The 57671-nt window shown below is 57.9% G+C and carries 56 protein-coding genes and 3 pseudogenes (1 of these 59 running past the window's edge); 47 read left to right on the plus strand and 12 right to left on the minus strand.

Annotated features, from left to right (window positions below):
* Window positions 1-324 precede the first annotated feature (324 nt).
* The 4 genes from B5F27_RS05165 to B5F27_RS05180 all read right to left on the minus strand — a co-directional run bounded on the left by B5F27_RS05165 (window position 325) and on the right by B5F27_RS05180 (window position 4458).
* Window positions 325-1527 (minus strand): ATP-grasp domain-containing protein, encoded by a 1203-nt coding sequence (locus tag B5F27_RS05165; protein ID WP_087247452.1) that lies wholly within the window; start codon window positions 1525-1527, stop codon window positions 325-327.
* 127 nt (window positions 1528-1654) lie between these two features.
* Entirely contained in the window at window positions 1655-2407 is a 753-nt protein-coding gene (locus B5F27_RS05170; RefSeq protein ID WP_087247454.1) for an alpha/beta hydrolase-fold protein, read from the minus strand.
* Between the two features lie 10 nt (window positions 2408-2417).
* Window positions 2418-3188 (minus strand): alpha/beta hydrolase-fold protein, encoded by a 771-nt coding sequence (locus B5F27_RS05175; protein ID WP_087365204.1) that lies wholly within the window; start codon window positions 3186-3188, stop codon window positions 2418-2420.
* Between the two features lie 190 nt (window positions 3189-3378).
* Entirely contained in the window at window positions 3379-4458 is a 1080-nt protein-coding gene (locus tag B5F27_RS05180; RefSeq protein WP_087247458.1) for a branched-chain amino acid aminotransferase, read from the minus strand.
* 309 nt (window positions 4459-4767) lie between these two features.
* Between B5F27_RS05180 and B5F27_RS05185 the strand changes: the two genes are divergently transcribed.
* From B5F27_RS05185 to B5F27_RS05195, 3 genes are all read left to right on the plus strand, one after another.
* The gene (locus B5F27_RS05185) at window positions 4768-5421 is read left to right on the plus strand and encodes an HAD family phosphatase (RefSeq protein WP_087365206.1); all 654 of its coding nucleotides are present in this window, start codon (window positions 4768-4770) and stop codon (window positions 5419-5421) included.
* A 4-nt stretch (window positions 5422-5425) separates the two neighbouring features.
* Complete coding sequence (locus tag B5F27_RS05190; RefSeq protein WP_087365208.1) at window positions 5426-6229, plus strand: Cof-type HAD-IIB family hydrolase; 804 nt, start codon at window positions 5426-5428, stop codon at window positions 6227-6229.
* Between the two features lie 156 nt (window positions 6230-6385).
* The gene (locus tag B5F27_RS05195; protein WP_343214630.1) at window positions 6386-6769 is read left to right on the plus strand and encodes a desulfoferrodoxin family protein; all 384 of its coding nucleotides are present in this window, start codon (window positions 6386-6388) and stop codon (window positions 6767-6769) included.
* 151 nt (window positions 6770-6920) lie between these two features.
* Here B5F27_RS05195 and B5F27_RS05200 read toward each other — a convergent pair whose 3' ends face one another.
* Window positions 6921-9038 carry an AMP-binding protein gene (locus B5F27_RS05200; protein WP_087365210.1) on the minus strand — a complete coding sequence of 706 codons (2118 nt, stop codon included), beginning with the start codon at window positions 9036-9038 and terminating at the stop codon, window positions 6921-6923.
* 71 nt (window positions 9039-9109) lie between these two features.
* Window positions 9110-9631 (minus strand): hypothetical protein, encoded by a 522-nt coding sequence (locus B5F27_RS05205; protein WP_087247467.1) that lies wholly within the window; start codon window positions 9629-9631, stop codon window positions 9110-9112.
* Window positions 9632-9965: 334 nt separating this feature from the next.
* Between B5F27_RS05205 and B5F27_RS05210 the strand changes: the two genes are divergently transcribed.
* On the plus strand, window positions 9966-10379 hold the full coding sequence (locus tag B5F27_RS05210; RefSeq protein WP_087247469.1) for an EamA family transporter: 414 nt from the start codon (window positions 9966-9968) through the stop codon (window positions 10377-10379).
* An 81-nt stretch (window positions 10380-10460) separates the two neighbouring features.
* On the opposite strand, the gene B5F27_RS05215 is transcribed toward B5F27_RS05210, so the two are convergent.
* A complete protein-coding gene (locus B5F27_RS05215) occupies window positions 10461-10991 on the minus strand; it encodes a MarR family transcriptional regulator (RefSeq protein ID WP_087365212.1) in 531 nt (176 codons plus the stop codon).
* A gap of 100 nt (window positions 10992-11091) precedes the next feature.
* Entirely contained in the window at window positions 11092-12144 is a 1053-nt protein-coding gene (locus tag B5F27_RS05220; protein ID WP_087365214.1) for a hypothetical protein, read from the minus strand.
* Between the two features lie 135 nt (window positions 12145-12279).
* Here B5F27_RS05220 and B5F27_RS16765 point away from each other — a divergent pair, with 135 nt between their 5' ends.
* Window positions 12280-12423 (plus strand): hypothetical protein, encoded by a 144-nt coding sequence (locus tag B5F27_RS16765; protein ID WP_158098195.1) that lies wholly within the window; start codon window positions 12280-12282, stop codon window positions 12421-12423.
* A 3-nt stretch (window positions 12424-12426) separates the two neighbouring features.
* Here B5F27_RS16765 and B5F27_RS05225 read toward each other — a convergent pair whose 3' ends face one another.
* Window positions 12427-12813, minus strand: coding sequence for a thioesterase family protein (locus B5F27_RS05225; protein ID WP_087365216.1), 387 nt, complete (start codon window positions 12811-12813; stop codon window positions 12427-12429).
* A gap of 253 nt (window positions 12814-13066) precedes the next feature.
* Here B5F27_RS05225 and B5F27_RS05230 point away from each other — a divergent pair, with 253 nt between their 5' ends.
* From B5F27_RS05230 to B5F27_RS05240, 3 genes are all read left to right on the plus strand, one after another.
* Window positions 13067-13384 (plus strand): metalloregulator ArsR/SmtB family transcription factor, encoded by a 318-nt coding sequence (locus B5F27_RS05230; protein ID WP_087247477.1) that lies wholly within the window; start codon window positions 13067-13069, stop codon window positions 13382-13384.
* Window positions 13385-13414: 30 nt separating this feature from the next.
* Entirely contained in the window at window positions 13415-13636 is a 222-nt protein-coding gene (locus tag B5F27_RS05235; RefSeq protein ID WP_087247479.1) for a cation transporter, read from the plus strand.
* 225 nt (window positions 13637-13861) lie between these two features.
* Window positions 13862-15757: a heavy metal translocating P-type ATPase gene (locus B5F27_RS05240; protein ID WP_087365218.1), complete on the plus strand. Its 1896-nt coding sequence runs from the start codon at window positions 13862-13864 to the stop codon at window positions 15755-15757.
* A gap of 88 nt (window positions 15758-15845) precedes the next feature.
* Here the strand turns inward: B5F27_RS05240 and B5F27_RS05245 are convergent, their stop codons facing one another.
* Window positions 15846-16601, minus strand: a complete 756-nt coding sequence (locus B5F27_RS05245; RefSeq protein ID WP_087365220.1) for a TIGR02206 family membrane protein — start codon at window positions 16599-16601, stop codon at window positions 15846-15848.
* A gap of 24 nt (window positions 16602-16625) precedes the next feature.
* Window positions 16626-17633 carry an asparaginase gene (locus B5F27_RS05250; protein ID WP_087365222.1) on the minus strand — a complete coding sequence of 336 codons (1008 nt, stop codon included), beginning with the start codon at window positions 17631-17633 and terminating at the stop codon, window positions 16626-16628.
* A gap of 147 nt (window positions 17634-17780) precedes the next feature.
* Here B5F27_RS05250 and B5F27_RS05255 point away from each other — a divergent pair, with 147 nt between their 5' ends.
* The 34 genes and pseudogenes from B5F27_RS05255 to B5F27_RS05415 all read left to right on the plus strand — a co-directional run bounded on the left by B5F27_RS05255 (window position 17781) and on the right by B5F27_RS05415 (window position 52464).
* Window positions 17781-18911 (plus strand): hypothetical protein, encoded by a 1131-nt coding sequence (locus B5F27_RS05255; RefSeq protein ID WP_087365224.1) that lies wholly within the window; start codon window positions 17781-17783, stop codon window positions 18909-18911.
* A gap of 96 nt (window positions 18912-19007) precedes the next feature.
* Complete coding sequence (locus B5F27_RS05260; protein ID WP_087365225.1) at window positions 19008-19880, plus strand: NAD(P)/FAD-dependent oxidoreductase; 873 nt, start codon at window positions 19008-19010, stop codon at window positions 19878-19880.
* Window positions 19870-20589, plus strand: coding sequence for a Crp/Fnr family transcriptional regulator (locus B5F27_RS05265; RefSeq protein WP_087247491.1), 720 nt, complete (start codon window positions 19870-19872; stop codon window positions 20587-20589). The genes B5F27_RS05260 and B5F27_RS05265 overlap by 11 nt, the downstream gene beginning before the upstream one ends.
* A gap of 155 nt (window positions 20590-20744) precedes the next feature.
* On the plus strand, window positions 20745-22076 hold the full coding sequence (locus B5F27_RS05270; RefSeq protein ID WP_087365227.1) for a prolyl oligopeptidase family serine peptidase: 1332 nt from the start codon (window positions 20745-20747) through the stop codon (window positions 22074-22076).
* Window positions 22077-22111: 35 nt separating this feature from the next.
* Window positions 22112-22375, plus strand: a complete 264-nt coding sequence (locus tag B5F27_RS05275) for a hypothetical protein (protein ID WP_087365229.1) — start codon at window positions 22112-22114, stop codon at window positions 22373-22375.
* A 451-nt stretch (window positions 22376-22826) separates the two neighbouring features.
* On the plus strand, window positions 22827-23696 hold the full coding sequence (locus B5F27_RS05280) for a DUF6017 domain-containing protein (RefSeq protein ID WP_087365231.1): 870 nt from the start codon (window positions 22827-22829) through the stop codon (window positions 23694-23696).
* A pseudogene (locus tag B5F27_RS05285) lies at window positions 23677-24638 on the plus strand (ParB/RepB/Spo0J family partition protein). Before B5F27_RS05280 ends, B5F27_RS05285 begins: the two are co-directional and overlap by 20 nt.
* A gap of 51 nt (window positions 24639-24689) precedes the next feature.
* Entirely contained in the window at window positions 24690-25151 is a 462-nt protein-coding gene (locus B5F27_RS05290; RefSeq protein WP_087365233.1) for a hypothetical protein, read from the plus strand.
* A 93-nt stretch (window positions 25152-25244) separates the two neighbouring features.
* Window positions 25245-25715 carry a PcfB family protein gene (locus B5F27_RS05295; RefSeq protein ID WP_087365235.1) on the plus strand — a complete coding sequence of 157 codons (471 nt, stop codon included), beginning with the start codon at window positions 25245-25247 and terminating at the stop codon, window positions 25713-25715.
* Window positions 25712-26188, plus strand: a pseudogene (locus B5F27_RS05300) (type IV secretory system conjugative DNA transfer family protein); the annotation flags it as partial. The gene B5F27_RS05295 and the pseudogene B5F27_RS05300, both read left to right, overlap by 4 nt.
* Window positions 26189-26770: 582 nt before the next feature.
* Complete coding sequence (locus B5F27_RS05305; protein ID WP_087365239.1) at window positions 26771-28588, plus strand: reverse transcriptase domain-containing protein; 1818 nt, start codon at window positions 26771-26773, stop codon at window positions 28586-28588.
* A 105-nt stretch (window positions 28589-28693) separates the two neighbouring features.
* Window positions 28694-29968: pseudogene (locus B5F27_RS05310) on the plus strand (type IV secretory system conjugative DNA transfer family protein); the annotation flags it as partial.
* Between the two features lie 234 nt (window positions 29969-30202).
* Window positions 30203-30418, plus strand: coding sequence for a Maff2 family protein (locus B5F27_RS05315; RefSeq protein WP_087231647.1), 216 nt, complete (start codon window positions 30203-30205; stop codon window positions 30416-30418).
* A gap of 262 nt (window positions 30419-30680) precedes the next feature.
* Window positions 30681-31547 (plus strand): CD0415/CD1112 family protein, encoded by an 867-nt coding sequence (locus B5F27_RS05320; RefSeq protein WP_087325195.1) that lies wholly within the window; start codon window positions 30681-30683, stop codon window positions 31545-31547.
* A 31-nt stretch (window positions 31548-31578) separates the two neighbouring features.
* A complete protein-coding gene (locus B5F27_RS05325; protein WP_087365242.1) occupies window positions 31579-31971 on the plus strand; it encodes a PrgI family protein in 393 nt (130 codons plus the stop codon).
* The gene (locus B5F27_RS05330) at window positions 31934-34348 is read left to right on the plus strand and encodes a DUF87 domain-containing protein (protein WP_087365244.1); all 2415 of its coding nucleotides are present in this window, start codon (window positions 31934-31936) and stop codon (window positions 34346-34348) included. The genes B5F27_RS05325 and B5F27_RS05330 overlap by 38 nt, the downstream gene beginning before the upstream one ends.
* On the plus strand, window positions 34345-36069 hold the full coding sequence (locus B5F27_RS05335) for an NlpC/P60 family protein (RefSeq protein WP_087365246.1): 1725 nt from the start codon (window positions 34345-34347) through the stop codon (window positions 36067-36069). Before B5F27_RS05330 ends, B5F27_RS05335 begins: the two co-directional genes overlap by 4 nt.
* A 14-nt stretch (window positions 36070-36083) precedes the next feature.
* Window positions 36084-36338, plus strand: coding sequence for a DUF4315 family protein (locus B5F27_RS05340; RefSeq protein ID WP_087365248.1), 255 nt, complete (start codon window positions 36084-36086; stop codon window positions 36336-36338).
* Entirely contained in the window at window positions 36335-37048 is a 714-nt protein-coding gene (locus B5F27_RS05345; protein WP_242962091.1) for a DUF4366 domain-containing protein, read from the plus strand. Before B5F27_RS05340 ends, B5F27_RS05345 begins: the two co-directional genes overlap by 4 nt.
* Window positions 37049-37165: 117 nt before the next feature.
* Complete coding sequence (locus B5F27_RS05350) at window positions 37166-37462, plus strand: nucleotidyltransferase domain-containing protein (RefSeq protein WP_242962092.1); 297 nt, start codon at window positions 37166-37168, stop codon at window positions 37460-37462.
* Window positions 37459-37806, plus strand: a complete 348-nt coding sequence (locus B5F27_RS05355) for a HepT-like ribonuclease domain-containing protein (protein WP_087325204.1) — start codon at window positions 37459-37461, stop codon at window positions 37804-37806. Before B5F27_RS05350 ends, B5F27_RS05355 begins: the two co-directional genes overlap by 4 nt.
* Before the next feature lie 5 nt (window positions 37807-37811).
* Window positions 37812-38342: a hypothetical protein gene (locus tag B5F27_RS17140; RefSeq protein WP_242962093.1), complete on the plus strand. Its 531-nt coding sequence runs from the start codon at window positions 37812-37814 to the stop codon at window positions 38340-38342.
* A gap of 66 nt (window positions 38343-38408) precedes the next feature.
* Window positions 38409-40541 carry a type IA DNA topoisomerase gene (locus tag B5F27_RS05365; protein ID WP_087365252.1) on the plus strand — a complete coding sequence of 711 codons (2133 nt, stop codon included), beginning with the start codon at window positions 38409-38411 and terminating at the stop codon, window positions 40539-40541.
* Window positions 40538-41023, plus strand: coding sequence for a YodL domain-containing protein (locus B5F27_RS05370; RefSeq protein WP_087365254.1), 486 nt, complete (start codon window positions 40538-40540; stop codon window positions 41021-41023). Before B5F27_RS05365 ends, B5F27_RS05370 begins: the two co-directional genes overlap by 4 nt.
* Window positions 41020-41232: a transposon-transfer assisting family protein gene (locus B5F27_RS05375; protein ID WP_087325474.1), complete on the plus strand. Its 213-nt coding sequence runs from the start codon at window positions 41020-41022 to the stop codon at window positions 41230-41232. The genes B5F27_RS05370 and B5F27_RS05375 overlap by 4 nt, the downstream gene beginning before the upstream one ends.
* 12 nt (window positions 41233-41244) lie before the next feature.
* Entirely contained in the window at window positions 41245-41775 is a 531-nt protein-coding gene (locus B5F27_RS05380; protein ID WP_087365256.1) for a hypothetical protein, read from the plus strand.
* Between the two features lie 787 nt (window positions 41776-42562).
* Window positions 42563-42913, plus strand: coding sequence for a TnpV protein (locus B5F27_RS17145; RefSeq protein WP_242962095.1), 351 nt, complete (start codon window positions 42563-42565; stop codon window positions 42911-42913).
* A gap of 257 nt (window positions 42914-43170) precedes the next feature.
* On the plus strand, window positions 43171-48855 hold the full coding sequence (locus B5F27_RS05385) for an SNF2-related protein (RefSeq protein WP_242962097.1): 5685 nt from the start codon (window positions 43171-43173) through the stop codon (window positions 48853-48855).
* On the plus strand, window positions 48852-49577 hold the full coding sequence (locus tag B5F27_RS16970; RefSeq protein WP_087365261.1) for a DUF3848 domain-containing protein: 726 nt from the start codon (window positions 48852-48854) through the stop codon (window positions 49575-49577). Before B5F27_RS05385 ends, B5F27_RS16970 begins: the two co-directional genes overlap by 4 nt.
* The gene (gene mobC, locus B5F27_RS05395) at window positions 49574-49918 is read left to right on the plus strand and encodes a plasmid mobilization relaxosome protein MobC (RefSeq protein WP_087365263.1); all 345 of its coding nucleotides are present in this window, start codon (window positions 49574-49576) and stop codon (window positions 49916-49918) included. The genes B5F27_RS16970 and mobC overlap by 4 nt, the downstream gene beginning before the upstream one ends.
* Before the next feature lie 106 nt (window positions 49919-50024).
* Window positions 50025-50333: a hypothetical protein gene (locus B5F27_RS05400; protein ID WP_087325470.1), complete on the plus strand. Its 309-nt coding sequence runs from the start codon at window positions 50025-50027 to the stop codon at window positions 50331-50333.
* Entirely contained in the window at window positions 50333-50635 is a 303-nt protein-coding gene (locus B5F27_RS05405; RefSeq protein WP_087325496.1) for a CD1845 family protein, read from the plus strand. The genes B5F27_RS05400 and B5F27_RS05405 overlap by 1 nt, the downstream gene beginning before the upstream one ends.
* 3 nt (window positions 50636-50638) lie before the next feature.
* Window positions 50639-51004 carry a hypothetical protein gene (locus tag B5F27_RS05410; RefSeq protein ID WP_087365266.1) on the plus strand — a complete coding sequence of 122 codons (366 nt, stop codon included), beginning with the start codon at window positions 50639-50641 and terminating at the stop codon, window positions 51002-51004.
* Window positions 51005-51054: 50 nt separating this feature from the next.
* Window positions 51055-52464: a relaxase/mobilization nuclease domain-containing protein gene (locus B5F27_RS05415; protein ID WP_087365267.1), complete on the plus strand. Its 1410-nt coding sequence runs from the start codon at window positions 51055-51057 to the stop codon at window positions 52462-52464.
* Window positions 52465-52666: 202 nt separating this feature from the next.
* Here the strand turns inward: B5F27_RS05415 and B5F27_RS05425 are convergent, their stop codons facing one another.
* Window positions 52667-53035, minus strand: coding sequence for a helix-turn-helix transcriptional regulator (locus B5F27_RS05425; protein WP_087365269.1), 369 nt, complete (start codon window positions 53033-53035; stop codon window positions 52667-52669).
* Window positions 53036-53320: 285 nt separating this feature from the next.
* On the opposite strand from B5F27_RS05425, the gene B5F27_RS05430 reads away from it, so the two are divergent.
* The 5 genes from B5F27_RS05430 to B5F27_RS05450 form a co-directional block, all read left to right on the plus strand.
* Window positions 53321-53926, plus strand: coding sequence for an MptD family putative ECF transporter S component (locus tag B5F27_RS05430; RefSeq protein WP_087365271.1), 606 nt, complete (start codon window positions 53321-53323; stop codon window positions 53924-53926).
* Window positions 53926-54609 carry an energy-coupling factor transporter transmembrane component T gene (locus tag B5F27_RS05435; RefSeq protein WP_087365273.1) on the plus strand — a complete coding sequence of 228 codons (684 nt, stop codon included), beginning with the start codon at window positions 53926-53928 and terminating at the stop codon, window positions 54607-54609. The genes B5F27_RS05430 and B5F27_RS05435 overlap by 1 nt, the downstream gene beginning before the upstream one ends.
* Before the next feature lie 4 nt (window positions 54610-54613).
* Window positions 54614-56026: an energy-coupling factor ABC transporter ATP-binding protein gene (locus B5F27_RS05440; RefSeq protein ID WP_087365275.1), complete on the plus strand. Its 1413-nt coding sequence runs from the start codon at window positions 54614-54616 to the stop codon at window positions 56024-56026.
* Between the two features lie 5 nt (window positions 56027-56031).
* Window positions 56032-56991, plus strand: a complete 960-nt coding sequence (locus B5F27_RS05445; RefSeq protein WP_087365278.1) for an AraC family transcriptional regulator — start codon at window positions 56032-56034, stop codon at window positions 56989-56991.
* Between the two features lie 126 nt (window positions 56992-57117).
* Window positions 57118-57671, plus strand: the 5' end (the start) of a protein-coding gene (locus B5F27_RS05450; protein ID WP_087365280.1) for an ABC transporter ATP-binding protein. It continues 1228 nt past the right edge of the window; only the first 554 of its 1782 coding nucleotides appear in the window; the start codon lies at window positions 57118-57120; its stop codon lies beyond the right edge, outside the window.

The following is a 57671-nucleotide window of genomic DNA, read 5'->3' on the forward strand; positions in this document are numbered from 1 at the left end:
CCCTCAGCGGAAGTCCCCCATCCGGCCCTGCGGGCCGCCTTCCCCCTTGGGGAAGGGCGTACCAGAACGCCCCGGCCCGCCCGGCGGCCCCGGAAGGTACCGCACGGTTCAGCGGAGTCCCCCCTCCGTCGCCTTCGGCGACAGCTCCCCCGCTGGGGGAGCCTGCATCCCAAAGGCGCCCGGCAGAGTCGGGTGGATTTCAAAAAACAAAAAATATTTTTCCTTTTTTGGCGCCCGCGCAAGCGGGCGCTTTTCGTTTGGGGAAAGGCCGGACAACAAAAAATCCCCGGCCCAGAGGGTCGGGGATGAAAGACAGGAAAAGCGTTATTCGGTGGCCAGAACGTCCTTGTAGAACTGGTTCATTTCCTCCTCGGTGGAGAAGGTGGCTACATACATCTGGTTGCCCATGGCGTCGGCCAGCGCGGCAGGAATGCGGTCCACCATCCGCATGTTGTTCTGGTAGCGCTGCATGATCTGCTCGTGGCTCAGGGCAAAGGGCTTGCCGTCCCGGCGGCCGGCGTAGGCGCAGTAGAAGTGCTGGCCCACCGGCATGTCGGTGCCGCCGAAGGCCACCATGTCCGCCCAGATCTTGTAGACGTTGGTGGAACGGGCAAAGTTGATCATGTCGGGGGTAAAGCCGCCGCAGGGCCGCATGTTGACCTCCAGGGCCACAATCTTGCCCTTTTCGCCCATGCTGGCCTGGTCCTCGGTCATGCGGAAGAACTCAAAATGGACAAACCGGCTCTTGACGCCGAAGCTCTTGACCGCGGCCCGGCCGGCGGCGCGGGTGTCGTCGGGCAGGTCCTTCACAATGTAGTAGATGGAGTTGTCGTTGTTGTTGACGATGTCCATGATGGACATGGGAGTCACGTTGCCCGCCTCAAAGATGGGATTGCCGTGGGCGTCGATGATGGCGTCGTAGCTGTTCACCTCGGCGTGGACAAACTCCTCCATGATGTAGGGCGCAAAGGGATGGGCGGCGTACTTGTAGGCCAGGAACTCCTGCAGCTCCCGGTCGGAGGACAGCTTGTAGGTGTCGGAAGCGCCCACGCCGTTGTCCGGCTTGACCACCACAGGATAGCCCACCTCGTCGATGAACTTGCGGCAGCTCTCAAAGTTGTCCACCATGTGATACCGGGCGGTGGTGATGCCGGCCTTCTGGTAGAAGGGCTTCATCTTGCTCTTGTACTTGATGCGGGGAATGTCCTCCAGATGGAAGCCGGTATTGATGTTGAAGTCGGTGCGCAGCCGGGCATCCTGCTCCAGCCAGTACTCGTTGTTGGACTCCAGCCAGTCAATCTTGCCGTACTTGAAGGCAAAGAAGGCCACGGCGCGGTAGACCTCGTCGTAGTTCTCCAGGCTGCCCACCTTGTAGTACTCGTTCAGGCTCTCCTTCAGCTCGGGCATCAGTTCGTCGTAGGGCTGGTCGCCGATGCCCAGAACGTTCATCCCGTTGTTCTGCAGCTCATGGCAGAACTGCCAGTAATTGGTGGGGAAATTGGGGGAAATGAAGATGAAATTTTTCATATGGATTCCTCTTTTCACAGTTCAGAACGGCCGGACCCCGGCCGGGGGCGATGTCGGAAAATACCGTTCCCGCCAGGGACGGAAACGGCCGGGCGCCGCAGCCCGTGCCGCCGGACCAGCCGGTCCGTCAGCCCAGCAGATGGGGCATGTAGTAGATCACCTGCTTGTACCACCAGGGCCAGTCGTGGCAGACGTCGCTGCCCCAGATGTCCACCCAGACGGGGATGCCCTTCTGCTCGAAGATCTCCTTCATCCGCCAGGTGGTGGCGGGCTGCTCCCAGTCGCCCTGGCCGCAGCAGACCACCGCCTTTTTGGAGCGGTAATAGTCCATGAAGGGGTGATCGGTGGGGAAATTGGCCATGTAGTCCACCGGCGAATTGCGGTAGACCACGTCGTCCATATACCCGTCGAAGCCGTAGCTGGCGGTGTAGATGCCGCTGAGGGCCAGGCACCCGTCGAACAGGTCGGGGTGGCGCAGGTAGAGGTTGAGGACGTGGGTGGCGCCCAGGCTGCACCCAAAGGGGATGATGCCGGGCAGGCTGTCCCAGCCGTTCCGCTCGCAGGCGATCCGCTGCAGCATGGGGCAGGCCTCCTGGACGATGTAGTCCAGCCACTGCTCATAGCGGCGAATCCGCCAATAGGGGTCCCCGGTCTTGTCCGACCAGGTCTCCTTGTCCATGGTGTCGATGGACAGGACCATCAGCTGGCCCGACTCAATCCAGGGGGCCAGGGTGCCGGCCATGTGGTAATTCTCAAAGTCGAAGAACCGCCCGTCCTGGCAGGGGATGAACAGCATGGGCCGCCCGGCATGGCCGTACAGCTTGCACTCCATCTCCCGCCCCAGGGCGGGGCTGTATTCCTTGAAATATTGCGTCTCCATTGCTGCCTCCTTAGACGTCGAGACCGTAGAACAGGGTCTCCATCACGAAGGGGAGCTGCCGCTCCCAACTGGCTTCGCTGTGGGTGCCGCCCGGCACAATCCGCTGGGTCAGATGCACCCCGCGGTTCATGACCTTGGTGCCAAAGGAACCAAAGTCCCGCCGCATGGTCTTATGATTTCCCATTTCCTCCGAGCCGTAGTCCATATACAGGATGGTGTCGGGCCGGATCTTGGCCCGGGTCACCAGGGCCTTGAGCTTGTCGGGAGCCACCCAGATGGAGGGCGACAGGGCCGCCGCCCGGCTGTACACGTCGTTGTACTTGAACAGGGCGTACAGGCTCATGAGGCCGCCCATGGAACTGCCTGCGATGAAGGTGTGTTCCCGGTCGGGCAGGGTGCGGCATTCGCTGTCCACAAAGGCCTTGAATTCCTGGATGAACCACCCCATGGTGTCATCCCCGTGGCCCTCAAACCGGCCCAGCTCCTTTTCCTCAAAGCGATAGGGGGAATATTCGTCCAGGCGCTCGTAGTGTTCCCCGGTGTTGCACTCCAGGGCCGCCACAATCAGGGGCACCCGGTTTTCGTCCAGAAACCGCTCCATCCCCCAGCTCTTGCCGTAGGTGGCGTCGGAATCCCAAAAGACATTCTGCCCGTCGAACATATACAGCACCGGATACCGGCGGTCCGGCTCCTGGTCATAGTCCACCGGCAGATAGAGATAGGCGGCACGTTCTTCCTCCCCGTTGACTGCGGGATAAGGCACGCTCCATTTTCTGACCATGGTTCATTCCTCTCTGGGCGGGCCGCTGCATCCGTCAGAAGCCGCTGCGGCCCTTCCCCACGCCCCGGCCTCCGGCCGCAGGCGTGTACATATAGTTTATCACAGTAAAGCAAAGTAGTAAAGGCTTTCTGCACCAAAAAACTCCCGCCGGACTTGCGGGGCGGGAGTTCTTTCTATCAGCAGACTGCGCTTAGTAGACCTTTTCCACGGGGACGATCCAGCCCTTGGTGTCGGGCAGGCGGCCCCACTGCATACCGGTCATGGTGTCGTACAGTTTCTGGGTGACGGGGCCGATCTTGCCGTCGCCGATGTAGGCGTGCTCGCCCTTCCAGACCAGTTCCTTGACGGGAGAAACCACGGCGGCGGTGCCGGTGCCGAAGACTTCCTCCAGCTTGCCCTCCTGGGCGGCCTTCATGACGTCGGCGATGGCCAGCTTGCCCTCGATGACCTCATAGCCCCAGTCCTTCAGCAGCTCGATGCAGCTGCGGCGGGTGACGCCGGGCAGAACGGTGCCCACGGTGGCGGCGGTGTAGACCTTGCCGTCGATCTTGAACATGATGTTCATGCTGCCGACTTCCTCGACGTACTTCTTCTCGACGCCGTCCAGCCACAGAACCTGAGCATAGCCCTGCTCCTCGGCCAGCTCGCCGGCCTTGATGGAGGCGGCGTAGTTGCCGCCGCACTTGGTGAAGCCGGTCAGGCCGGGTGCGGCGCGGATGTAGTCATCCTCCACGTAAATCCGCACCGGGTTGATGCCCTCGGCGTAGTAGGCGCCGGAGGGAGAGCAGATGATGCAGAAGGTGTAGTGATGGGAAGCGTGGACGCCCAGGCCCACGTCGGTGGCAAAGACAAAGGGACGGATATACAGCGAAGCGCCGTCGGCATGGGGCACCCAGTCGCGGTCCACATCCACGATGGCCTTGACAGCCTGGATGTAGTCCTCCTCGGGGATGGTGGGGATGCACAGACGGTCAGCCGAATCCTGCATCCGCTTGGCGTTGCAGTCGGGGCGGAACAGCTGAATGGTGCCGTCGGCGGTGCGGTAGGCCTTCATGCCCTCAAAAATCTCCTGGGCGTAGTGCAGGACGGTGGTGGCAGGGTCGATCTGGAAGGGACCATAGGGCACAATCCGCGCGTCGTGCCAGCCCTGACCGGCGGTGTAGTCCATCACAAACATATGATCACTGAAGATCTTGCCGAAGCCCAGCTTCGACTCATCCTGCGGCTTGGCCTTAGGAGAGGCGGTACGGGTGATTTTGATATCCAACATGATGTTCCCTCTTTTCTCACTCTTGCACGAAACGCGCCCGGGCCCACCGCCCTTGCCGCTTTCGCCAAATGTTAGTTCTTATTATAATAACAAGTGAAAAATTTACAAGAGGGACGGCATATATTTTCATCTTAGGGTGATGTAAGTTGCGCGGGATTGTGCTATAATAGCACTGGGTTTCGGGGCCGCTGCAAAGCGGCTTCCAGGGCCTCATTTCGCGCAGCTGCGGCCAAAACGCCGTCCCGTCCCGCCGGTGAGGCGGCCCGGTGCAAAAGCTGTTCCACGCAACAAACAACAAAGGATGACTGTATGATACAAGGTGTTCTTTTCGATATGGACGGCCTGATGTTCGACACCGAACCGCTGTGGGGCGAGTCCTGGGCGCCGGCGCTGGAAGTGTTCGGCCTGCCCTTCAAAACCGGCCTGGATCAGGCGGCCCGGGGCGCCGCAGGGGAAAACCTGCGGGCGGTGCTGCGGAGCTATTACGGCCCCGACTGCCCCGCCGAGGCCATCATCCAGACCTTTGACCGGATCGCCCACGAGAAATTCCTGGCGCCGGTGCCCAAGAAGCCGGGCCTGGATGAGCTGATGGACTGGCTGGACGCCCAGGGGATTCCCATGGCCGTGGTGTCCTCCAGCGGGGCGGACGTCATCCGCCGCAACCTGGACAACTGGAATCTGACGTCCCGGTTCCGGGCTCTGGTGTCGGGAGAGATGGTCACCCGCTCCAAGCCCGACCCCGAGGCCTTCCTGCTGGGAGCCAGGGCGCTGGGTGTGGAGCCGGCCTCCTGCCTGGTGCTGGAGGACAGCCACAACGGCGTCCGGGCCGGCGCAGCCGGCGGCTTTGTCACCGTCATGGTCCCCGACCTGATGCCCGCCGACCAGGAGATGCAGAGCCTCTACACCATGAAGTGCGACAGCCTCTGCGAGGTGCTGGACAAGCTCAAGGCAGGTGAACTGTAATACAATGGGGAATATTCGCGCTGCATTTTTCGATATTGACGGCACCCTGCTGAGTTTTGCCACCCATCAGGTGCCCCCTTCCACCCTGCGGGCCCTGAAAGGGATGAAGGCCGCCGGCATCAAGCTGTTCATTGCCAGCGGGCGGCCTCCCTTCTACATGAAAGGGATGGAGGAAACTCTGGGTGTGCCCTTTGACGGCTATGTGCTGACCAACGGCCAGTGCTGCACCGACGGGGACCTGAACCCCTTCTACATCCAGGCCCTGCCCAAGGAGTCGGTGCCTGCCCTGCTGCGGTGGCTGGAAGCTCACCCCGACACCCTCTGCGCCTTCTGCGAGGACGAATACGTCTACCTGAACCGCCCGGCGGATCTGGTGGAGAAACGGTGCGAGGACGCCCATCTGAACCCGCCCCGGCACCCGGTGGGCGACCCGGCCCGGGCTCTGACCCATACCACCTATCAGCTGAATCTGTACATGCCCCCCGAGATGGACGCCCCCTTTGCCGAGGCGGTGCCGGGCTATCGGGCGGTGCGGTGGAACCCGGTTTTTGCGGATGTGATCCCCGCCGACGGCGGCAAGGCCGAGGGCCTGGCCCGGATGATGGCCCGCCACGGCCTCACCGCCGACCAGTGCATCGCCTTTGGAGACGGCGGCAACGATATTGAGATGCTGCGGGCCGCCGGTACCGGCGTGGCCATGGGCAACGCCTCCCCCACCGTCCAGGCGGCCGCCGACTACGTCACCGATACGGTGGACCGGGACGGCATCTGGAAGGCTGCGGTGCATTTCGGACTGATTCAGGAATAATTCCTGAAAAGTGATGCAGTCACAGACAAACGGCAGAAAATCGGGTATACTAGGACCATCGAAAGCGAGATGCTTCGAAACCAAAAACCAAACGAAACGGCCGCGCCGTGCGGCCCCCACGATACAACAAAGACAAACCAAAAAGGAGAGATTACCATGAAAGAGTTGAAGTTCTACGTTTGCAGCCACTGCGGCAACCTGGTCGAGATGATCCACAGCTCGGGCGTTCCCATGATCTGCTGCGGCGAGGCCATGAAGGAACTGGTCCCCAACACCGTGGACGCTGCCGGTGAGAAGCACAAGCCGGTGGTCACCGTGGACGGCAGCACCGTCGCCGTGGTGGTCGGCTCTGTGGCACACCCCATGACCGACGCTCACCTGATCCAGTGGGTGGTCCTGGAGACCGAGCAGGGCGTCCAGCGCAAGGAGCTGGCTGCCAACGCCGAGCCCAAGGCTGTCTTCACCCTGGCCGAGGGTGACAAGGCTGTGGCAGCTTACGCCTACTGCAACCTGCACGGCCTGTGGAAGACCGAGGTCTGATTCCCCCTCTGACCGGATCTGACATCCAGACATAGCATCGCCCCCGCCCGGACCTGGCGCTCAGCCAGCCGGACGGGGGCGATTTTTGCTTTGCCGAAAAAGCAAAAAAGGAGTTCGAAAAAGGAATCGTGAATCGCAAACAGAAAATCCCTCAGCCCCGGACCATCTTGCCCAGAGCGTTGCGGGGAAGGGGCTGGTCGGTGAATTCCACCGACGTAATCCGCTTGTAGAGAGGCAGAGACCGGTTGGTCTGGGTCACAAAGGCCCGCACCTCGTCCCGGACGGCCTCCCGGCAGGAAATCCGGGCGCAGATTTTGCCGTCCTTCTGCTCCACCAGAACCTCCCGCACCGCGGGGTTCCGGCTCAGCAGAGTTTCCAGCTCCTCGGGGCTGACGTTTTCCCCGCTGGGCAGAATCATCAGGTTGTTTTTCCGCCCGGTGAGGTAGATATAGCCGTCGGCGTCGATGCGGGCCAGGTCTCCGGTGTGGAACCATCCGTCCCGCAGCACCGCCGCCGTTCCCTCGGGGTCTTTGTAGTAGCCCAGCATGACGGCGTCGCCCTTCATGCACAGCTCGCCGTCCTCCAGACGGTATTCCATGTCCGGGTCCCGCAGGCCCACCGAGGACAGATGGGCGGCGTCCTGGGCGCTGTTCCAGCCGCCGTCCCCCACCGTCTCGGTGAGGCCGTAGGTCTGGATGATGGTAAAGCCCTGGGCGATGAGGTCGGCCAGCATCTGGGGGTCGTACATGGCGGCCCCGCAGGTGAACAGGCGCAGCTTGCCCAGGCGGGCCCGCTTCCCTTTCATCACATCGTGGTGGATGGATTTCAGGAGGGTGGGCACCACCGCCATGGCGTCGCTGGGCATGGCGGCCAGGTCCCGGTAAAAGCGCCGCAGATCGGTGCAGAAGTGCACCGCGTTCCCGCTGATGCTCCAGGAAATCAGGCTGGTGAGGGCCGCGATGTGGAACAGGGGCAGGACGCTGAAAGCGGCGAACTGGTAATCCTCCGGCAGGCCAAACTGGTGCCGGACGGTCTCAAAAGGCTCGGTAAACAGCCGCATGGGGGCAAAGAGGTTGCGCTGGCTCAGCATAACCCCCTTGCTGCGGCCGGTGGTGTCGGAAGTGAAAACGATCAGGGCCAGAGCGTCCTGGTCGGGGCATTCGGTCAGCTCGGCCAGCTCGGTGCAGCCTGCAAAGGCGTGGATGTCCAGCACCGTGCCCTTATAGTCTGCAAAGGCCGGCTCCCGGTCGGAATAGACGCCGTCTGCCAGCAGGCAGTCCACATCGGCCCGGGCCAGCTCATCCGACAGCTGGGCCCAGCTCTTTTCGATGTTCAGGGGGACGGCCACCGCCCCCGCCAGAATGCACCCGAAGATGGCCACCCCGTAGGCGTAGCCGCTGCGGGCCAGCAGGCCGATGTGACGGCCCTGCACGTCGGGCAGGCTCCGCCGCAGATAACCCACCATCCGGCGGATGTCGGCGGCATAGTCCCGGTAGGTGACCTCACGGACCCCGCCGGCTTCCTCGTCGTACCACCGGACCGCCACCCGCTGGGGCCAGGCGGACTCCATGTTGATGACGTTCTGATAGACGGTGGAGATCCAGAAAGTCTGGTCCAGAGACTGCTCCATGGCCTCCCGGGCCCGGGCGGAATCCCGGGCCTCGAAGGCCGCCAGAATCTCCCGGTACCAGTGGAGGGCCACCGGCACGCTCTGGCGCCGGGCGTTCTGCCGGTAGGAGGACTGGATGGCGTCGTCGATGATCTGGTAGATCTGCTGCATCATGTTGCTGCGGGTCAGCCGGGCCAGCATGCAGTGGAACCGGCTGTCCAGCCGGGCAAAGGCAGCCAGATCCGCCTCGGACCGCTCCATCTGGTCCAGCAGCTCCCGCAGCTGGGCGATTTCGCCGTCGGTGGCCCGGCGGCAGGCGATCTCACAGATGGGCCCCTCCACCATCCGGCGGAAGGTCAGGATGTCCTTCAGGGTTTCCCGGCCCAGATACAGCATGGGCACCAGCTGGTTCAGGGCGGCCCCGGCCTCGGGACCCCGGATAAAGGAGCCCTCGCCGAAGCGGGTTTCCAGCAGGCCCAGACCGCTGAGCTTCTGCAGCGCGTTGCGGACGGTCACCCGGCTTACTCCGAACTGGGCGGCCAGTTCGTTTTCGGAGGGCAGTTTGTCGCCGGGTTTCCAGCTGCCGGACAGAATCTGCTGGCGCAGCTGGTCAAAAACCTGCTGGCTGACGCTGCTCTTTACCACTTTTTGAATCGCCATCGTCGGATGCTCCTTTGTTCCATAATACACTCTTATTGTAGCATCCGGCCGGCGGTTTTACAATCCGGCTTTCACTTTTTGGCTTCGGAGTGGCCTGCGGCGGCGATCTTGTTGCCGATGGAGGCGAACAGCAGAGAACCGCCCAGAATGACGGCGCCGCCCACCCAGAAGGTGATCAGCTGAGAGCCGATGATGGCGGGGGTGATCTCCTCAAAGTTGACGGTGGCCACCGTCAGATAGGCAAAGGCCACGTTGTTGCAGACCACGGGGCAGACGGTGCCGCCCAGGATGATGACGGTGAGGATGACGCCGATGCTGAGGGCGAATGCACCCAGCAGGCCCATGTAGGGAGCCAGGCCGAAGGTGCCGGCATAGAGGGCCAGCGCTGCCACCAGACCCAGGGTGCCGCCGGCGAAAATCATGGGAATGTTCTTCATGTCTGCGCCCAGGGCGAAGAAGAAGATGGTGACGAAGTACAGGGGCCAGCCGGCAATGCCCAGGGCGACGGCGGCCACGTTGACAATGAAGATCCAGACCAGCACGCTGGCGGTCACGATGACGTGATGACGGTCAGGTTTTTGGAAAATGGACATAAGGCTCCTCCTATGGATGCACAGCCGCCCACCATCGGGCGCCGCATGCAGGTTTTTCTCGGTCTACCTGTAATACAGGTACTCCAACAGGATACCATGTATACCTTCCGGTGTCAATCCTTTCCCCAGATTTTTACCGCCCGGGCGAAAAAAGGTTGTTTTCTCCCCTGCCCGGCGTCCGGCGCCCCGGAAAAAGGGGCGGTTTGGGGCCGGCGGCCGGGGAGTTTTGTGACTGGCTCACCATACGGCCCCCTGCCCGGGCAAAAATCGGGAAAAGCCCTTGCCCTTTGCCCCGGGATGTGCTTATAATGGGCGTAGAAAGAAGGCATTTTCCATGTGGTTTTTCTTCGCATTGGGGTCGGCAGTGTTTGCGGCCCTGACCTCCATCCTGGCAAAAGTCGGCATCGAAGGGGTGAACTCCACCCTGGCCACCGCCGTCCGCACCGGCGTGGTGCTGGTGATGTCCTGGGGCATGGTGTTCCTCACCAATACCCAGGGCGGCCTGAAGGACATCAGCCCCCGCAGCTGGATGTTCCTGGTTTTGTCCGGCCTGGCCACCGGCGCGTCCTGGCTGTGCTATTACCATGCCCTCCAGATCGGCGACGCGTCCATGGTGGTGCCGGTGGACAAACTCAGCGTGGTGATTACCCTGGTGCTGGCCTTTGTGTTTCTGCACGAGCCCTTCACCGCCAAGTCCCTGGTGGGCTGCATCCTCATCACCGCAGGCACCCTCTACATGGTCCTGTAATAACGGCATGAAAACACAAACCGCCCCCGCTGCCATAAGGCACAGCGGGGGCGGTTGTACTGTTTTGGGTGGGGTTGGCTGTTATTCTGCGCACTCCGGTGCAGCACCGGCATCGGGCGCAGCGGCGGGCTCCTCGGGCCTGGCCTGCCGGATGGGGGCGGCGGCCTTGGTGGCGGGCAGCTGCAGCTCGGGCATCAGCTCATCGTTGATGATGGTCAGCATTTCTTCCATTTTGGCCACATCTTCGGGTGAGAACCGTTCCCGCACCCGCTCGATGACGGTGTGCAGGTAGGAGTAACTGATGCTGTAGTAGTCGATGTACTTCTGGGTGGGGCGCAGATGATACTCCCGCCGGTCGGTGGTGGATTGGATCTTTTCCACGTAGCCCTTGCGGACCAGGCTGCCGATCTTATAGGCGGCGTTGGGGGTGGAAATCTGCATCATGCGCGAAAACTCGGCGATGGTTGGTTCGCCCAGGGCCATGATGCCCTCCATGCAGAAGGATTCCACAGTAGTGAGCGTGGCTTCCCGCGTGGCGAACCGATGAAATACCTTTTGGTAAAAGTGAAGCTTGAACTTGGTATAGACGGCCTGGAACGCGTCCTCCAGCATGGGTTTGCCCCCTTTCTGAGCGTATCTAAAGACAGTATATCATATTTTCGACCGGAGGGAAAGACCCTGCATGAGGAAAGTATGACCGCCGGCGGAATATTTACCCCGCCGCAAAGCCCACGGTGGTGGGCATACCCTGCCAGGAAGTGCCGTCGGCCCGATAAAAATGCCGCTGGGCCGACCCGTCGGCCAGGAGATAATCCACCGCAAAGACCTCCCCCTGCTGGACCGGCCAGGGGAAGTTATTGTAAGGCAGCACATCCCCTATGAGGGGCAGGGCCTGGACGTCCTCATAGGCGTCCTGAATCAGCCAGAAGGTCCGGGACTGGTACTGCGGCATCCGGCCGGACAGGTCCTGCACCGCCAGACAGAGGGCGGAATACTCCTTCCCGCCCAGCGTGACGGCGGAAGTCAGGCCGGCGGTGGTGTAGTCCACCCCGGCGGTCAGATTCCGGGCCAGAAGGTTTTCTCCGTAGACCTGCCGCAGCTGGTTGGCCAGACAGGGCACTGTCCCGGTGGAAAGATCGTTCTGATAGATGTCCGAATGGGCCGACCCGGTGATGACCATGACGCTGGTGCCGGCGGGCAGGGCGTCAAAGGCTTCCTTGAAGTTGAGCACCATCTGGTTTTCCCGGTAGGCGCCGTCCAGGGTCTGGTAATAGGTTTTGCCCTGGCCGATGATTTTCTGGGTCAGGTCCCAGTCGGATGAGCCCATCTGGCCGGTGAGCATCAGGCCCATCAGATACCGGCGGCCGGTGGTGTCGTACTGGTGGCCCACGTCAAAGCCGTGGAACACCGTCTCGGGGCATTCCGCCTTGATGGCCTGGTAAAAATCCCAGGTGGCCTGGCTGTTGCCGGCGGTTCCCTCGGTGTCCTCGTACAGGCGGGTGAGGATGGCGTCATCCTCCGCCTTGATCCACAGGTTCATAAAGGCGGCCGTATAGGAGGGCACCTCGATGAACAGGTCCCGCATCCCCTGGTTGTGATAAAAGTCTTTCCAGGCGGCCAGCTCCTGATCCAGATGGGCCTGGGTGGAGTGGTTTTCGCCGTAGAGATAGATCTTCCCTGTCCCCTGCTGAGCTGAAGCCGGCACGGCGGCCAGGGTCAGCAGCAGAAAGCAGAGGGCGAACAGTCCTGCAAATGCCTTTTTCATGGTGAAACGGAACCTCCTTTCCAATGGGAAAACCTCCCCGCCCGCATGAAGGGGCGGCGCGCCGGGCACCCTAACCCCACATCCACCGAAAGGGGGCGTATTGCCGCGCCGGATTACAGAGAGCTTTACTTTGAAATGTTCCGGGCCAGCGAGGCGGCCATCCGCCTGCTGCAGCAGGCCCAGGCCCGGGCCGAAGAGGCCTATCTGGCGGCCCAGCCGCCGCCGCTGGAACTTCCCGACGACCCGCCCGAAGACCGCCGGGCCGGGCCGCCCTGCTGAAGGTCAGCCCCGCTTGGCCTGGGCCTTGGCGAAGAACTTGGCGTCGTCGATGACAAACCGCTGATGCACCCCGTGGCCCACCGGGCCCTTTTCGTCCCGCATGGTCACCGAGAAGGTCAGCTTCCGGCCGTCCACCGCGATCAGCTCGCTTTCACAGGTGACGGTCATTCCCACCGGGGTGGGGGCGGTGTGCTCCAGCGACAGCTGGGTGCCCACCGTGCCGCAGCCCGGGTCCAGCTGGGGGGCTACGCTCTCCCAGCAGGTCTTTTCCGCCAGGGCCGCCAGGGCCGGGGTGGCGAATACCTCCAGGGTCCCGCTGCCCATGGCGCGGGCGGTGTTTTCAGGGGTGACGGCCACAGATGCCTGGCCGCGGATTCCAGCTTCCAACATGATGTATTTCCTCCTTGCAGGGGCCGGGCCTTTGGGGCTGCGGCCCTGATTTTTTTATCTGTCTTAAGAATACCACATTTTGGGCCCCGGCGCACCTGTTTTTGACCGCTTTTTCCAGGGAATTCCTGGCGGAGCGGAGTTTGTCAGAACATACGTGATTTTTTTATCATTTCCCTCTTGACTTCCCGCGGCGCGGTGCTATAATGAACACATGAACAGATGCTCATATATTGAGGACAAAGGAGGATGCAAGATGGAACAGCAGGCCAAGACCACAGCCGAGGGGATGCCGGACGACGAGATTCTGTACGAGCTGGCGGACCTGTTCCGGGTGTTCGGCGACTCGACCCGGATCAAAATTCTGTATGCGCTCCACGACCAGGAGCTGTGCGTGCAGGATATTGCCGCGGCGGTGGCCCTGAGCCAGTCGGCGGTGAGCCATCAGCTGCGGGTGCTGAAGGACTCCAAGCTGGTGCGCTTTCGCCGGGAGGGCAAGACCGTCTATTACGCGCTGGACGACGACCATGTGCGGAGCATTCTCTCCCTCGGGATGGAGCACATCGAAGAATGACACCAAGCGGATGGAAAGGACTGGTACATCATGAAAAAGACCTATAAGATCGACGTGGACTGCGCCAACTGCGCCAACAAGATGGAGGCCGCCGCCCAGAAAACCCCCGGCGTCAAGAACGCCACCGTCAACTTCATGACCCTCAAGATGAGCGTGGAGTTTGAGGAGGGCCAGGACCCCAAGGCTGTGATGCCCCAGGTGCTGGCCAACTGCAAAAAGGTGGAGAGCGACTGCGAGATCTTCGGGATCTGAGAAGCGGTTTTCCACAGAACCGGGGGGTAAAAGCGGCAGTTTTCCACTTTTTCCACCGGTTTTTCCACGGTTTTTGAGGAAAACTTCAAAAATAACGAGAAAAAGTGGTTTTTGCTCCACAGATTTCTGGGGAAAACCTGTGGAATCTGTGGACAAACGCCGCCCTGTGTCGAAATGGTGTGGAAAAACAGGGCCGGACAGCCTGTAAAAGGAGGCTTTTGTGATATGAACGCCAAGCAAAAGAAGATGCTGTACCGGATCATCGCGGCGGCGGTGCTGCTGGTTGTGCTGCAGCTGCTGCCGGCGACGCCGGTGCCGGTGGGGGTGCTGTATCTGGTTCCCTATCTGGTGGTGGGCGGGGACGTCCTGCGCAAGGCCATCAAGGGCATCCAGAACCGCCAGCCCTTTGACGAATGCTTCCTGATGGCAGTGGCCACCGTGGGCGCCTTCGCCCTGGGGGAGTACGTGGAAGGCTGCGCCGTCATGCTGTTCTATCAGGTGGGCGAACTGTTCCAGGCGGTGGCCGTGGGCAAGAGCCGCCGGAGCATTGCGGCCCTGATGGATATTCGGCCCGACTACGCCAACCTGGAACAGCCCGACGGCACCCTGGAACAGGTGGACCCCGACGAAGTGGAGGTTGGGTCGGTGATTGTGGTCCAGCCCGGCGAGCGGGTGCCCATTGACGGCGTGGTGGTGGAGGGCACCTCCACCCTGAACACCGCGGCCCTCACCGGCGAGAGCCTGCCCCGGGACGCCAAAGCCGGGGATGATGTGATTTCGGGCTGTGTCAACCTCAGCGGCGTGCTGCGGGTCCGCACCACCCGGGAGTTTGGGGAGTCCACCGTTTCCCGGATTCTGGACCTGGTGGAAAACTCCAGCATGAAGAAGGCCCGCACCGAGAACTTCATCACCCGGTTTGCCCGGGTGTACACCCCGGCGGTCTGCTACAGCGCCCTGGCCCTGGCGGTGCTGCCGCCTCTGGTGCTGATGCTGCTGGGCCAGCCCGCCCGGTTTGGGGACTGGGTCTACCGGGCCCTCACCTTCCTGGTTATCTCCTGCCCCTGCGCCCTGGTCATCTCGATTCCCCTGAGCTTTTTCGGGGGCATCGGCGGGGCCAGCACCTGCGGCATCCTGGTGAAGGGCTCCACCTATCTGGAAGAGCTGTCCCGCACCAAAATCGTGGTCTTTGACAAGACCGGCACCCTGACCCGGGGCGTCTTTGAAGTCACTGGGGTCTACCCTGCCGACGGCGGGGACCGGGACTCCCTGCTGGAGACCGCCGCCCTGGCCGAGAGCTATTCCAAACACCCCATATCCCAGAGCCTGAAACAGGCCTTTGGCAGAGAGCTGGACCCGGCCCGTGTGTCGGACGTGGAGGAGCTGGGCGGCTATGGCATCACCGCCCGGGTGGACGGCCGGAATGTGGCGGTGGGCAATGCCCGCCTGATGGCCAAACTGGGCCTGACCCCCACCCCGCCGGAACAGACCGGCACCGTGATTTATCTGGCCGTCGATGGCGCTTATGCCGGCGCGGTGGTGATTTCGGATGTCCTCAAGCCCACCGCCGCCAAGGCCATTGCGGGCCTGAAACGGGCCGGCGTCCGCCGCACCGTCATGCTCACCGGCGATACCGAGCCGGTGGCCAAATCGGTGGCAAATCAGCTGGGCATCACCGAATACCATGCGGGCCTGCTGCCCGAGGATAAGGTCAACCGGGTGGAATCCCTCCTGGCCGAAAAAGGCCCCCGGGAGAATCTGGCTTTCGTGGGCGACGGCATCAACGACGCGCCGGTGCTGTCCCGGGCGGATCTGGGCATCGCCATGGGCGCTCTGGGCTCGGATGCGGCCATTGAGGCGGCAGACATCGTCCTGATGGACGATGACCCCGCCCGCATCGCCCTGGCCATGGACATTTCCCGCCGCACCGTGCGGATTGTCTATCAGAACATCGTCTTTGCCCTGGCGGTCAAGGCCGCCTGCCTGCTGCTGGGTGCTCTGGGCCTGGCCGGGATGTGGCTGGCCATCTTCGCCGACGTGGGCGTCATGGTGCTGGCCGTCCTCAACGCCACCCGCGCCCTCTATACCCGGGATCTGGTCCGCCGCAACGGCCTGAAATCCTGATCCCCTGCCCCATCCGCATTCTGAAACAACACAGCGCCCCGGAGGCATCCCAAACGGATGTGCCCCGGGGCGCTTTTTGCGTGTAAAATCAGGTTTTGCTCCGCCGTTTGCGGAGCAGGTCCGCCGCCGTCCAGGGCAGGTACAGGACCGCCCAGACCGCGAAGACAATCAGCAGCAGGCCCAGTATGTAGGCGGGGCCGAACAGCTGTTCAATGACCTTCAAAGCGGCGTTGCCGTAGGAACCCCGCAGAAACATAAAGTTGGTGTCCAGGAAATGGTTGCAGAGGGCCGCGGCGGCGGTGTCCAGCGCCAGTACCCCAAAGACCGCCGGCAGCCGCCGGGCGCTGGGCCGGAACCCGCCTCCCAGCAGCAGAACCGGATATAATATCAGCATGATGTGGACGGTGCTGGAATGAAGATGCATCACGTTCCACAGGGGCAGGGCCTGCCAGGAGGGAAACAGCAGAGCCGCCAGCGCCCCCGGCAGACAGAGGGCGTAGAGAACCTCGGCGGCGATGGGGTTGGGCCGCAGGGTGTACCACAGACAGATGAACAGATTGATGCTGCACAGATGAAAGGGCAGAAACTGCCAGACGAACTGGCCGGTGGCCAGAGAGGCGACGTCTTTCAGCAGTTCGTCGGCCAGCAGCAGAAGGGTCAGAACGGCAAGCACCCGCCGCCGTCCCCGGTCCCCCAGCCGCCGGAACCCGAAAAAGCCCGCCGTGCACAGAACCGCGCACAGCCCCAGCCAAAAGAGATGCACCGGGCCGAACAGGGCAAAGGACTTGTAATCCCCGCCCCGCAGCTGGAGCATGGTGTCGATGGTGTACCAGAATGGAGACATAGCGCCCTTCCCCCTCCCGGACGATCAGTGATAGAAGGTGTCGAAGTTGATCTGGCGGTAGAATTTTTCCTGCAGCTCCTGGAAGTGGTCGCACTTCTGGGCCAGCAGCCACATGCTCTTGGTGATGACGGCCTCGATGGTCATGTCGTGGGCTTCCAGAAAGGCAAACTGATCCTTGACCCGGCGGCCCACCTCGTAGATGCCCACGTCGCTGCCCTCGTAGGTGACCTGGGTGGTCATAATCAGCACCTTGTGGGTGTCCTCGTACCGGCCCAGACCCCGGGCAAAGCCCTCCATCAGGGATTCCGGGATGCCGCCGGCGCCGAAGCTTTCCACAATCACGCAGTCGTACAGTTGAAAAATCGCCGGCAGCAGGTCGGGCCGCATGCCGGGGGTCAGTTTCAGCAGAAAGACCCGCTGGTCCAGGGCGTGGCTGAACTGGACCGGCCCTTCGGGCAGCGGGGTCTGGATGTAGTGGACCAGCCGGTCCCCCTGGACCTGGGCCAGATGGGGGAAATTCACCGACGCAAAGGCGTCGTAGCTGATGGTCTTGTTTTTCTTGGCCCGGGTGCCGGCGATGACCAGACCCCCGAACACCACCATCACCCCGTGGCTGCGGGGGTCCAGCGCGCAGATGACGCTGTCCCGCAGGTTCTTTTTGGCGTCGGTGATCTCGTTGGAAATGGGCTGCTGGGAGCCGGTGAGGATGATGGGCTTGGCCGCATTCTGGACCAGATAGCTCAGCGCCGCCGCCGTGTAGGCCAGGGTGTCGGTGCCGTGGCAGAGGATGAAGCCGTCGTAGCGGTCGTAGTTTTCCTCGATGGCCCGGGCCATGTCCAGCCAGTGGGCGGGGCTCATGTCGGTGCTGTCGATGCTGCACAAGGCCAGGGTGTCGGGCTGGCACAGCTCGGCCAGACCCGGAAGATGGGCCAGCAGTTCCCCGCTGGAAAGCACCGGCCGCAGGCCCTGCGGGGTCCGCACACAGGCAATGGTGCCGCCGGTGGTAATAAACAGAATTTTCTTTAAACTCATAGAGTGCCTCCGTGATATTGGGTCCCGTCCAGTATAGCACAAACCGGCCCGCTGGTGTGTAAAATTTCCTGGTAAAGTCCCCGCCTTGCTTTTTGGCCCGGGGTGCGGTATCATGAGGGCATCCAAACCAACGACGGGAGGCGCGCTGTGAAAAAGAGCAAAAAGAATGTCCTGGGCAAACTTTTGACCTGGGGTCTGATCCTGCTGCTGGGCATGGCGGCGGGCTATCTGGGGGCCTCGCTGGCGGCCGAAATCGGGATGGCGTCCGACGCCCTGCCCTTCCTGATTCTGGGTCTGCTGGCAGGCTTTTTCATCCAGATTATTCTCCATGAGGGCGGACATCTGGTGTTCGGTCTGGCCACAGGCTACGGCTTTGTGTCCTTCCGGGTGGGCAGCCTCATGCTGATCCGCCGGGACGGCCGGTTCCAGTGGTGCCGCTACCGCCTGTCGGGCACCGGCGGCCAGTGCCTTCTCGCCCCGCCTCCCTGGCGGGAGGAAGGGTTCCCGGTGTTCGCCTACAATCTGGGCGGACCGCTGATCAATTTTGTGTCGGTGCTGCTGTGCGGGGCGCTGGTGGTATTGTTCCGCCGGAGCAGCCCGGCTCTGGCCTGCATCTGGATCGGGATCAGTCTGGCGGGGCTGTATCTGGGCCTGGTGAACGGCATTCCCCTCAAGATCAGCGGGATGCCCAACGACGGCTACAACGCCCTGCATCTGGGAAAAGACCCGGTGAGCCGGCGGGCCTTCTGGGCCCAGCTGGCCATCAATGCGGCCCAGATGGAAGGCCGGCGGCTGCGGGATATCCCCGAAGAATGGTTTGTCCTGCCGGGGGATGCGGGCCCCGACGACCCCATGAAAGGGGCGGTGTGGGTGTACCGGTACAGCCGGCTGGTGGATCAGGGCCGCTATGAGGAGGCCTCCGCCCTGCGGGAACAGCTGCTGCAGGAGAACGGCAAACTGGCCGCCGTCCATCAGTATGCGCTGCAGGCGGACCAGGGCCTTTTCGACCTGATGGATGGCCGCATCAGCCAGGGGCTGGACATTCTGGGCAGCGCCGAGATCAAGGCGTTTTGCCGCCAGATGAAGGGCAACCCGGGGATTGTGCTGGTGCAGTATGCGGCGGCCCGTGCCGCCGGCAAAACCCCGGAGGCAGACCGCCTCCGGGCCCGGCTGGAAAAGGACCTGGATGCCTGGCCCTACCCCGGGGACGCCGACGCCACCCGGGAACTGCTGGCCCGGGTGGAGGACCGGCTGGCCAGCGCGGCGGAAAAGGGGTAAAAAGGGCCGGTTTGTAAGTCAGTTACAGACCGCGGGCGGAAAATGTGCCATACTCATTTGGAAGAGAAAACAACGATACCCAGGAGGAACAAGGATATGGCGAATGTGGTGATTATTGGTTCGGGTCCGGCGGGCATTTCCGCCGCGCTGTATACGGCGCGTGCCGGGGTGGATACCACCGTCCTGACCAAAGGCCCCGGGTCGCTGGCCCGGGCCGAGGGCATCGAGAATTATTACGGCGTGCCGGGCAGCATCTCGGGCGCCGAGCTGGAGCGCCGGGGCATCGAGGGCGCCAGGGAAGTGGGGGTCAAGTTTGTGGAGGCCGAGGCTGTGGGTTTGACCTTCACCGACAAGCTGACGGTGGAGACCCTCAGCGGAGAGTATCCCGCCGACGCGGTGATTCTGGCCACCGGTGCGTCCCGCACCGCGCCGCCGGTGCCGGGCCTGAAGGACCTGGAAGGCCGCGGCGTGAGCTACTGCGCCACCTGCGACGCCTTTTTCTACCGCGGCAAGGATGTGGCGGTGATGGGCAGCGGCGAATACGCCCTGCATGAGGCCTCGGCCCTGCTGCCCCTGGCCAAAAGCGTCACCCTGCTGACCGGCGGCGCTGAGCTGACCGCCCAGTTCCCCCCGGAGATCACCGTCCGCACCGAAAAGGTGGAGGCCATTCTGGGCCAGGACAAGGTGTCCGGTGTCCGGCTGGCCGGCGGCGAGGAACTGCCCCTGGACGGCGTTTTTATCGCCCTGGGCGTGGCGGGCAGCACCGCCCTGGCCCGCAAGATGGGCGCCGAAGTGGACGGCAACAAGATTGTGGTGGATGCCAACATGATGACCACCATTCCCGGCCTGTTTGCCGCCGGCGACTGCACCGGCGGCCTGCTGCAGGTGGCGAAGGCGGTGTATGAGGGGGCCGTGGCCGGCAACGAGGCCGCCAAGGCCCTGCGAAAGGGCGGTTTCTATGGAGCGTAAAGAAGCAGAGGACAAAGGCTGCCTGGCCTGCTGCTTTCCCTTTTGGGACAAGCTGACGGCGGAACAGCAGGATTTTCTGTGCCGGTTTGCACGTCCGGTCCATTACGACAAGGGGGCCCACGTCCACAGCCCCACCGAAAACTGTGTGGGCATTCTGCTGCTGCGCTCGGGCCAGCTGCGGGCCTACCTCCTGTCGGAGGAGGACGGCCGGGACGTGACATTGTACCGGCTGTTTGCGGGGGATGTCTGCATCCTGTCCGCCTCCTGCGTGCTGGATTCGGTGACCTTTGACGTCCACATCGACGCCGAGGAACCGGTGGAGGCCTACTGCATCGGCGCCGGCGCCTTCAAGCGGGTGATGGATGAGAACATCTACGTCCGCTGCTACGCCTATCAGATGACGGCCGAGAGCTATTCCGAGACCATGTGGGCCATGCAGCAGATTCTGTTCATGAGCGCCGACCGGCGCCTGGCCATTTTCCTCACCGACGAGCTGGCCAAGACCGGCGGCAATGACCTGCGGATGACCCACGACCAGATTGCCCGCTATATGGGCAGCGCCCGGGAAGTGGTGAGCCGGATGCTGAAGTATTTCGCCCAGGAAGGGCTGGTCAAGCTCTGGCGCGGCGGCCTGACAGTGCTGGATAAACCCCGGCTCCAGAAGCTGGCCCGGGGCGAGGCCGGCAGCCGCCCCCGCCGCAGGCAATAACAAAAAACAATCCGGGCATCGTCCCGCTCCTTTCGGGCAGGCCCCCGCCTTTCGAGGCGGGGGCCTGTTCTGCGTCCGCCGCAGGAAAAAGGGTTTGCAAATCCATTTTCCCGGCGGTACAATGGGGAAAAATGAGGAAAGGCGCGTGATGTCGGATGATGACCCATGAATCAAAGCCCGCCCTGTGGGAAACAGTTCCCGTTCTGCGGGCGTCGGGACAGCCGGGTGCCCCGGGCACTCAGATGGCTCTGGTGGAGGGCTGCCCCTGGGGGCCGGCGGTGTCCCGGGTGCTTCTGGTGCTGCCTAGGCCGATTTGCAGCGATTCGGTGACGGCGGACCGGTTCCAGGTGTGGGAGGAAAAGGAAGCTTTTGACAAGGCCGAGCCGGTCCCGGCCCGGATGTTGTCCAGAACCCGGCGGACCGTCCGGCAGGCGGCCGCCGTGACGGCCGACGGGGCCCCGACCCGTCAGGATAGCCCTTATATTCTTCTGACCCTGGCGGTGAGCCCGGCAGAGGGCTGCCCCTTCTGCTTCAATCCCCTGACCCAAAAGGCGGACTGGTGCGACCCCTACCGCCTGACAGTGACCCTCACCGCTCCCCTGTCCACCCCGGAAGGAAAACCGCTGGACCATCTGGAACTGGACCCGGAGCCCTCTATGGGGGTGCCCTGCCTGGCGGGAGTCCGGCTGGACGGGGTGTTTACCGGTTCCGGGGGCCATACCCTGCACTATGCCTTTTATGGGCCGGACCACCCCGCCGGAGAAAAGCATCCGCTGGTGATCTGGCTCCACGGCGCCGGCGAGGGTGGCACAAACCCGGTGGTGGCGGCGCTGGGCAATCAGGTGTCGGCCCTTTGGGGCGACACCTTCCAGAAGGAAATGGGCGGGGCCTATGTTCTGGCTCCCCAGACCCCCACTTACTGGATGCAGTACACCGAAAAGGGCGACTGGAAGGACAACCCCGGTGTGTCCTCGGTGTACCATCGGGATTTGATGGAGCTGATCCGGGCCGTCCTGGCGGAACACCCCGACATCGACCGCGACCGTGTGACGGTGGGCGGCTGCTCCAATGGCGGCTATATGACCATGGACCTGGTTCTGGACGACCCGTCCCTTTTTGCGGCGGCCTATCCCATCTGTGAAGCCTACCGCGACGCCGGCATCTCCGACCGGCAGCTGAAAGCGCTGGCGGAATCCGGCCTGCCCCTCTGGTTTGTCTATGCGGAAAACGACCCCATCGTTCCTCCGGCGGCCCACGCCGCCCCCACCATCCGGCGTCTGCGGGCCATGGGGGCCGACCTCCACGCCACTGTCCTGCCCAAAGTGGTGGACGAAACCGGCCTTTATACCCGGCCCGACGGCTCCCCCTATGAGTACAACGGGCATTTCAGCTGGGTGTATTTCTTCCAGGGCCTGTGCACCGACGGCGGCGAAAGACTGTGGCCCTGGCTGGCCCGGCAGAACCGGAGCGGGCGAAACAAGATGTAACCCCCTGAACGTCACCAGACGAAAGGAGCGCGGCAATGGACATCAAAGAGAAGCTTCAAACGTTTTCCCGGTATGGGGTAGAGCTTTTGCTGCTGGCTGCCTGGGCAGTGCTGATGTTTTTCCCCGGGTGGGCGGACACGAGAGGATTTCAAATTTTCCTGGCGGTTTCCATTGCCTGCGCCGTGATCCATTCGCTGTGCAGGAAACAGTTTTTCCCTGAGCAGAAAATCAGCAGAGCGGAGAAAACCGCGGCGGCTTGTTTGATCGCGGCGCTTTTTCTAAGGCTGGTGTTTTTCTGAGAGGGGGAGATCAGTTTTGTTTTGGCTCGCCGCCCTGTTCAAGTCGGGCTGGCCATCGCTTCGCTGCACAAAAAAGCAAAAACGCCCGGCGGGATACGCCGGACGTTTTGTTTTTAGTGGGCCAGCCAGGACTTGAACCCGGGACCAAGCGGTTATGAGAAAGTACATTGTGCTGAAATGCTATTTTTCCTGTGCAATAACTACAAATTACATATCGTTTTATTGGCCGTTCTTCACATAATTTGACGTATCTTTTGGCCTCTTTTACTCTCCAAACTGCCCCTTCGTAGGTGAAACGGTAGGTGAAAAAAGTCACCTACCAAAACCGCTACTCGTATATAGGATTTTGGAAAGCAGCAATTCCGAGCACACCTGTCATTCGCTATGGATGAAAGGTGTGCTTTTCTATTCTCTCCCCTCCCCCAATCCCCCATATTAAGGAGGTGACGCCATGCCCGACTACTTTTATGGCCCCCAGGCGGAACAGTTTGCTTTTTACCGTATTCCCAAAGCGCTGTTCACTGACCCGGCCTTTCGCAGTATTTCCACCGACGCCAAAGCCCTCTACGGTTTGCTGCTGGACCGGATGAACCTATCCGCCCGGAACGACTGGCTGGATGAGCAAGGCCGGGTGTATATTGTGTTCACGGTGGAAGAAATCATGGAAAGCCTCGCCTGCGGCAACAAGAAGGCCGTCGGCCTTCTGCGCGAACTGGAGGTAGAAGCTAGCCTGATCGAGCGTCGACGTCAGGGCCTTGGCAAGCCCAACCTGATCTATGTGAAAAACTTCATCAAAGGAAACTTCTTGAAGTGTCCGAACGACACTTCTGTGAGTGTCCAAAGTACAGTTCATGATGTGTCGAAAGGACACGGTAATAAGACTGATAAGAATTATACTGACCTGAGTGAGACTGATCCTTTCCTTTCGGGCGCAGCCGCCGGAATGGAAACCGAAGGGAAAGACGACCGCACCCTGTATCAGGAGTATTTTTCTCGGCAGATCAACTTCGAGGCTCTGATTGCAGGCCACCCTGATGATGAGGATATGCTGCGGGAGATGCTGGAACTGCTGGTGGATACCGTGTGCAGCAAGCGCCGGTTCATCCGCATTGCGGGCGATGACAAGCCCGCTGAGGTGGTGAAGGCCCAGCTCATAAAACTGAACAGCGACCATCTGCGTTTTGTTCTTATGTGCCTGAAAGAGAACACCACTCAGGTGCGGAATATGCGGCAGTATCTGTTGGCGACCCTCTACAACGCCCCCATGACCATGCACAGCTCCTATGCAGCCCGGGTGCAGCATGATTTCAAAACAGGATAAAAGTTTGGCCCAGAGGTTTCTCTGGGCCTTTTCTGTTGGAGGTGATGAACTATTTCAGAGCAGAAACCAGAAGCAATCCCAACCGAACCCCAACGCGAGCAGATCCAGCAAATCCCCATCGCCGAGCTGCACCCCTTCAAAAACCATCCGTTCAAGGTCCTGGACGATGAGGCCATGCAGCGGACGGTGGAGAGCGTGGCGCAGTTCGGCGTGCTGGCTCCGCTCATTGCCCGGCCCCGGCCGGAAGGAGGTTACGAGATCATATCGGGGCACCGCCGCCAGCACGCGGCAGAGCTGGCAGGGCTGAAAACCCTGCCGGTGATCGTGCGGAACATGAGCGACGATGAGGCGGTGATCCACATGGTGGACAGCAATTTGCAGCGCGAACACATCCTGCCCAGTGAGAGGGCTTTCGCGTACAAAATGAAACTGGAAGCCATAAAAAATCAAGGTGCTAGGTCTGATTTAACTTCTGGACAATTTGTCCAGAAGTCCAAACTCTCCATCGAAAAAGTGGCCGAGGATGCAGGAGAAGGATATAAAACAGTCCAGCGCTATATCCGCCTGACCAACCTTATCCCGGAACTTCTCGACCTGGTAGACCAAAAGAAAATCTCCTTCAATCCCGCTGTGGAGCTGTCCTATTTGACGGCTGCCGAACAGCGGGATTTTTTGGAGGCCATGCAGGATACCCAAAACGCGCCCTCCCTGTCCCAGGCCCAGCGCATCAAAAAACTGAGCCAGGAGGGCCAGTGCAGCTACGACGCCATCTTTGACATCATGGGCGAAGAAAAGAAAGCGGAAATGGACCGTGTGACCATCAAAAACGAGGTGCTGCGGAAATATTTTCCAAGGTCTTACACGCCCAAACAGATGCAGGACACCATCATCAAGCTGCTGGAACAGTGGCAGAAAAAACGCCAGCGCAGTCAGGAACGCTGACCTGCTGGCACTCTGTATAAAACACAACACAAACATTTGGAGGTAATGCCCATGAACAAAACGAAACCCACTCTCGCGCAGCAGACCTACGAGAAGGTCTGCGCTCTCGAAACCATGCTGAAAGCGCATCTGGACAATAAAAAATCTGTACCCGACCAGCGGTCTCTGATGTCGGAACGTCCCCTCTATCTGGCGACGGCTGGCCCTGAGATGCCCCTTTCGGTTATCCGTTTGGAGGATGCTCCCGACTATCTGCCCTGTTTTGACGAGGCTGACCTGCTGTATGGCATCCCCGGTCTGCCCATCCTCATGAGTTACTGCCCGGAGCAGATCATGGATATCGGGGAGGAATCCTACCTCGTTGGCCCCATGGTCTTTTTCCGCATCGACCACATTGGCAACACCGTGTCCCTTCAGGTAGCGGACCTGTATCAACTGGCCGAGTTCCTGGAGGAACACAGCGTCATCCTGATGCAGGGCGGCGAAAGCTTTATCGCCATCCGGCTGGACTGACCATGTGGACGAGCGCGGTATTTTTTGCGGCGGGTACCTGGTTCGGCTTTTTCATCGTGGCCCTGATGCAGGCTGGAAAGGAGGATGACCCCCATGCAGGAAGATGTGGAGAACAGAACGATCAACTTTGCCATCAGCACCACCAAGCTGACGGGCCGGACGATCCTGGCGGCGGCCCGTAAGTTCTTGCAGTGGAGGGCGGGTAAATCGCATGACAAGCCGGTGGGCAAGCAAAGTGTCAAGCAGCTTCTGCGGCAGGACCAGGGGGCCACCAACATTGAGATCGAGAAAACCGGCATCCGGGATTTCAAGCGGATCTTGGACAAGTATGGTGTGGACTACGCCATCACCAAAAACCACGATGACCCGCCCCGGTATCTGGTTTTCTTCAAGGCGCGGGACGCGGATACCCTGACCGCCGCCTTCAAGGACTACTCTGCCAAGCTGGTCCAGAAAGAAAAGCGCCCCAGTGTTCTGGAGCGTTTGCAGCAGTTCAAGGCCCTGGCTGCTGAGCTGGTGCCCGGCCGGATGAAAGAGAAAAAGCAGGAGCGTGGTGAGCGATGAACCAAAACACCAAACGCCTTGTACTCCTGAACCTGCCTTATGTCCTGATGGGCCTTTACGCCACCAATCTGGGCCTGGCCTGGCGGCTGGCTGTCGGGGCTGACTTTTCCGAAAAGATGATGTCCCTGATGGGAGTTCTGCCGGGGGCGCTGGGGCGCATCGTGCCCAGCTTCCACCCGCTGGACCTGGCTGTTGGCCTGTGCTGCGGCGTGGGACTGCGGCTGGCGGTCTACCTGAAAGGCAAGAACGCCAAGAAGTACCGCCACGGCAGCGAGTACGGCTCGGCCCGCTGGGGCAATGCCAAGGACATCGAGCCGTATGTGGCCCTCAAGTTTGAGGACAACATCATCCTGACCCAGACCGAACGCCTCACCATGTCCAGCCGCCCCAAAGACCCCAAGACTGCTCGCAATAAAAATGTGCTGATCGTAGGCGGGTCCGGCAGCGGCAAGACCCGCTTCTGGATCAAGCCCAGTGCGCCCGTAGGGGCGGTATAAACGTTACTGTAAGCAAGTAATAGGTTAAAGCATCATGTGGCAATAGCCGCAGCCTATCCTTCCCCGTCTTACCCCAAAAGGGAAACCGGAGGGCGACCATAGCATGGCGGAGGACACGGGGCACTGAAACCTCTGAGGTGCCCGCGTGACGGAAGGAAAATCCACGTATGAGGATGGAAGCTAAACTGCTTGAATGACAGCCTGAAATCGGGACCAAGATCCCACCCCTGACGTAGAGAGGTTGTACCCGTCAGTGTTCCTGACAGCCGCATTGTTTGGCTATGCGGCTGCAGATGCTCGGAACAGATTCAGCCACGGGAAAGTGGAAAAAGGCGAACGTCACATGCCGACAACGTGGAGCGCTTGTTTATACCGTACGAAACGGGGATTGTCTAAAGTGAAACGCCGAAAGGCTATGAAAACGCTGAGACGCGGGATTCTGAATATTCACCAGGACAACAGAGTTCCCATAGTAGTCCGAGGGCGGGAAGGCCGTCCGCATGGCGAAGGGGAACAGTGAATCATTTTCAAAACAGAAAGGATGGTGTGTGAGACACCATGAGAAATCCGATTCATGTCTTGAAAAGCCTTGAAGAAAAGGCAAGTGTAAGCAACTACCAATACGAAAGATTGTATCGCAATCTGTACAATCCTGAATTCTACCTTCTTGCCTATGCCAACATTGCAAAGTCGCAGGGGAGCATGACGCAGGGGGTAGACGGACAGACACTGGATCGTATGAGTCTGCCGAGAATCAACCGGATCATTGAATCCATTCGCAACAGGACGTACCAGCCAAAACCTGCCAAGAGAAAGTATATTCCAAAGAAAAATGGAAAACTCCGCCCACTGGGGATTACTTCCACCGACGATAAGTTGGTGCAGGAAGTAGTCAGAATGATTCTGGAAGCAATCTATGAGCCGACATTCAGCAACTACTCTCACGGCTTCAGGCCCAAAAGAAGCTGCCATACTGCGCTCAGTCAGGTGAAGAAAACCTTTACAGGTGTCACCTGGGTTGTGGAAGGAGATATCAAAGCTTGCTTTGACCATTTTGATCACCATGTGCTGGTTGAATTGCTGCGCAAAAGAATTTCGGACGAGGCTTTTATCGGCCTGATTTGGAAATTCCTGAAAGCCGGATATATGGAGCAGTGGCAGTATAACTGCACTTACTCTGGAGTTCCGCAAGGCAGCGGTATCAGTCCTATCTGTGCCAATATATATCTCAATGAACTGGATGGCTATATGCAGGCGTATAAAGAAAAATATGACTGTGAGCCGACCAGAAGAAAGACGACCAAAGAATATGAACGGGCGTCACGGAGATACAAGAAAGCACGCAAATCGCTTATGGATGCAGAGAAATCCACTCCTGAGCTGGTAAAAGAATTCAAAGAGGCCAGAAGTGAAAAGATGAATCAGCACTACTATGATCCGTTTGAAAAAGGATACAAGAAAATTCAGTACAACCGATATGCTGATGATTTTGTAATCGGCGTGATCGGATCCAGAGAAGACGCAGAAAGAATTAAGGAAGATGTAAAAATCTTCCTTCAAGAAGAGCTGCATCTGGAAATGTCCGAGGAAAAGACAAAAGTAACCCATTCCAGCGAGCCGGTACGATATCTGGGATATGATTTCAAAGTGATTCACTCCAAAAACATGAAGCGGTGCAAAAATGGCGACATGAAACGGGTGTGGTATGGAAAAGTATTTCTGTATATGCCGAAAGAAAAGTGGATTAAAAAGGCCATGGAACGGGGAGCGATACAAGTGAAGCGCAATCCCGACACAGGCAAAGAAATGTGGCGTCCTATGCCAAGAAAAGACCTGATGAACCGCAGCGATGTAGAGATTGTATCCACGTTCAATGCAGAAATCCGAGGACTGTATAACTTCTATCGGATTGCGGAAAATGTGGGAGCCCTACACAAGTACTATTATATGGTGCGGTACAGCATGTTAAAGACACTGGCAGGAAAACACAGGACAAACGTCAGTGTTGTGAAAAAGCGCTGCATGGCAGATGGTGTGTTGAGAGTTCCCTATGAAACAACCAAGGGGCTGAAATACTGTGAATTCTACCATGGAGGATTTGAAAAGCACAGCGACGGCTATGACAATGTAGCTGATGTGATGCCAACCTACAGAAAGTATGATGGTCGGCACACGATTATAAACAGGATTAAAGCCGGAGTGTGTGAACTCTGCGGGGAAAATGCAGAATATCTCTGCATGCACCACGTCAGAACGCTGAAAACACTGAAAGGCAGAGATGTTTTTGAAAAGAAAATGCTGACAATGCGAAGAAAATCGCTTGCTCTCTGCCCGGTTTGCTTCGAACGCTTACACGAAACCGAATCATTGAGGTGATTCATGGAAAGCCGGATACGCCGAGAGGTGTACGTCCGGTTTGGGAGGCGGCTCCCTGAAACCTACCGGTGAAAGCCGGCAAGGCGCAGGGTGCCTACCTCATATCTCCTGCAAATGCATAGTTCCTATGTCCTCACAGACCCGAAAGGTACCACGGTTTTGGAGGTCGGCAACGCCTTTTTGAAGAAAGGCTACCGCATCAAAATCTTCAACACCATCAACTTCAAAAAGTCGATGCATTATAATCCGTTCGTGTATATCCACTCAGAAAAGGACATTTTGAAGCTGGTGACGACCCTCATGACCAACACCCGCGGCGAGGGAAAAGGCGGTGATCCCTTCTGGGATAAGGCGGAAAAGCTCTTGCTTACGTCGCTTATTGCCTATATCCACTATGAGGCCCCGGAGGAGGAACAAAACTTCGCCACCCTGCTGGAATTTCTCAACATCATGGAAGTGCGAGAGGATGACGAGGAGTTTCAAAACCCGGTAGACCTGATGTTCGAGGACTTGGCAAAAGAGAAGCCCGACCACTTTGCGGTGCGGCAATATCGTCTTTACAAGCTGGCGGCGGGCAAGACCGCAAAGTCGATTTTGATTTCCTGCGGTGCTCGCCTTGCCCCCTTCGACATCGCAGAACTGCGGGAAATTACCACCTACGATGAGCTGGAACTGGACACCCTGGGCGACCGGAAAACGGCGCTGTTCCTCATTATGAGCGACACCGACAGCACCTTCAACTTCCTGATCTCGATGGTATACACCCAGCTATTCAATCTGCTCTGCGAGAAGGCCGACGATGTGTACGGCGGGCGGCTGCCGGTCCATGTACGGTGCCTCATCGACGAGTGCGCCAACATCGGGCAGATCCCGAACCTGGAGAAGCTGGTGGCTACCATCCGCAGCCGGGAAATTTCGGCCTGCCTGGTTTTGCAGGCGCAGAGCCAGCTCAAGGCGCTGTATAAGGACAACGCCGACACCATTATCGGGAACATGGACAGTCAAGTCTTTCTGGGCGGCTCGGAAAATACCACTCTCAAGGAGCTGGCAGCCACGCTTGGGAAAGAGACGATCGACCTTTACAACACATCAGACACCCGCGGCAACAGTCCGTCCTTTGGCACCTCGTACCAAAAGACAGGTCATGAGCTCATGAGCCGGGACGAGCTGGCTGTTATGGACGGCGGCAAGTGTATCTTGCAGCTGCGGGGTGTGCGGCCCTTTTTATCCAGCAAATACGACCTGACCCAGCACCCCAATTATAAGCTGACCGGAGACTACGACAAGAAGAACCTCTTTGACATTGAGAAGTTTCTTGGCCGCCGGCTCAAGCTCAAACCGTCGGACGTGTACGATGTGGTGGATGCCGACTCGCCATAAAAACGTTTCTCCCAAAAGGCACCATAGATTGGGAGAAAGAACTGGCCCGTTGGGAGTAAACGGGCCGTAAATAGTCGTTCCGCTCTCCCTGCTCTGGGAGAGCACTTTTATTTACCCCAGGCCCCAGGATACACCGGCAAATCAGCCCTCGCTGCGGTTGGCAGCCGTAAAAAACGAGATTTCAGGTGTGTATCCGACCGGCCGTAAGTTCTTTTTATACAGGAGGAAACTACCATGGAATTTTTTAACTCCGCAATCGAAGTCCTTCAGACCCTCGTTGTTGCTCTGGGTGCCGGCCTCGGCGTGTGGGGCGGCGTCAACCTGCTGGAAGGGTATGGGTCGGACAACCCCGGCTCGAAAAGCCAGGGCATGAAGCAGCTCATGGCCGGCGGCGGTGTTGCCCTCATCGGCACCACCCTTGTGCCCCTGCTGAGCGGCCTGTTTGGCTAAAGATAGCCGGATAGCGTAACCCTTTGATCTGCCAACCCAGCGCCCCAAGCGGGAACTGCCGCCCACAGTACAGGGCTTCCACATTCAGCCCGCGGCGCGCTGGCAGGTGGGTTAAACCCGCTTCATCACTCGACTTTCATTCACACACAGGAGGAAAACGAATATGGAACTCTTTTCTGTTGCAACTGCGCTCTTTCAGTTTCTCGCGTCCCTCATGAGCCTGCTGTCCCGGTTCCCGCTGATGGGCTAAGGAGGGCGGCCCGTGGACAAGGTACTCCAGAAAATCACCGAGTGGCTCAAGGAGATACTGGTCGGCGGGGTCATGGGCAACTTGTCCGGGATGTTTGATTCGGTCAACGAGCAGGTGGGCGAGATCGGCGAGCAGGTCAGCCTGACCCCCGCCGAGTTTTCGCCCCGGGTCTTTGAGATGGTCCAGGGGGTGTCCGAGTCGGCAATCTTGCCGATCGCGGGCATCTTCCTGACCATCGTGGCCTGCTATGAGCTGATCCAGATGGTCATCGACCACAACAATCTGGCGAACTTTGAGACCTGGACCTTCTTCCGCTGGGTGTTCAAGACCTTCGTGGCCGTCACTCTTATCTCCAATACCTTCGATATCACCATGGCCGTCTTTGACCTGGCCCAAACGGTGGTGGCTGAGTCCAGCGGCATCATTGCGGGCAACACGGCGGTGGACGATACGACCCTTCTCACCCTGCAGACCTCCCTCATGACCCTGGAACTGGGTGAACTGCTGGCCCTCTATCTGCAATCCTTCCTCATCGGCTTTACCATGAAAATACTCGGTATAGCGATTTTCGTCATTGTGTATGGCCGCATGGTGGAGATCTATCTCGCCGTGAGTTTGGCCCCCATCCCGTTTTCGACTTTTGGCAGTAAAGAGCAGGGTCAGATCGGACAGAACTACCTGCGCAGCTTGCTGGCTTTGGGGTTGCAGGGGTTCCTCATCATGATCTGCGTGGGCATTTACGCGGTGCTCATCCAGGGCGTTTCGTTTGCATCCGACCCCATCGCGTCGATTTGGGGCGTCATTGGGTACACCGTCCTGCTCTGCTTCACCCTGCTCAAGACCGGCACCCTCGCCCGCAGCATCCTCAACGCACATTGACACCCTGCACCTATTATAAAAGGAGGACAACATGGCAGCCTATATTTCCGTCCCGCGGGACCTGACGCGGGTCAAATCCAAGATTCTGTTCGGCCTGACCAAACGGCAGATCGTCTGCTTCGGGACCGGCGCACTGATCGGTGTGCCGGTCTACTTTTTTGTCCGGGGCAGCGGCAATCTGAGCCTTGCGGCCCTTTCCATGATCGCGGTCATGCTCCCGTTCTTTTTCTTTGGGATGTACGAGCGCAACGGCCAGCCGCCCGAGGTGGTGGCAAAGCAGTTTTATCAGGCCCGGTTTGTCCGGCCGAAAGTTCGGCCTTACCGCACCAACAACTACTATGCCGCTCTCATGCGGCAGGCAGACGCCCAGGAGGAGGTGACACGCATTGTTCAAAAAGCGACCGAAAGACAAGCCCGCAGATAAGCCCTTGCTCAATAAGTCCGAGCGCAAGAAGATCGACCGCATCGTGAAAGCGACCCGCCGCGATGACGGCATCCCCCGCACCGCCCAGCAGACCATCCCCTTTGAGCGGATGTTTGCCGACGGCACCTGCCGGGTGCGGGACGGCTACTACACCCGCACCATCCAGTTCCAGGACATCAACTACCAGCTGGCGTTGCAGGAGGACAAGACCGCCATTTTCGAGGAGTGGTGCAGCTTTCTCAACTTTTTTGACAGCTCGGTCCACTTTGAATTTTCGTTCGTCAACATGGCCGCCGACGCCGAGAGCTTCGAGCGCAGCATCCGCATCCCGCCTCAGAAGGACGGCTTCGATGACATCCGGGCCGAGTACAGCCAGATGCTGAAAGCCCAGCTGGCCCAGGGCAACAACGGCTTGACCAAAACGAAATACCTGACCTTCGGCATCGAGGCGGCGTCCATGCGGCAGGCGAAGCCCCGGCTGGACCATCTGCAGAACGATATTCTCAACAATTTCCGGCGGCTGGGCGCTGCAGCCCGCGTCCTGAACGGCTGGGAACGGCTGCGCCTCATGCACGACCTGTTCCACATGGATGGTGAATCCAAATTTAGATTTGACTGGAAGGAGCTGCCCAAGTCGGGCCTTTCCGCCAAGGACTTCATTGCCCCCAGCGCCTTTGCCTTCAACACCCGTACCTGCCAGGTGGGCGGCCTGCACGGGGCCATGAGCTTTTTGTCCATCACGGCGTCCGACCTCAGCGACCAACTGCTGAAAGACTTTCTGGGAATGGAATCCAGCCAGATCGTCACCATGCACATCCACTCGGTAGACCAGAACAAGGCCATCAAGACGGTCAAGCGCACCATCACCGAGCTGGACCGCAACACGATCGAGGAGCAGAAGAAAGCCGTCCGTGCGGGCTATGATATTGACATTCTGCCGTCGGATTTGGCAACTTACGGGCGGGATGCCAAGAACCTGCTGAAAGAACTGCAAAGCCAGAATGAGCGGATGTTCCTGCTGACTTTCCTGATTCTCAACACCGGCCGGACGCCCCAGGAGCTGGAGACCACGGTCTTTCAGGCAGCCAGCATCGCCCAGAAGCATAACTGCCAGCTCATCCGCCTGGACTGGCAGCAGGAACAGGGCCTCATGTCCAGCTTGCCCCTGGCCCACAACCTGGTGGAGAACGAGCGGGCGCTGACCACCAGTTCCACCGCCATCTTTATTCCATTTACGACACAGGAGCTGTTCCAGGCCGGGCCCGGCGCACTCTACTACGGCCTGAATGCCCTGTCGAACAACCTCATCATGGTGGACCGCAAGCGGCTGAAAAACCCCAACGGCCTGATTTTGGGCACGCCCGGCAGCGGAAAATCATTCGCAGCAAAGCGGGAAATCACCAATGCTTTCCTCTCTACGGATGACGATATTATCGTATGTGACCCAGAAAGCGAGTATTCTGCCCTTGTCGCCCGATTGAACGGACAGATTATCAAAATCTCGCCTACCAGCACCCAATTTATCAACCCCATGGACATCAACGCCAACTATTCGGAGGAGGATAATCCCATCGCCTTGAAGTCGGATTTCATCCTCTCGCTGTGCGAGCTGGTGGTGGGCGGCAAGGAGGGGTTGCTTCCCGTCGAGAAAACCGTCATCGACCGCTGTGTGCATCAAATTTACCAGGCATACTTTCAGGACCCGAAGCCCGAAAAAATGCCGCTTTTGGAGGACCTCTACAAGGCCCTCTTGGAGCAGGAGGAAAAGGAGGCCCATCACGTCGCCACGGCGCTGGAAATCTACGTCAAAGGCAGCCTGAACCTGTTCAACCATCGAACCAACGTGGACATCGACAACCGCTTTGTCTGCTACGACATCCGGGAGCTGGGCAAACAACTCAAGAAGATCGGGATGCTGGTGGTACAGGATGCCGTTTGGGGCCGCGTAACTACGAACCGTTACGCCGGAAAAACGACCAGATTTTTTATAGACGAGTTCCATCTCTTGCTTCGTGAGGAACAGACCGCGGCCTATTCAGTGGAAATCTGGAAGCGTTTCCGCAAGTGGGGCGGCGCTCCCACCGGGATCACCCAGAACGTCAAGGACCTGTTGGCTTCCCACGAGGTGTCGAATATTTTTGAAAATTCGGACTTCATCCTCATGCTCAACCAGGCTGCCGGCGACCGGCAGATTCTGGCCAAACAGCTCAACATCTCGCCCCATCAGCTGTCCTATGTGACACACTCTGGCGAGGGTGAAGGGCTGCTGTTCTACGGCAACGTTATCCTGCCCTTTGTGGACCGGTTCCCCCAGGATACCGAGCTGTACCGCATCATGACCACCAAGTTCTCGGACGGCACGGGTGATGCCGGATGAAGCGGAAAACCACCCGCCTGACCTTCACCGAGGAGGAACTGGCAAACCCAAACATCCGCCGCGCAGCCAAAAAGGCGACCCGCGCCGCCGACCGGGCCGAGAAAGCCAAGGCGAAACTTTCCACCCGCGCCCCGCCCAAACGGGGCCTCAAGATGGACGTCGACAAGGCCAAAGAGCGAAGCGCCCAGCTCCGCTTCGGCAAGGCGGAATTCAGTGAGGAGATCGCCAAACCCAAGCGCCGCAAGCCGGGCGCGGAGGCGCTGTTGGGCGGCGAGGCCCACCGCCAAATCGACAGGCAGAACCAGGACGAAAACGCCGGCGTGCAGGCCGCCCACGAGGGGGAACGCCTGGCCGAGGGCACGGCCAAAAAGCTGAAGGACGGCAAGTACAGCAAGAAACTGAAAGCCTACAAGAAGGCCGAAAAGCTGGACAAAGCCGCCGATAAGGCCAACATCCAAGCGCTGCGGCGCAAGCAGCAAGCCGCGCAGCCCATGTCTAACCCTATCTCACGTTGGAAGCAGCGTCAGCAGATCAAGGCCAGTTACTATGCTCGAAAGACTGGGGGCAAGGCGGGTGGCAGCGCGGCCAACACCGCCCGCAGCGCCGCCGCCAAGAAGGCCAAGGCCGCCGCAGCCAAAGCGGCGCAGTTCGCCTCCACCCACGCTCACATGCTCCTGATGGGCGGCGTGCTGGTGCTGCTGATCCTGGTGATCTTTTGCTTTATCACGTCCTGCTCGGTGTTCTTTCCGGGCGGGATGGGCACGGTCTGGACCACATCCTACACCGCCGAGGACGAGGACATTCTGGGCGCAGAGGCCGACTACCAGGCCCTGGAAGAAGCTCTGCGGGCTGAGGTGGCAGCCATCCCTTCCAGTTACCCGGACTACGACGAGTATACCTGGGACTTGGCCCCCATCACCCATGACCCGCACGAGTTGGCCGCAGTGCTGACGGCTATCCATGAGGCATATACCCGCGGCGAGGTGCAGGGCACCATGCAGTCTATTTTTGATGCCCAGTATGAGATCATCTTGACCGAGACCATCGAGATACGCACCCGGACCGAGACCCACACCGGCACCGACCCCACCACCGGCGATACCTACACCTATGAGGTGGAGGTGCAGTATGAGTGGCGGATCTTGAACATCACCCTGCTGAATTTCGGGATCGACAGCGTGGCCCGTGGGATGCTTTCGGGGGACGATCTGGACCGCTATGACATTTTGCAGGAGACTCAGGGCAACCGCCCCGAGCTGTTCGGCGGGGTGTCGGTGGGGTATGGTTCGGACGGCTCGGGCGAGGTGGGCATCGACTACGAGGTGCCGGCAGAAGCGCTCAGCGACCCGGAGTTTGCGGCCATGCTGGAGGAAGCCGAGAAGTATCTCGGCACCCCCTATGTCTGGGGCGGCTCGTCGCCAGAGACAGGCTTTGATTGCTCCGGGTATGTCTGCTGGGTGCTGAATCAATCCAGCTGGGATGTAGGCCGCACCACCGCCAACGGTCTGTGGCAGCAGGCAGCCAAAGTGTCGGAGCACGAGGCAAAGCCGGGCGACTTGGTGTTCTTTGAGGGCACCTACGACACCCCCGGCGCGAGCCATGTGGGCATTTACGTGGGTGATGGTATGATGATTTCGGCGGGTGACCCCATCAAATACTCGAACATCCACTCAAGTTATTGGGAGAAACACCTGCTGGGTTTTGGCAGGATTCCCAAGTGAAATGGAGGTGCACAATGAGCGAAAAACTGGACAAGCTGCGGGCCGACCTGGCACGGGCCAGGGAGCGGCGCATCCAGCTGAACAACCGCATCGAGCTGCTGGAACGGCGCATCGCCGAGGCGGAAAAGGTGGAGGTAGCCGAGATGGTGCGGGTGGCAAACCTCACCCCGGAGCAGCTGGCCGCCCTGCTGCAGCAGAACGCCCACACCACCCCGAACCCCGCCGCGCTGGCGGCCGTCGGGGCCAACATGAACGAGGAGGAACCGTGAGAAAAATTTTGAATAAGTTGACCTGTATGGCCGTGTCATTGACTTTCCTGATGGGCTGCATGGCTACCCCGGCCTTTGCTTACAGCGGCGGTGAAACTGATGAGAAAACCACTGTGACCTCCATCTTCGACACGGAGGATGAAGAACCGGTCACTGTGACTGAGCAGGACGCCGGCCCCCTGACCCCCGAGGGCAATCTGACGGTGGTGGACGATTACCAGACCACTTTTTCGGACGGGACGGCCCAGCAGTTCATTACTCTGGTGAGCAAGTCGGGGGCCTATTTTTACCTCATCATCGACCGGGCCGCCGACGGCGACCAGACGGCCCACTTCCTCAACATGGTGGACGAGGCCGACCTGCTGGTCCTGATGGACGAGGAGGACATCCCCGAACCGGAACCGGAACCCGCTCCCGCCCCGGAACCTGAACCCATGCCCGAACCGGAACCTGAACCGGAAAAAGAGGATGGTGCAGGCAAATTTGTGCTGGTACTTCTGGTGCTGGCCGGTATTGCCGGCGGTGGCGCGTACTTCTGGCTCAAAATGCGGGAGAAGCAGCGTGAGGCTGAGGAAAACAAGCCTGACCCTGATGCCGATTACCGTGAGGACGAGGAGGAGATCGTTCTGCCGGAGGAAGAACCGGAGAGCGGACCTGACGAGGATGCTGAGCGCAGGGTGTATCAGGGCAACGATGGGTATGAGGAGTAAGACATGAATAAAAGAAATATATGGGGGTGGCCGCGGGGGCCGCCCCATTATGAAAATGGCGGTTTGCTTCCAATGGATTTCATGGTATACTTATTTATAAGGAAGGAGGCAGTCGGGATGAATGTTATGACCATGAAGGAACTGGAAGCTGTGATCCGTGCATTGCTGCACAAATATCATGCGGAGTATGCGCTGTTGTTCGGGTCTTATGCCCGCGGCGAAGCCACTGCCGACTCGGACATTGATGTTGTTGTTTTTGGCGGCAAGGACTTCCACCCTGCTGATATTTTTGCCTTCGGTGAGGAATTGCGCCAGTTGACCAATAAGGAAGTGGACGCCTTCGAGATTCGGGAAGTAAATGTAGGCACTCCATTTTACAATGCCGTTATGGAGGAAGGGGTGCGTATCGCGTGAAGAAATCAGACAAAGAGCGTCTTAAAAAGATCGTTTCAACTTGGGACAGCCTAAAAGAACAGATTGAAGAACGCGGAATTACACCTGAAATATTGTTGCAGGATGAGTTCTCGCAGTGGGCTGTCACAACGCCGCTCTATAATATAGGCGAGCAGGTATATCAGCTGAGCAATGAATTGAAGCAGGCGCATACAGAACAGCCTTGGAATATGGTCGCAGGTTTGCGCCACCGGCTGGTGCATGACTATGACGGCATCAACTGGAGCATTATTGTCGAGGTCCTGTTTCAGGATATGGACCCCTTTGTGGAGGGAGTGAAAGAAATCCTTTCCGCGATGGAGTAAATGCGATGACATCCGATACAGAGAAAAAATCAACTTGCAAGAAGCCGCAGCGGCCCCAGATTCCCTATAAAAAGCTGAAACAGACACAAAAAGCCAGAATATCCAGGTGGATGTTTGAAGCAGTCTGCAAATACTACAAAGAACACCAGCAGATGCCCCCGGAAGAATGCCTGGAGTCTATGTGCCGGGAACTTTATCCCAAACTGCATGGCACTGCTCCAAAGGCTTCCTTTGAAGATCTACTGGCGGTGTTTCGGAAAAAGCAGGCTCATTTTGCGGAGCGAATCGAAAAGAACGGCCTGCCGGAGCCTCCCAAGCCCAAAGTAAAAAAGACGGAAGCCGAAAAACTTGCCATAAAGCGTGCAAGGAGGCGGGCAAAGAAGAAAAAGCTGAAAGCACAGCAAGAGCGCCTGAACGATCTTCCTGATTGGCAAGATGACCGATTCTTCTTTATCGCCGGTTATGCTTCTGGCGGCGCTCCCTATGGCGTGACATGGGAAGAAATGGGTCTTAACCCTTGGGAAAAGCTCGAATAATTACTCACAGCTCTGTGCAAAATCACAGGGCTGTTTTTATTCTCAAAGAAGAAAGGAGCCGATACTTTGCATAACCTGATCATCACCGAGAAACCCTCTGTTGCCCGCACCATCTCGAAGGTCTTGGGCGTCACTGCCCGCCGCGACGGCTATTTGGAAGGCGGCGGCTATCTTATCAGCTGGTGCGTGGGCCACTTGGTAGAACTGGCCCCGCCTGGTGTATACGACCCGCGCTTGGAGCGCTGGGACCGCGCCGACCTGCCCATCCTGCCCGAGAGGTGGCAGTATCTTGTGAGCAGTTCCACCAAAAGGCAGTTTGACGTTTTGTGCAAGCTCATGCATCGGGCCGACGTGGACCGCATCGTCTGCGCCACCGACGCCGGACGGGAAGGCGAGCTGATCTTTCGCCTGGTCTATCACCAGTGTAACTGCCGCAAGCCGGTCTCCCGCCTCTGGATCAGCAGCATGGAGGATGCCGCCATCCGAGCGGGCTTTGCCAATCTCAAGCCCTCAACTGAATACGATTTGCTGTACAAAGCAGCCCTTTGCCGGGAGCGCGCCGACTGGTTGGTCGGCATCAACGCGACCCGGCTTTTTTCATGCCTGCACGGCGTCACTCTCAACGTGGGGCGGGTCATGACCCCGACGCTTGCTATGACGGTGGAGCGGGAAGCGGTGATTGCCTCCTTCCGCCCCGAACCTTTTTATATGGTACTGCTCAAGATGGAGGACTGCATGGCGTCCAGCGAACGATTCAAAGACAAGTCCCAGGCCGAGGAGTTACTGGCAGAATGCCGGAAAAGCAGCCAGGCCGTTGTGCAAAAGAGCGAGTGCAAAGAGAAATCCGAGCGCCCGCCGGCCCTCTACGACCTGACTACACTTCAGCGGGATGCCAACCGGATGTTGGGATTCTCGGCACAGCAGACCCTGGACTACACCCAGACGCTCTACGAGAAAAAGCTCGTCACCTATCCCCGTACCGACAGCCGCTACCTCACCGAGGACATGGCAGCAGGCTTGCCCGGCCTGGTGATGGACACGGCGGCAGCGTTTGGTTTCCGAGGTGCTATTCCGGTCCATGCAAAGCAGGTCATCCACAACCAAAAGGTCAGCGACCACCACGCCATTCTGCCGACGCAGAGCGTGGCCGGGGCTGACCTTTCTTCTTTGCCTGCTGGCGAGGCCAGTATCCTGCGTCTGATTGCCGCTCGGTTACTGGCCGCCGTGGGCGAACCGTATCACTACGCTGAAACCACTGTGCAGATCGAGTGCGCCGGGCAGACCTTCACAGCCAAAGGCAAGACGGTTTTGGATGAGGGCTGGAAAGCTGTGGAGCGGGTTATCCTTGGCAATTCCGCCGAAAAGGTCGAGGAAACTTTGGAGATTCTGACAGAAGCGCAGGACAAGGAAACGCTTCCCGTTCGGGACGCCCAGCTGAAAGAGGGCCGAACCACCCCACCCAAACATTTTACTGAGGACACCCTGCTGGCGGCCATGGAATCTGCCGGCGCAGAAACCAAGGTGAATTGCCCCAACGGGGCAAGAGAGGGCGGCCTGGGCCGCATGCCGGAAGAAGCCGAGCGTCGGGGCATCGGGACACCCGCCACCCGGGCGGCCACCATCGAAAAGCTGGTACAGAAAGGTTTTCTTGCCCGGGAGGGCAGCGGTAAAACCAAGCACCTGATCCCCACTGAAAAGGGCTGCGGCCTCATTGCGGCCATGCCCGAACAGCTCAAATCTCCGGCTATGACCGCTGAATGGGAAACGAAGCTCACACAAATCGAGAAGGGCCAGTATGTGCCCGAACAGTTTATGGAGGAAATCGAATCTATGATGAAAACGCTTGTGAATCAGTACGTCAACGTCCCCAATGCTCCCGCCAGGGTCACCAGCGGTGCGCCAGTAGTGGGCACTTGTCCCCACTGCGGCTCAGAGGTGGCCGAGCGGGAAAAAGGCTGGTTCTGCACGAGCCGCGAGTGCCGCTTTGTGATCTGGAAGGATAACGCCTTTTTTAACCGCCTCGGGAAGCGCCCTACTCGGCAGGTGGTGGATAAGCTTCTGCGGGACGGCCGCGCCCGGCTCAAGGACTGCAAGAGCCAGCGCACCGGCAAGACCTACAACGCCTCCGTCCTGATGACCACCGAGGCCGATGGTCGGGCCAAGTTCAGCCTGGAATTTGAGAACGGGGGTGCACGATGATGCAGGGTGTTCTGGACCATTTTCTCGCCGCCGAGAGCGATGTGTACCTGATTTTGCAGCTCAAAGACGGGCCGGAAACCACAGATGTGCGGTTTGAATCTTTTGCCCGTCTGGAACAGATGGGCAGCGCACCGAACCTCGACCACTACGAGGCCGTTTACTTTGCCAACACCCCGGCGTACTTTTACGGCATGAGCAACGCGGAGGCATTGGAAGAACTGTACCTCACGTTCAATTTGAAGTGTCCGCCGGATTTTAGGGGGCACAGCCTTTCGGTCAGCGATGTGGTCGTGCTGAACCGCGAAGGTCAGGCCGGGGCGTTCTATGTGGACAGGATCGGCTTCAAGGAGCTGCCGGGCTTTTTGGAGCAGATGAAAGAGGCGGCCCGGCCCCAAAAGTCGGTGGCCGCACAAATAAAGCAGGCCAAAGAGGCCGCACCCAAGGCCAAAACCAAGAAGCATAAAGAGAGGGACGTACGATGAAAAACTTCACCTATGAGGAAATCAACCTGATGGCCCTTTACAATACCGGCAATCGGGAGCGGCTGATCGAAGTCTTAACTGAGATGCGCAGCTATCTCACCTGGTCGGAGGCAGAGCTGCGGGACCTGACCGACAGCACCCTGGACAAGCTGGCCGGCATGACCGATGCCGAGTTTGACGCGCTGGAACTGTATCCGGATTTTATCTGAGAGGGAGAATCTATGGCAGACGAAAAAGACAGCAAATGGCAGTGCTATATCATCCCCGACCTCGCCACCTGGACCGGCGCAGCGGGAAGCAAGCCCTACACACCCATCGAGTTTTACGACACCTACGAACAGGCCGCAGCCCGTTTCCAAGAGCTGCGTTCGGAACCCTACAACAGCGAAGAAGTGCCGGGTGCCTGGCTGACCTTTGGAGTCCAGCGGGAGGACCCGCCCAGCGCTGCCGACCTGCTCCATGTGCGGCAGGGCAAAAACTATCTGGTGGACGATTATACCCGGATGGCGTCCCTCAACCAAAGCCCCGAGGTCATGGACATCCTGCGGCAGATGCGGAAAGACCTGGGTTTTGATCGGGTGCGTGTTTACGAGCATGGCGCGATGGAGCCGAAGGATGTGACTTTCAGCCGTTGGAAACATCCCCTCAAGCCGAGCTTGCGAAAGTCAGTGTTAAAAGAGCTGAAAGAAACGCGGCCCAAAGAGGCTGCGGCCAAACTACCCCGCAAGCCCAAAGAAAGGGGCCGGGAATAAAAGGAAGGAGGCTTCATGTCCGAAAAAACACTCTACTACGCGCAACTCGCCGAGGACACCGCCCGCCGTCTGACCGGAAACTGGGAGCGCTGGGCAGGCTTTTTGGCAACAGCCGGCAGGCTGTACAAGTACCCTTACCCTGACCAGCTCATGATCTACGCCCAGCGGCCCGACGCCATCGCCTGTGCATCCTACGACGTCTGGAACGACCGCATGAACCGCTATGTCCGGCGCGGGTCCAAGGGCATCGCCCTGCTGGACGATGCGGGCGACCGGCTGCGCTTGCGGTATGTGTTCGACCTAGCTGATACCGGCACGCGAGCAAACTCCCGCGACCCCTGGCTGTGGACGCTGGAGGACCGGCATGGAATCCCGGTAAAGGCCATGCTGGAGCGCCGCTACGGCACCGCCGCAGATACCCTGCCCCAGCAGCTGGCGGATGTGGCCGGAACGCTTGCAGACGCCTACTGGGCCGACCATGGGCAGGAGATCGGCGGCATCCTTGCAAATTCCCTGCTGGAGGAGTACGATGAACTCAACAGAGGGCTCGCCTTCAAGCGGGCCGTCACCGCCAGTACCACCTTTGCCCTCCTGTCCCGGTGTGGGTACGCCCCCGAAAACCACTTTGGAGCTGAGACGTTCCGAAACATTTATGAGTTCAACACGCCGGCCACCGTGGCCGCCCTGGGCACCGCTGTCAGCGAGAGCAGCCGCGAGGTGCTGCTGCAGATCGCGGCGGTGATCCGGCAGGTGGAACGCGACATCGCAGAAGAAAGGAGACTTTGGGATGAGCAGCACAGCATTGCAGTACACGCAGAACGGGGATTATCTGGTCCCGAACATCGAACTGAACCAGCCGCAGACGCCCTTGGGCAAGTACGGGCGGATGCGCCGGATGTTTCTCAAGGAGAGCCGGCCGATTCTCTACAATCACCTGCTGCTGAGCGGGAAACTGTACCCGCATCTGGCGGAGATCGACCGGACAGCGAAGGACCGCTTGGACCGGCAGATGGAGGAACTGCTGAAACAGAACCCAGCCCCGGACAAAGCGGCGCAGCAGATGGCCTGGGTGCAGCACATGAACGCTCTGAAAATGCAGGCCGAGGAAGTGATCCGGAACGAGCTGATTTTCAGCTGAGTTTCTTCGCCACCGAGGCGGAGCAAATTGAACAGATCGACCGGCGAGCGGAGACCGAACAAGTCTCCGCTTTTTCTTTTTCCGAGGCGGATTGGCGGGCGGCACTGACATCCGGCAGCGGGTTTGAACGTGGCAAGCAGCGCATTGCGGCCTACTACGCTGAAAATCACACGCAGAAAGAGCGCGTTGAATTCCTGAAACAGGAATACGGCACCGGTGGCTGCAGCTGGACGTTTCAGGACGGCAGCAACGGCTTTTTGGACTACGATGCCAGGGGCGTCAAGCTGCGTTCCTATCCCAACGGACAGGAGCAACGTCTGAAATGGCCGGAGGTAGAAAAGCGCATTCACGTCCTGATCGCCACGGGGCAATATCGGGACGAGGCGGAGCAGACGGTTCCCACGGAAGGCGAAATTCTGCGGGAAAAACTGGCCGAGCGCGGCATTGTGAACGGCCAGCTTGTAGATCCGGAAAAGCTGGATAGCGACCCTTTTATTCGGCAGGTGGTGGCGGATGCTGAGGCAACTAAGGAGACTGTTTCCGCCCAGTTTCAGAAAACCTTAACGGCAGAAGATGTAACCGACATCCGTCTGGAAAGCAGCAGCTACTCGGCGGTGTCCCGGGAGAAAGAGTATCACCTGTCCTGCAAGATCAACGGTATGCCGGATACGCTCGTCTATACCGTCTCCCAGCACGATGACGGAGAAGGCTTTACCATCCGGAGCGGCCAGCGTGAGGAAGATGATATCTGGAAAAAGATGCCTCAACCCGAGCTGGAAAAGCTGGAGGCTGTTTTGGCCCAGGCGGTGGAGTTTGACTACTGGAGCAAATCCATTGAACACGCAGCCGATGCAGATGCCCTCGAAGTGGTAACTCTGGACTATCAATGGGCCGAAGATCTGAATTTGAGTAGCGAGCAGCGCAACGCCATTTGGGAGCAGATCGAAGATCGGAAAGCACAACTTACCACACAGCCTGCCGTTCCAACGGAACCGATGGCAGCTTACCCGGCAGAGGAAACACACCTGCCCTACGATGTGGAGGTCGAACGGCTCCATGTTGAGCCGCAGCAACCTGAAATTTCTGTACCACCGGCCCGAAACTTCCGCATTACCGACGAGCATCTGGGTGAGGGCGGCCCCAAGCAGAAGTTTGCCTGCAACATCGAGGCCATCCGCACCCTGCAGGCCATCGAGGCAGAGGGACGCAGCTCCACGCCGGAGGAACAAGAAATCCTGTCCCAGTACGTCGGCTGGGGCGGCCTGGCGGACGCTTTCGACCCGGACAAGGACAGCTGGGCCAAGGAGTATAAGGAGCTGAAAGGGTTACTCTCTGAGGACGAGTACGCTGCCGCCCGGGCCAGTACCTTGAACGCCCACTACACCAGCCCCACCGTCATCCGGGCCATTTATGACACAGTGGAGCAGATGGGGTTCACCACCGGCAATATCCTGGAACCCTCCTGCGGCGTGGGTAACTTCTTCGGGATGCTGCCTGAGTCAATGCAGGGCAGCCGCCTGTACGGCGTCGAGCTGGACAGCATCACGGGACGCATCGCCCGACAGCTTTACCCAGAAGCGACCATTACTGTCGCAGGCTTCGAGACCACCAGCCAGCGAGATTTCTACGACCTCGCCGTGGGCAACGTGCCCTTCGGTAATTACAAAGTCAACGACAAAGCCTACAACAACCTTGGCTTTTCCATCCACAACTATTTCTTTGCGAAAGCCCTCGACCAGGTAAGGCCGGGCGGCGTGGTGGCGTTTGTCACCAGTCGCTTTACCATGGACGCGAAGGACAGCTCCACTCGCAAATATCTGGCCCAGCGCGCCGACCTACTGGGCGCGGTACGGCTGCCCAGCAATGCCTTCAAGGCCAACGCTGGGACTGAGGTCGTCTCGGATATCTTATTTCTCCAGAAGCTGGAGCGGCCCATCGACCGGGAACCGGAGTGGGTACAGGTGGGCCAAACGCCCGAGGGCTTTACCGTCAACCAGTATTTTGTGGATCACCCCGATATGGTGCTGGGCGAGCTTTCTGTCGAAAGCACCCAGTATGGCCGGGAGGACGTAACAGTTGATCCCATCGAGGGGGCCAACCTGGCCGAACAGCTCAAGGAGGCCACTGCAAAGATTCAAGGCCGGTACGTTACCGTCGAAAGGGCCGGCACCGAGTTGGACGAGCACGCTTCCCGCATCCTGCCCGCCGACCCGAACGTCAAAAACTTCTCTTACACGGTGGTGGAGGGCGAGGTTTACTACCGCGAAAACTCGGTCATGACGTCGGTGGAGCTGAGCGGCGACGCGAAGGAACGGGTCAAGGGGATGGTGGAGCTGCGGAGCCTCGTCAACGAGCTGATCTCTTACCAGTTGGAGGACTACCCGGACGCAGAGATTTCGGCCAAACAAGCTGAGCTGAACGCCGCCTACAATGTCTTCACTGCAAAATATGGCCTGCTGAACGACCGCAAAAATGGGCGGCTCTTTGAGGACGATTCCTCCTATTATCTGCTCTGTTCCCTCGAAAATCTGGACGAAAACGGCAAGCTCAAGAGCAAGGCGGATATGTTCACAAAACGGACCATCCGGCCTGAGCGTGCCGTCACCCATGTGGATACCCCTGCCGAGGCGCTGGCGGTGTCCATCGGGGAAAAAGGCAAGGTCGATCTGCCCTATATGGCCGAATTGTTGGGAACTCCCGAGGATTTCGAGCGCATCACCGGCGAGCTGCGGGGCGTGATTTTCAAAGACCCTTCGGAAGATGTGAGCGACCCAGAAGCGGGCTGGCAAACCGCTGACGAGTACCTGTCCGGCAACGTCCGCAACAAATTGCAGATCGCCAGGCTGGCTGCTGCAAATGACCCGACTTTTGCCGTCAACGTGGAGGCCCTGACCAAAGCTCAGCCCAAAGAGCTGGAAGCATCCGAGATCGATGTGCGGCTGGGGGCGACCTGGATCAGTCCCGACATCATCCAGAAATTTATGGCTGAAACCTTTCGCATACCTTTTTATATGCGGTATGCAATTCAGGTGAAATTTTCTTCGTCCACCGCAGAGTGGCGCATCGAGGGCAAGACCAAAACGGGCCACAACGATGTCATGGCCTACGAGACCTTCGGCACCACGCGGGCCAGCGCCTACAAGATTCTGGAGGACACCCTCAACCTCCGGGATGCGCGGGTCTATGACACCGTGGAGGATGACAGCGGCAAACCCAAGCGGGTGTTGAACAAAAAGGAGACCATGCTGGCCGGGCAAAAGCAGCAGGCCGTCAAGGATGCCTTTGCAAACTGGATTTGGCAAGACCCACAGCGGCGTGAAAGTTTGGTTAAACAGTACAACGAGCTGTTCAACTCCACCCGGCCCCGGGAATACGACGGCAGCCACATCCATTTTGTGGGCATGAACCCGGAGATCACCCTGCGGGAGCATCAGCGGAACGCCATTGCCCATGTGCTCTACGGCGGCAACACCCTGCTGGCCCACGAGGTGGGCGCGGGCAAGACCTTCGAGATGGCGGCCTCCGCCATGGAAGCCAAGCGGCTGGGCCTGTGCCAGAAGTCTCTTTTCGTGGTTCCAAATCACCTGACCCTTCAGTGGGCGCAGGAGTTTTTGCACCTCTATCCCAGCGCCAAGCTCTTGGTGGCAAGCAAGAAGGACTTTGAGACAGCCAACCGCAAGAAGTTCTGCGCCCGCATCGCCACTGGGGATTACGATGCGGTCATCATCGGCCACAGTCAGTTTGAGAAAATCCCCCTTTCCTTTGAGCGGCAGGAGCGCATCATCCAGGAGCAGATCGACGAGATCCAGAGCGGCATCGCCGAGCTGAAACATTCGTCCGGGGAGAAGTTTACCATCAAGCAGATGGAGAAAAGCCGCAAGCAGTTGGAAATGAAACTCGAAAAACTGCGGGCCACCGAGCGCAAGGACGATGTGGTCACCTTTGAAGAATTGGGCGTAGACAGGTTGTTTGTGGACGAGTCGCACAGCTTTAAGAACCTTTTTCTTGTAACAAAAATGCGCAACGTCGCCGGTTTGTCCACGTCTGAGGCCCAAAAGTCCAGCGATATGTTTGGCAAGTGCCGCTATATGGATGAGCTGACCGGAGGCCGGGGCGTGGTATTCGCTACGGGTACGCCTGTGAGCAATTCAATGACCGAATTGTTTACGGTCATGCGTTATTTGCAGTACGGCACGTTGCAACAAAAGGGACTGACGCATTTTGACTGCTGGGCGTCCACCTTTGGAGAAACGACCACCTCCATTGAGCTTGCCCCTGAGGGCACCGGCTACCGGGCGCGGACCCGCTTTGCCAAGTTTTTCAACCTGCCGGAACTCATGACTATGTTCAAAGAGGTAGCGGACATTAAGACCAGTGACCAGCTCCATCTGCCGGTGCCGGAGGCCAAATTTGAAACAGTGCTTGTGAAACCGTCAGAAATTCAAAAAGAAATGGTGCAGTCTCTTTCGGAGCGGGCGGGCAAGATCAACGCCGGGATGGTGGATGCTTCCGAGGACAATATGTTGTGCGTCACAAATGATGGGCGGAAGATCGGCCTCGACCAGCGCCTCATGAATCCGTTGCTGCCCGACGATCCGAACAGCAAGCTGAACGCCTGTGTATCCAACGTGCTGCGCATCTGGGAGGAAGGCAAAGAGGACAGACTGACCCAGCTTTTGTTCTGCGATTTGTCCACGCCCAAGGGCGACGGGCAGTTCAATGTCTACGATGATGTGAAGAAAAAACTGCTGGCGGCAGGCGTGCCGGAAACCGAGGTGGCCTTCATCCACACCGCCGACACCGAGGCCAAGAAGAAGGAATTGTTCTCCAAGGTGCGCACCGGACAGGTGCGCATTTTGCTTGGCAGTACGGCAAAAATGGGGGCGGGCACCAACGTGCAGGACCGTCTTGTTGCCGTTCATCACCTGGACGTAGGCTGGAAACCCTCGGACATGACCCAGCGCAACGGCCGCATCATCCGGCAGGGCAATCGGAACAAAACGGTGCAGATTTACAATTACGTCACGGAAGGAACATTCGATGCGTACTTGTTCCAGACCCTTGAGAATAAACAGCGTTTCATCGGCCAAATCATGACTTCAAAATCGCCTGTTCGTTCCTGCGAGGACGTGGACGAGCAGGTCCTCAGCTACGCCGAGGTCAAGGCGCTGTGCGCCGGCAATCCGCTCATCAAGGAAAAGATGAATCTGGATGTGGAGGTAGCAAAGCTGAAGGTTTTGAAAGCCGACCACCAGAGCCAGAAGTATCGGCTGGAGGATAAGCTGCTCAAAGAGTTTCCCGCCAGCATCCAGCGGCAGAAGGTGGAAATCGCCGCCCTGCAACAGGACGCCAAAACGGCAGAGGCCAACCCCCAGGTGAAGGACGGTTTCTGCGGCATGACCGTGAAAGGGATGCACTTTGAGGACAAATTGGCCGCTGGTGAGCGGTTGCTTCTGGCTTGCAAGGAAATGCCTACCGCCGAGACGGTGACGCTGGGCAGCTACCGCGGCTTTGGCCTCGACCTGCGCTTTGATACCTTCCGCAACGAGTACCAGGCCGTGCTGCGGGGCGCGACCAGTCACTTTGTCCCCCTCGGCACCGATGCCCGCGGCAACCTGACCCGTCTGGATAACGCGCTGGACAGCTTCCCCGACCGCATCGCCCGCGCCGAGAATCAGCTGCAAACTTTGTACCAGCAGCGGGACGCGGCACAAGTGGAAGTGGAAAAACCTTTCCCCAAAGAAGCAGAACTGGCCGAAAAATCCGCCCGCCTGGCCGAACTGGACACTCTGCTGAACATGGAGGGTCGCCCCGAGCCGGAGCGAGAAGAACTGGAGACTGAACAAGGCGGACGCCGGCCCTCGGTGCTGGCCGGGCTGAAAACTGCCGCAGCTGAGAAATTTGTACCGAATAAGCAGCATAAAAAGGAGGCTGAAAGATGACCAATGAACAGTGGAACACCACCCTTTACAAGCAGATGTTTGCGGAACAGGAGCAGTTCCGAGACTGGCTGTTGACCCAGCCGCCGGAGGAGATTTTGAACCACGCCTATGAGTATGTCATGCGGGAGGACATTCTGCTTTCGCTGGAGTACAACGACCTGACCGATGCCCAGGCAGCGGCACTGCTGACCTCGCCCTCACCGCTGGCGGACGTTTATGCAGAATTTGACAAGCTGGAAAGCAACCACATGGAGGAGATTTGGAGCTGCATCGAGAGCCGGGCCAACGCTCTGCAAACTGACCAACTGGAGCGCGCCAAAACTCTGATCGACGAGTTCTGCGCCTACGAATACGCTTCGCAGGCGGATTTCAGCGACTTGAGCAGGGTAAACATCGCTTACACCACCGTGGGCGATGAGGATATCCCGTTGCAAATCCATGTGGATCTTGAAGGTTACAAGATCGAGCGGGAGTTGGACGGCAAGCCGCTGGACACCCGGCAGTACAGCTCGTTGCAGGAGCTGATCGAAAACGAACTGGAAGGGTTGGATTTTCAGGAGCTGGTGGCGGTGGATGAGAAGGACATCCAACTGCTGGCGCGGCGGGAGGTAGAACGTCAGCCCCGCGCCTCTGTCCGGGAGCAGCTCAAGCAGGCGCAGGAAAAGGCGGAGAAAAAACCGCCCGTGCAGGCTGCGCCCAAAAAGAAGGAGCCGGAGCGGTGACGCCGCCCCGGCGAAAGCGCAGCGTTCAGCTCAATTTCCGCGTTTCGGAGGAAGAACTGGCGGCGATTGAAGGCAAGATGGAACAGCTTGGCATCTTGAACCGGGAAGCCTATCTGCGGAAAATGGCGTTGGATGGATATGCTGTCCGGCTGGATCTGCCGGAACTGAAAGAGCTGCTCTCTCTGCTGCGCCGGCACAGCAGCAACCTCAACCAGCTGGTGCGCCGGGTCAACACTACCGGGCGGGTTTACGAGGCGGACCTGGAGGATATTATCAAGAGACAGAGCGAACTTTGGGAGGCCATTGGCCAGATACTGACCCGGTTGGCATCTCTTTCGTAATGTGGCGGGAGGTCTGGCGTTGGCTGGCCTCCCGCTTTTTATTTGTGACATCCTTGCATTCTGTTTAAAAAGCAGGGATAATAAGGGTAAAGCGGAGGTGATGACCGTGTTGACATTTCAAGCAGTATTGGCCATTTTCGGAGACTATTTGTCAAAAGACCTGGAGGAAGAAGTCCTCCCCTGCCGCCGAGGCTATGTTCGCGTCTCCTGGAACGGAGAAGATCGCGATTGTGTGGATGGGGTCCTTTGCCGGACACCGGAAGAATTGTTTGACCTGTTGCTGATTGACTGCATCGGATACGAGGAAGTTAGCCTTACAAAAGGAAACAGGGAGCTGAACGAATCCGATGAGGCAATCATTCAAACGATCCGCGACCACTATTGGGCGGAGCGCAAAAAGGAGGAAGAACGGTGATCTTTTTACTCAGGTTCATGCTGAAGCTTCTTTTTGCTCCGGTGAGCCTTGTTTTGGCCCTGTTCGTCTGGTTTTTTACCTGGCTGGTGTGCGTGTCCAGCGTGGTGCTGGGCCTGGCCAGCGCGGTACTTTCTCTTTTGGCGCTGGCGATTCTGCTGCTCTCTGCATCGGTGGAAGGTTTTATCATCTACCTGGTGCTGGCGTTTCTGGCCAGCCCCTTCGGGCTGCCGGCGGCTGCCCTTTGGCTGCTGGGCAGGGTGCAAGGAGTGCGGTATTTCATTCAGGAAAGGATCTATGGTTAAACCATGAAGAAAAAACGCGGTCATTACTGCAAGGTATGTGGTGAATACAAGGCAAATGAAAAGTTCAGCGGTCGGGGCCATGCGGCGCATATCTGCAAAGCCTGTGCTTCCCTGCCTCCCGAAAAGAAGGCAGAGATGATGACCGTCAACCGGCTGCTGAATCTGCCGTGGCGGTTGTCCAAAGAGCAGCTGGCCTGGCTGCGCAACCGGACCAAAGACCGGCGGCCGGAGGTGCGGGCGCTGGCGCAGCATATATATGAAATGCGCTTCCCGCCCAGAGAGCGATTTGTATACGAGGAGGATTGGGAGGATGAGCTGGACTTTCTGGAAGATGCCTTTGATGAAGATACATCAGATGAACTGGAATAACAACGGCGGCCTGCGCGAGCAGGCCGCTCTTTTTGTTTTAGGAGGATATAATGGCAACCACAAGTATCATGCCGCTGCACACCGGCAAGGGCCGGTCGGTACGGCGGGCCATTCAGGATAGTATCAACTATGTGAAGAACCCGGCAAAGACCGATGAAGGGCGGCTCGTGACCAGCTACCAGTGCAACGGCGAAATTGCAGATGCCGAGTTTCTGTTGGCCAAGCGGCAGTACATTGCTGCCACCGGTAGGGTGCGCGGGAAGGATGACATCATCGCTTATCACCTGCGGCAGTCCTTTGTGCCGGGGGAAATCACGCCGGAGGAGGCCAACCGCCTGGGGCAGGAGCTGGCGCGGCGCTTCACAAAAGGCAATCACGCCTTCATCGTTTGCACCCACATCGACAAGGCGCACGTCCATAACCATATTATTTGGAATGCGGTCAATCTGGACTGCGACCGCAAGTTCCGCAATTTTCTGGGCAGCAGCCGGGCGGTGCGGCGGCTGAGCGATACCATCTGCATCGAAAACGGCTACTCCATTGTGGAAAATCCAAAACCTCACAGCAAGAGCTACAACAAGTGGCTGGGCGATGCCGCCAAGCCCTCCCACCGGGAGACGCTGCGCCTTGCCATCGATCGGGCGCTGGAGCAAAAGCCCACCGACCTGGACACTCTGCTGGCGGAACTGAAAAAGTCCGGCTGCATCGTGGAACGCCGGGGCAAGCACATCACGCTTTGCGCGCCTGGCTGGAAAAAGCCGGTCCGGCTGCGCAGTCTGGGTAAGGGCTACACACAGGAGGATTTGACCGCCGTTCTGGCCGGGAACAGAGAGCACACGCCCCGCAAAGTGCCGGCTGCCGCTCCTGCAGCGCCCAAGGTCAACCTGTTGGTGGACATTCAGGCCAAGCTCCAGGCGGGCAAGGGCAAAGGTTATGAGCGCTGGGCCAAGGTGTTCAACCTCAAGCAGATGGCCCAGACCATGGCCTATCTTTCAGAGCATGACCTGCTGGACTACGCCGCTCTTGCGTCAAAGGCTGCTACTGCGGCTGAAAGGCACAACGATTTGCGGGCGCAGATCAAGTCAGCGGAAAAGCGGATGGAGGAGATCGGCACCCTGCGGACGCAGATTATCAACTACGCCAAGACCCGAGATACCTATGTGGCCTACCGCAAGGCGGGATACAGCAAAAAGTTTCTGGAAGCTCACCGGGAGGAGATCGCCCTGCATAAGGCGGCTAAAGATGCTTTCGATAAGCTGGGCCTGAAGAAGCTGCCCAAGGTGAAGGACCTGAACGCTGCATATGCGGAGATACTGAGCCAGAAGAAAAAATTGTACCCAGAATACCGCCGCGCCCGGGATGAGATGCGGGAGCTTTTGACCGTCAAGGCCAACGTGGACCGGGTGCTGAACATGGAAGCGCCCGAGGCCGGGCGTGAAAAAGACCACAGCCAGCGTTGAGCAGGCTGTGGTCATAATTTTACAAAGCGTTCGTAGAACGCGCAGCCGCAGAAGGGACTTCTGCGTTCAAATGGGGTTTGGGGTGTGCACCAACAAGCATCCTCTGGCTAAATGGATAGCCAGAGGAATTGCTTGCCGGTTTCTCGTACCCCGTATTTATGCCCTTTCGGGCGGTATTTCTTCAAATGAGAAAAGAGGACGCTTACACATCCTCCTTCTCATCATCCGCATCTTTCAATTTGATGGCTCCGTCAATGACACCTTCCACAATGGGCAGATACTTCTCCGGGCAAAGCTGTAATTTGTGGCTTGTCCGCTGGCGTTGCTCACTGTCCTCCCGAAGCAGCTCCGGGGTGAAGTAGCGTTCTGCGGGCAGCTTGCAAATACGGATGAGCTGCATCACAACCGGCACGCTTGGAATTGTGCCGCACAGCTCGATATTGGCAAGATAGCGCGGGTCGATACTGATCTTTTCGGCCAGCTCCCGGCGGGACATTTTTACAGCTTCACGCGCCTGCTGAACATCTGCTCCGAAGGTTTCAAATCCAGGGCAATCTTTTACATTCGGCATATCACATCACCCTATTACATTCTATTGTTCATAGGATGTGCTGGGAATGATGTGATATGCGCTTTAGGTTCATTTTATAATTCAATCCAAAAAAGAAACATCGCTCCTTTTGTAGCTCAACTTTGAATAGTCAACCAAAAGAATTAAAAGTCCTCTTGGTGCAAAAAAGGCCGATTGGAGCGGAAAAGACTTTTCAGGTCTGCTATGATGGTTACTGTAAGCGCCGAAGGGCGCTTTCAAAAAGCCTATGGGTTAGCAAAACCTAACTAAAAGGAGGAATGTTCAATGTCTGAAGTGAGTACGGACAAAAAACTGAAAGGAAAAGACCTCATTACAATCGGTATCTTTTCCGCAATCTACTTTGTCATCAACTTTGCCTTCATGCTTCTGGGAGGGATTCACCCTGTTCTTTGGATGCTGATGCCCGGCTTCATTGCTGTGTTTGCAGGCATTCCTTTTATGCTGATGGTCGCAAAGGTTCAAAAACTGGGTGCAGTTTTCCTGATGGGGCTTATCACTGCTCTTATCTATTTTGTCACTGGACAATTTACCCTGGTAATTCTGATCTCGATGGCTTCTACCTGTATTTTGGCCGAAGTTGTCCGAGCTGTGACTAAGTATAACAGCTTCAAGGGAAATTCGATTGCCTATGTGATTTTTTCGCTGGGAATGGTTGGTTCTCCCCTTCCCATCTGGTTGTTTAAGGCCGATTTCCTGGCGCAGATTACAGAACAGGGAATGCCCGCTGATTATGTTGCGGCAGTTGAAGCTCTGTCGTCCAATGCAATGTTAATCGTTCTGTTTGTTGCTCCAATAATCGGTGGTATCATCGGTGCATTTATTGCCAGAGGTTTGTTCAAAAAGCACTTTGTAAAGGCAGGAATTGTGTGATGAATGGGGCGGGCAAAAAACATACATTAAGGTTCGATCCACGGACGGAATTGCTTTTATTGGTGCTGGCAAATATTGTGGCCTTTACCCAGCACTCCGTATGGGTTGAAATTACATGGGTTGTTTTTCTGCTCCTGCTGATCGTTGCTTGCGGGTGCCAAAAATCCGCAGGCAAACTGGCAATCGCATTTGGGATTTGTCTGGCGCTGCAATACTATGTATTCCCAAACGGGCCAAAAATTTTAGCCAGCAGCTTCACGATCATCGTATCGTATGCAAGAAAGATTTTCCCTTGTTTGATTGTCGGTACGATGGTTTTACAGAAAACGCCCGTCCGGGAATTGATGGTTGCCCTTCGGAAATGGCATATCCCGCAGGGACTGATTATTCCTTTGTCTGTAACCGTCCGGTATTTTCCGGCCTTGAAAGAAGAAACCAGCTATATCCGGGATGCTATGAAGCTCCGTAATATTCATGGGGTACAAAAAATTGAGTGCTTATTGGTGCCGACCATGATCTCTGCAACAACGACAGCGGAAGAATTGTCCGCAGCCGCTGTTACGCGGGGCATTGAAAATCCTGCGCCAAAGACCAGCATGATTGAAATGAAGTTCGGTGTGCAGGACTTTTTGTGTCTGGCAGCAGGTTTGATTTTTTGTGTGATTTCAATTACAGTAGGTTAAGGAGGTGTTCCATGTGATCCAAATTCAGGATGTATCGTTTGAATATGAGAAAGAGCAGGGAACGCTTTCCCATATTGACCTAAATATCCAACAGGGAGAATGTGTTGTCCTTACGGGGGAGTCGGGCTGTGGCAAAACAACAGTGACAAAACTGATTAACGGCTTAATTCCTCATTTTGTCGAGGGCGGCACTTTATCCGGTACAACGATTGTAAACGGTATGGAAGTACCGAAAACAGAAATGTATCGGCTGGCAGAGCAGGTTGGCTCTGTGTTCCAAAATCCGAAATCTCAGTTTTTCAATATTGACTCGGACAGCGAGATCACTTTTGGCCTGGAAAATGCGGGTGTCGAACCAAGTAAAATCAAAGAGCGATATGACGCCACTGTTTCCGCCTTAAAAATTAAATCGCTTTTGGGAAGAAACATTTTTTCCATGTCTGGAGGGGAAAAACAAAGTCTTGCGTTTGCCTCTGTATATGCCATGAACCCGTCCGTTTTTGTGCTGGACGAGCCGACAGCAAATCTGGATGCCGACGCGATTGACACTTTACGCCAGCAGATTATTCAGATCAAAAAAGAAGGACGGACGGTTGTTATTGCCGAACACCGTCTATATTTTCTGATGGACCTGATTGACCGGGCGATCTTCATTCAAAAGGGGAAAATCGTTCAGATATTTTCCGGGGATGAGTTTCGTAATCTTTCAGATGAGCAGCGTATCAGTATGGGGCTTAGAAGTCTTGTCCATCCTGTACTGGAGTTACCTCCCGCCGATCCGCCAGGAGCGCAGGAAGGCTTATCCGTAGAAAATCTTTCCTGTGCCTTTGATAAGCAGCCGGTATTCAGCGGCCTCGGCTTTTCTGCAAAACGGGGTGAAGTGTTGGGGATTGTCGGTCATAACGGCGCAGGAAAAACGACGATGACACGCTGCCTGTGCGGGCTTTTGAAAGAAGTGAATGGAACGGTCCGGCTGGACGGACAAACACTGAAAGCAAAACAGCGTAATAAGGCCAGCTTCTGCGTGATGCAGGATGTGAACCATCAGCTTTTTTCAGACAGCGTATGGAACGAATGTGAACTGGCGCAGCCGGATTGTCCGCCGGAGCGGATTGAAGAAATTCTCAGGTCTTTTGATTTGCTGGATTTCAAAGACCGTCATCCGATGGCCCTGTCAGGAGGACAGAAACAGCGCCTTGCGGTGGCAACCGCTATTCTCTCCGACAAGGATGTGCTTGTCTTTGACGAGCCTACCAGTGGGCTGGACTATCATCGTATGCTGGAAGTAAGCAATATGATCCGCAAGTTGAATGATGAAAATAAAGTTATCATCATTGTTTCCCATGATTTTGAGTTTTTGGGCCGGACTTGTGATAAAATATTTGATATGGAGGGATGCTCCAAAGAAAGGAGGTAGCGTCTATGCCGGAATTATTCCAGGAAATGTACTGCGGCCCGAATGTTCAAAACCTGGTCGAGTCCGATGATTGTAAGGTTATGCGTTTAAGTGATAACTCCGGTGAAGGCATGATGACGCTCTATCATGTTTTTCCCGGTGTGTTTCTCATGTATAATGATTTCCACATGAAGGAGTGCGTTTCGGGTTTCCAGACAGATATGGACCTGCTTTGTATCGACCACTGCCGGGAAGGGCGCATTGAGCAGGAAGTCGGTCAAAATGCCTTTAGCTATTTAGAGGCTGGCGATCTTCGGGTGGATCGCCGCATCCATCATTCCGGCAAGGTGGAATTTCCACTTTCTCACTACCACGGTATTTCCATTGGCTTTCAGATGGAGACTGCGGCAAAGGAAATCCCGGCCTCTATGAAAGGCTTTTCTGTGGATCTTTATGAATTGCAAAAAAAGTATTGCAGCGACCGTACACCCTATGTCATTCCAGGAGAACCGGCCATTGAGCATATTTTTTCCGAACTCTACAATGTGCCGGTCAAAATCAAAAAGGACTATTTCAAGATCAAAGTATTGGAGCTGCTGCTGTATCTGGATGCGCTGGAACTTTCAGGCCATACAGAAGAACGCCCCTATTTTTATAAAGGCCAGGTTGAGAAAATCAAAGCGATCCAGGCACTTCTGACGCAGGATTTGACAAAAAACTATACTCTGGAAGAACTCTCCGCGCGGTTTGATATTGCCCTGACCCCCATGAAAAACTGTTTCAAATCGGTATATGGCAGCCCGATTTTTACATACATGAGAAACTATCGTATGAACTATGCTGCCTCTTTACTGAAATCAGATAAGTCGCTGAAGGTGGCGGAGATTGCGGGACTTGTGGGATATGACAGTCCCAGCAAATTCGCATCCGCATTTCATCAGACAATGGGGAAAACGCCGTTGGAATATCGAAAATCAATTATCTGATTGGAACAAAAAAGGCCGTGTGGAGCGGAAAGAAAAATTGAAATATGATAGCATTAAGGATGGTTAGCGAGGATTAACCATCCTTTTTTCTTTGCTGGCTAAATTGATCGAGAGAGGTGAATTGATATGAAGCAGCAAAAAGAGCATTGGGTCAAAACGCTTTTCTCTTTTGCAGGTCCCTGCAAAGGAAAAATGACCCTCTCGGTTTTGTGTGCCATTTTAAGTGTTGCCGGAGGCTTTGTTCCGTTTTGGGCGGTGTATGAAATCCTGCTCCTGTTCATTAACCGGACCGCTACTTTGAACAACATCATGCTCTGGTGTCTGGTAGGAGTAGGCGGATACCTGATCCGTGTCATCTGCTTTGGCATTTCCACAATTTTGGCACATATCTCCGCTTACACGATACTGGAAGGCATCCGCCTGAAAATTGCAAACCGCCTGATGAGAGCGCCCCTTGGCGAAGTAATGGGACGAAGGATCGGTTACTTGAAGAATATTATCATGGACAAGGTGGAGGATTTGGAGCCGCCTCTGGCCCACATGATCCCGGAACTGACATCGAACCTGCTCCTTCCGATTGCCATTTTTATCTGGATGCTGGCGATTGACTGGCGTTTGGGCCTTGCAGTCCTGATTGCCCCGGTTCTGGCCATGATCCCCATGTTCTTTCTCATGCGGAA

This window comes from Faecalibacterium sp. An192, assembly GCF_002160175.1.
Taxonomy (GTDB): Bacteria; Bacillota; Clostridia; order Oscillospirales; family Ruminococcaceae; genus Faecalibacterium.

Coding starts and splice junctions, on each gene's coding strand:
- B5F27_RS05165 (WP_087247452.1), bottom strand. CDS start 1,527: ATGAAAAATTTCATCTTCATTTCCCCCAATTTCCCCACCAATTACTGG.
- B5F27_RS05170 (WP_087247454.1), bottom strand. CDS start 2,407: ATGGAGACGCAATATTTCAAGGAATACAGCCCCGCCCTGGGGCGGGAG.
- B5F27_RS05290 (WP_087365233.1), top strand. CDS start 24,690: ATGAACAAAACGAAACCCACTCTCGCGCAGCAGACCTACGAGAAGGTC.
- B5F27_RS05375 (WP_087325474.1), top strand. CDS start 41,020: ATGAAAAACTTCACCTATGAGGAAATCAACCTGATGGCCCTTTACAAT.
- B5F27_RS05370 (WP_087365254.1), top strand. CDS start 40,538: ATGATGCAGGGTGTTCTGGACCATTTTCTCGCCGCCGAGAGCGATGTG.
- B5F27_RS05350 (WP_242962092.1), top strand. CDS start 37,166: ATGAATGTTATGACCATGAAGGAACTGGAAGCTGTGATCCGTGCATTG.
- B5F27_RS05435 (WP_087365273.1), top strand. CDS start 53,926: ATGAATGGGGCGGGCAAAAAACATACATTAAGGTTCGATCCACGGACG.
- B5F27_RS05200 (WP_087365210.1), bottom strand. CDS start 9,038: ATGGCGATTCAAAAAGTGGTAAAGAGCAGCGTCAGCCAGCAGGTTTTT.
- B5F27_RS05265 (WP_087247491.1), top strand. CDS start 19,870: ATGGAGCGTAAAGAAGCAGAGGACAAAGGCTGCCTGGCCTGCTGCTTT.
- B5F27_RS05425 (WP_087365269.1), bottom strand. CDS start 53,035: ATGCCGAATGTAAAAGATTGCCCTGGATTTGAAACCTTCGGAGCAGAT.
- B5F27_RS05190 (WP_087365208.1), top strand. CDS start 5,426: ATGGGGAATATTCGCGCTGCATTTTTCGATATTGACGGCACCCTGCTG.
- B5F27_RS05240 (WP_087365218.1), top strand. CDS start 13,862: ATGAACGCCAAGCAAAAGAAGATGCTGTACCGGATCATCGCGGCGGCG.
- B5F27_RS05305 (WP_087365239.1), top strand. CDS start 26,771: ATGAGAAATCCGATTCATGTCTTGAAAAGCCTTGAAGAAAAGGCAAGT.
- B5F27_RS05195 (WP_343214630.1), top strand. CDS start 6,386: ATGAAAGAGTTGAAGTTCTACGTTTGCAGCCACTGCGGCAACCTGGTC.
- B5F27_RS05235 (WP_087247479.1), top strand. CDS start 13,415: ATGAAAAAGACCTATAAGATCGACGTGGACTGCGCCAACTGCGCCAAC.
- B5F27_RS05185 (WP_087365206.1), top strand. CDS start 4,768: ATGATACAAGGTGTTCTTTTCGATATGGACGGCCTGATGTTCGACACC.
- B5F27_RS05275 (WP_087365229.1), top strand. CDS start 22,112: ATGGACATCAAAGAGAAGCTTCAAACGTTTTCCCGGTATGGGGTAGAG.
- B5F27_RS05335 (WP_087365246.1), top strand. CDS start 34,345: ATGAAGCGGAAAACCACCCGCCTGACCTTCACCGAGGAGGAACTGGCA.
- B5F27_RS05295 (WP_087365235.1), top strand. CDS start 25,245: ATGCAGGAAGATGTGGAGAACAGAACGATCAACTTTGCCATCAGCACC.
- B5F27_RS05180 (WP_087247458.1), bottom strand. CDS start 4,458: ATGTTGGATATCAAAATCACCCGTACCGCCTCTCCTAAGGCCAAGCCG.
- B5F27_RS05250 (WP_087365222.1), bottom strand. CDS start 17,633: ATGAGTTTAAAGAAAATTCTGTTTATTACCACCGGCGGCACCATTGCC.
- B5F27_RS05410 (WP_087365266.1), top strand. CDS start 50,639: ATGAAGAAAAAACGCGGTCATTACTGCAAGGTATGTGGTGAATACAAG.
- B5F27_RS05205 (WP_087247467.1), bottom strand. CDS start 9,631: ATGTCCATTTTCCAAAAACCTGACCGTCATCACGTCATCGTGACCGCC.
- B5F27_RS05430 (WP_087365271.1), top strand. CDS start 53,321: ATGTCTGAAGTGAGTACGGACAAAAAACTGAAAGGAAAAGACCTCATT.
- B5F27_RS05445 (WP_087365278.1), top strand. CDS start 56,032: ATGCCGGAATTATTCCAGGAAATGTACTGCGGCCCGAATGTTCAAAAC.
- B5F27_RS05245 (WP_087365220.1), bottom strand. CDS start 16,601: ATGTCTCCATTCTGGTACACCATCGACACCATGCTCCAGCTGCGGGGC.
- B5F27_RS05270 (WP_087365227.1), top strand. CDS start 20,745: ATGATGACCCATGAATCAAAGCCCGCCCTGTGGGAAACAGTTCCCGTT.
- B5F27_RS05415 (WP_087365267.1), top strand. CDS start 51,055: ATGGCAACCACAAGTATCATGCCGCTGCACACCGGCAAGGGCCGGTCG.
- B5F27_RS05175 (WP_087365204.1), bottom strand. CDS start 3,188: ATGGTCAGAAAATGGAGCGTGCCTTATCCCGCAGTCAACGGGGAGGAA.
- B5F27_RS05315 (WP_087231647.1), top strand. CDS start 30,203: ATGGAATTTTTTAACTCCGCAATCGAAGTCCTTCAGACCCTCGTTGTT.
- B5F27_RS05230 (WP_087247477.1), top strand. CDS start 13,067: ATGGAACAGCAGGCCAAGACCACAGCCGAGGGGATGCCGGACGACGAG.
- B5F27_RS05380 (WP_087365256.1), top strand. CDS start 41,245: ATGGCAGACGAAAAAGACAGCAAATGGCAGTGCTATATCATCCCCGAC.
- B5F27_RS17145 (WP_242962095.1), top strand. CDS start 42,563: ATGAGCAGCACAGCATTGCAGTACACGCAGAACGGGGATTATCTGGTC.
- B5F27_RS05220 (WP_087365214.1), bottom strand. CDS start 12,144: ATGAAAAAGGCATTTGCAGGACTGTTCGCCCTCTGCTTTCTGCTGCTG.
- B5F27_RS16970 (WP_087365261.1), top strand. CDS start 48,852: ATGACCAATGAACAGTGGAACACCACCCTTTACAAGCAGATGTTTGCG.
- B5F27_RS05340 (WP_087365248.1), top strand. CDS start 36,084: ATGAGCGAAAAACTGGACAAGCTGCGGGCCGACCTGGCACGGGCCAGG.
- B5F27_RS05325 (WP_087365242.1), top strand. CDS start 31,579: ATGGCAGCCTATATTTCCGTCCCGCGGGACCTGACGCGGGTCAAATCC.
- B5F27_RS17140 (WP_242962093.1), top strand. CDS start 37,812: ATGACATCCGATACAGAGAAAAAATCAACTTGCAAGAAGCCGCAGCGG.
- B5F27_RS05210 (WP_087247469.1), top strand. CDS start 9,966: ATGTGGTTTTTCTTCGCATTGGGGTCGGCAGTGTTTGCGGCCCTGACC.
- B5F27_RS05280 (WP_087365231.1), top strand. CDS start 22,827: ATGCCCGACTACTTTTATGGCCCCCAGGCGGAACAGTTTGCTTTTTAC.
- B5F27_RS05225 (WP_087365216.1), bottom strand. CDS start 12,813: ATGTTGGAAGCTGGAATCCGCGGCCAGGCATCTGTGGCCGTCACCCCT.
- B5F27_RS05260 (WP_087365225.1), top strand. CDS start 19,008: ATGGCGAATGTGGTGATTATTGGTTCGGGTCCGGCGGGCATTTCCGCC.
- B5F27_RS16765 (WP_158098195.1), top strand. CDS start 12,280: ATGTTCCGGGCCAGCGAGGCGGCCATCCGCCTGCTGCAGCAGGCCCAG.
- B5F27_RS05215 (WP_087365212.1), bottom strand. CDS start 10,991: ATGCTGGAGGACGCGTTCCAGGCCGTCTATACCAAGTTCAAGCTTCAC.